This is a genomic window from Brevundimonas albigilva (assembly GCF_023573565.1).
In the GTDB taxonomy this organism is placed as follows: Bacteria; Pseudomonadota; Alphaproteobacteria; order Caulobacterales; family Caulobacteraceae; genus Brevundimonas; species Brevundimonas albigilva.
In genome coordinates this window covers 1,627,590-1,681,948 of record NZ_CP097649.1, presented here as the reverse complement: position 1 = coordinate 1,681,948, position 54,359 = coordinate 1,627,590, and the positions used below count along the sequence as shown (strand labels likewise).

Here is a 54,359-nt window from a genome sequence, read left to right as displayed (position 1 = left end):
AAGGACGACATCGACGCACTGCGATTGATGAAGGTCGATGTACTGGCGCTGGGGATGCTGACCTGCATCAGAAAGGCGTTCGACCTGATCCATGAGCATCATGCTCGACGCTTGGAGTTGGATTCCTTCGAAGACGAAGACCCGGACGTTTACCGGATGCTCCAGGAGGGGCGCTCAATCGGCGTTTTTCAGGTGGAGAGCCGGGCGCAGATAAACATGCTGCCGAGACTGAAGCCCGCTGAATTCTACGACCTGGCGATACAGGTCGCGATCGTCAGGCCCGGGCCAATCCAAGGAAACATGGTCCACCCCTATCTCCGAAGACGGCAGGGGCTCGAGGAGCCGGATTACGCTGGGCCGAAGCCGCCGCATGATCCCGATGAGTTGAAGGCGATTCTTTGGAAAACGCTCGGTGTTCCGCTGTTTCAGGAACACGCGATGAAGGTGGCTATGGTCGCGGCTGAGTTTTCATCCGGTGAGGCCAACGGCCTGCGCAAAGCGATGGGGACTTTCAGAGGGGACGGCAATCTCTGGAAGTACGAAGACCGAATGGTCAATCGCATGATCGAGCGCGGCTACGACCCCAACTTCGCGCGCAACTGTTTCGAGCAGATCAAGGGCTTCGGCTCCTACGGCTTTCCCGAGAGCCACGCGGTGTCGTTCGCCAAGCTAGTGTACATCTCGTCGTGGATCAAATGCCATCATCCGGCGGTGTTCGCCTGCGCGCTGCTGAACAGCCAGCCGATGGGCTTCTATGCGCCGGCGCAACTGGTGCGGGATGCGCAGGAGAGCCCGCAGAAGGTCGAGGTGCGGGCGATCGACGTGAACCACAGCGTCTGGGACAACACGCTGGAACCCGGCGCGCGCGGCCTGGCGCTGCGGCTGGGGCTGCGGCAGATCGACGGGTTCAGGGAGGATTGGGCCGTGAAGCTGGCGGAGGCGCGCGGCGACGGTTTCTCCGATGTCGAGGAGATGGCGCGGCGGACGGGGCTGGAGGCGGCGGCGATGCGCAAGCTGGCCGACGCGGATGCGTTCCGGTCGCTGGGCCTGGATCGTCGCGAGGGGCTGTGGGCGGTGCGGCGCCTGCCGGACGACGAGCCGCTGCCGCTGTTCCAGGCCGCCAATTCCGTGAAGAACGGCGCCAGGGAACTGGGCGTCGAGGCGGCGGCGAACCTGCCGCTGATGCCGCTGAAGGAGCATATCGCCACCGACTATCAGACCACGCGCCTGTCGCTGAAGGGCCATCCGATGCAGATCCTGCGGCCGGTGTTCCGGGCCGAGGGGGTGCTGAGCGCCGAAGAGGTCAATGCCCAGAAGCACGGGCGGCTGGTGCGCACGGCCGGGGTGGTGCTGGTGCGGCAGCGGCCGGGGACCGGCAACGCCATCTTCGTGACGATGGAGGACGAGACGGGAGTGGTGAACGCCCTGCTGTGGGCGCGGCTGTTCGAGACCTTCCGGCGCGAGGTCATGGCCGCGCGGCTGATGGAGGTGGAGGGCACGGTCGAGAAGAGCGTCGAGGGCGTGCTGCACGTCATGGTCCGGCGCGTCTTCGACCGTTCGGCCGAGCTCAGGCGGTTGTCGGAGGACTATGACCTTCAGGTCGAACTGTCGCGGGCGGATGCGGTGAAATACCCGCAGGCGCCGCGGTCGCCGACCGGCCGCCATCCGCGCGACGTGCGCATCCTGCCAGGGTCGCGCGACTTCCACTGAGCCCGCGCCTCTGAACCTTGGCCGCGGAATGACGTTGTGGCGACGAAGGAGAATCGTCATGGCCGCGCGTCCTACCTGGCAGGGGCATCTGAAGCTGTCGTTGGTGAGTTGTCCGGTCGCCATGTACACGGCGACGGCGTCGTCCAGCCACGTCAGCTTCCATCTGATCAATCCCGAGACCAACAACCGCATCCGCATGGTGCCGACGGATCCGGACACGGGGCCGGTCGAGCGCTCGGACCTGGTCAAGGGCTATGAGGTGTCCAAGGACGAATACGTCCTGTTCGACGACGCCGACTTCGAGCAGGTGCGGCTGGAAAGCACCAAGACGATCTCGATCGACCAGTTCGTCGACGAGAAGGAGATCGATCGCCTGTATTGGGACGACCCCTTCTTCGTCGTGCCCGAGAAGGGCGCCGGCGCCGAGGCGTTCGCGGTGATCCGCGACGCGATGAAGAAGGCGGGCAAGATCGCCATCGGCTGCCTGGTCCTGCGCGGACGCGAGCGGCAGCTGGCGCTGGAGGTGCACGGCAAGGGGCTGGTGGCCTATTCCCTGCGACCGCACGACGAGGTGCGCGACGCCGATGAATTCTTCGACGGCATCCCCACGGTGAAGGCGGACAAGGACATGGTCGAGATCGCCGCACGCATCATCGCCCAGAAGGACGCCGACTTCGATCCCTCGGGATTCAAGGATCGCTACGACGACGCCCTGCGCGAGATGATCAAGGCCAAACAGAAGGGGCAGGGCGTGGTCGCCGCGCCAGAGCCCGAGGACACCAACGTCATCGACCTGATGGAGGCGCTTCGCGCCAGCCTGAAAGGGTCGGCCGGCGGCGCCAAGAAGGCCCCGGCGAAGAAGGCCGCCGCCAAGAAAAGCGCGACGACGGCCAGCAAGACCCCTGCGAAGAAGACGACCCGAAAGACGGCGGCCTGATCAGCCGGCCGCCGGGACCGGCGTCGACGCGCCGCGGCGCGCAAGGACCAGCACCAGCAGCAGGCCCAGGCCCGCGGCGCCGGCCCCGGCCAGGGACACGGCCGGATAGCCCAGGCCGCCGGCGATGACCGCGCCGCCCAAGGCCGCACCGATGGCGTTGCCCAGGTTGAAGGCGCCGATGTTGACCGAAGACGCCAGGTTCGGCGCGTCCGAGGCGGCGGCCATGACCCGCACCTGCAGCGGGGGCACCAGGGCGAAGCTGGCCACGCCCCACAGGAAGACCAGGACCGACGTCGGAATCGCGAAGGGCATGGCGAACGCGAAGGCGATCAGGATGGCCGACAAGCTCGCCAGGGTGACGATCAGGGTCCGATCGACCGAGCGGTCGGCGAACTTTCCGCCCAGCCAGTTGCCGACGGTCAGGCCCAGGCCGTAGGTCACCAGCATGGCGGTGATGAAGCCGACCGAGGCGTGGGTCGCGTCGCGCAGGATCGGCGCGATATAGGTGAAGACGGTGAACATGGCGCTGGAGCCGATCACCGTCAGGGCCAGGGCGGCCAGGACCGGGCCGCGCCCCAGGGCGCGAAGCTCGGCGATCCCGTCGCCCCCGGACGGAGCGGGCAGGTTCGGCAGGGTCAGGCGCAGGGCGGCGATGACGATCACGCCGACGCCGGCGATGCCCCAGAAGCTGGCGCGCCAGCCCAGCGCGTCCCCGGCCCAGGTCGCCAGCGGCACGCCCACGACATTGGCGATGGTCAGGCCCATGAACATGGCGGCGACCGCACCCGCCTGGCGGTTCGGCGGGACCAGGCCGGCGGCGACGATGGAGCCGACGCCGAAGAAGGCGCCGTGGTTCAGCGAGGTGACGACCCGCGCCGCCAGCAGCATCCCATAGCTGTCCGATATGGCGGCCAGCAGATTGCCCGCGGTGAAGATGACCGCCAGTCCGATCAGCAGGGTTCGGCGCGGCACGCGGCCCGTGGTCAGGGTCATCAGGGGCGCGCCCAGCATGACGCCCAGCGCATAGGCGCTGATCAACAGGCCGGCCGAGGGGATCGACACGCCCAGGTCCGTGGCGATGACGGGCAACAGGCCCATCGGCGCGAATTCGGTCACGCCGATGCCGAAGGCGCCGGCGGCCAGCGCCAGCAGGGGAGGATTGAGTTTCATGGGAGGAGGCCTTCGACTTGGGGCGGTCAGACCAGCGGCGGGTTCAGGCGGGCGAACCCTTCCTGCTGGCGATAGGGGGCGTGGGGGTAGGCGGGCATGACGTCGCTGGCGGCGTCGAGGACGGCGACCTGTTCGGGCGTCAGGCTCCAGCCCACCGCGCCCAGGTTCTGGCGCAGCTGATCCTCGTTGCGGGCGCCGATGATGACCGAGGCGACGGTCGGGCGACGCAGCAGCCAGTTGATCGCCACCTGGGGCACGGTCTTGCCCGTCTCGGCCGCGACGGCGTCCAGCGCATCGACGACGCGATAAAGGTGTTCGTCGTCCACCGGCGGGGCGAACTGGGCCGTCTCGTGCAGGCGGCTGCCCTCTGGGATCGGCGCGTCGCGACGGATCTTGCCGGTCAGGCGGCCCCAGCCCAGCGGGCTCCAGACCAGAGCGCCGACCCCCTGGTCGGCGGCCAGGGGCATCAGGTCGGCCTCATAGGCGCGGCCGATCAGCGAATAATAGACCTGGTGGGCCACGAAGCGCGGCCAGCCGTGGCGCTCGGCGGCGGCCAGACCCTTCATCAGCGCCCAGCCGGGATAGTTGGAGACGCCCGCGTGGCGCACCTTGCCCGCGCGGACCAGGACGTCGAGCGTGGACAGCAACTCCTCGACCGGGGTCGAGGCGTCGAAGGCGTGCAGTTGCAGGATGTCGATGCGGTCGGTCCCCAGGCGGCGCAGGGCGGCCTCCACCGCGCGGATCAGGCGGTCGCGCGACACGCCCCAGTCGCCGGGGCCGTCGCCCGTCGGCAGGCCGGTCTTGGTCGATATCAGGACGGCGTCGCGGCGGCCCTGGATCGCCTGGCCCAGCACCTCTTCCGAAGCGCCGTCGGAATAGACGTCGGCCGTATCGAACAGGGTGACCCCGGCCTCCAGGCAGATGTCGACCAGTTTGCGCGCCTCAGCCGCGTCGCTGTTTCCCCAGGCCCCGAACAGGGGGCCGGAGCCGCCGAAGGTCCCCGCGCCGAAGCTGAGGGCCGGCACGCGCAGGCCCGATGCGCCCAGTTGACGATATTCCATGACAATCCCTTTCGATCCGGTGCGACGCACAGATGGACGGGGAGACGACGCCGGGGTAGGGCGTCGGCAGGCCAAGGATTTTTGACATGAACGCAAAGATGCAGGCGTCAGGCGCGGACCGCGCGCGAGAGATGGAGGTGTTCGCGGCGGTGGCGGCCGGCGGCAGCTTCTCGGCGGCCGGACGAAGGCTGGGCCTGACGCCGTCGGCGGTCAGCCGGACCGTGGACCGGATCGAGGCGCGGCTGGGGGTGCGCCTGATGCTGCGCACGACCCGCGCCCTGGCCCTGACGGCGGAAGGCCAGGCCTATCTGGCCGCCGCGCGGCGCATCCTGGCCGACCTGGACGACGCCGAACAGGGCGTCGCCGACCAGGGGGCGCCGAGGGGGCGGCTGCGGGTGAGCGCGGCGCTGGCGCACGGCCGCCAACAGGTGGTGCCGCTGCTGGGCGCGTTCGTGCGGCGCTATCCGCACATCCTGGTGGACATCAACCTGACCGATACGGTGGTCGATGTGGCGGCGGGGCAGGCGGACGTGGCGATCCGGTTCGGGCCGCTGGCCGACAGTCCTCTGACCGCCCGGCGCCTGGGCGAGACGGGGCGGACCATCGTGGCCTCGCCGGACTATCTGGCGCGCAAGGGGACGCCGCGCACGCCCGAGGACCTGCACGACCACGACTGCCTGAACTTCAACTTCCGCCGGGCCGAGCCGGTCTGGCCGTTCCGCAAGGACGGGCGCGACTACGCCCTGACGGTGCACGGGCCGGTGGAGGCCAACAACGGCGAGACCCTGACCCAACTGGCGCTGGCGGGTGTCGGCGTGACCCGCGTCGGGCATTTCAGCGTCGGCGACGCCATCGCCGAGGGCCGCCTCGTGCCGCTGCTGGAGGCGTTCAATCCCGGCGACCGGGAGCCGATCCACGCCGTCTTCGTCGGCGGCGCCAACACGCCGGCGCGGGTGCGGGTGTTCGTCGATTTCCTGGTCGAACGGCTGAGGTGACGGGGCCTGGCTAGAGACCCATCTTCTTGAGGGCCGGCTTCAGCGAGGCCTCGGCCTTGCGAAAGTCCTTCCAGGGATCGGGCTTCTTCAGCAGGGCGGCGGCGTCGGCGATGGTGTAGGCGCGGGGATCCAGGCCCGCCTTCACCTGTCCCCACGACAGGGGGAAGGCGATGGTCGCGCCCGGCCGGGCGCGCGGCGACCAGGGGGCGACGGCGGTGGCCATGCGGCCGTTGCGGAGATAGTCGAGGAAGATCTTTCCGCCGCGCGCCTTCTTGGCCAGGGTGGTGGTGAAGCGCTCGGGATGGTCCTTGCGCATGGCCTCCGACACCGCCTTGGCGAAGGCCTTGGCCTGGTCCCATTCGACGCGGCTGCGGCTGTCGGACTTGATCGGGACGACGACGTGCAGGCCCTTGCCGCCGGTCGTCTTGACGAAGGGCGTCAGGCCCAGGCCCTCCAGATAGGGTTTCAGCATCCGTGCGGCGGCGATGACGTCGCCGAAGTCCAGGCCCTCGTCCGGGTCCAGATCAAAGGTGATCTGGTCGGGCGTTTCGGGGTCCCCGGGACGGCAACCCCACGGATGAAGCTCCAGTCCGCCGGATTGGCCGATGGCGACCAGGCCGCCCGCGTCGGAGACGCCGACGTAGGGCTTGCGTTCCTTGACGTCGATCAACGCAAGGCGGGGACTGTGGCCCGGCATGGCGTGACGCTGGAAGAAGCGCTCGCCGTCGATCCCCTCGGGCGCGCGCACGATCGACACCGGCCGCTGGGCGACGTGGGTCAGAAGGCGCGGGGCGGCCGCCTCGTAATAGCGGGCCAGGTCGGCCTTGGTGACCGCCGGCCGGCCGCCCTGGGCCGGCCACAACACCTTGTCCGGGTGGGACAGGGTCACGCCGGCCACCACGACCTTGCCGCCGCGCGGCGCCGGAGCCTTCGCGGCCTTCGCCGCCGTCGGGGCGGACGCGGGGGGCTGGGGTTGGGCCGTCACCTCGCGCGCCGCCTTGTCCTCGCGCAGGCCCTTGTAGGAGGCCTGGCGGACCGAGCCGGCCTCGGTCAGGCCGGCGTGTTCGATCTCGGCCACCAGGACGGGTTTCAGCCAGTGGATGTCGCGACCGCCCTTGGGCGCGGCCTTGCCGGCGAAGGGGCTCTCGTCCGCGGCGGCCTTCTTGAGGGCGGGCAGCAGGGTCTTGGTCAGGGCGGCCGAGAAGCCGGTGCCGACGCGACCCATGTAACGCAGCCCGCCCTTGTCCTTCACCCCGACCAACAGGGAGCGCAGCCGCGACCCGCCCTCGGACGACCAGCCGCCGATCACGACCTCATCGCGGCCCCGGCATTTGGACTTGACCCAGGTGACAGTGCGGCCGGCCTTGTAGGGCGCGTCCAGCCTCTTGGAGATGACCCCTTCCAGGTCCATGCGGCAGGCGCTGAGCAGGACCGCCTCGCCGGAGGAGGCGAAATGGTCGACGAAACGCAGGTTCGGACCGGCCTTGCCGACGCGGTCGCAATAGGCCTGCAGGCGCGCCTTGCGATGCGACAGGGGCTTGGCGCGAAGATCCTCGTCCCCCTCGAACAGCAGGTCGAAGGCGAAATAGACCAGGCTGTCGGTCTTGCCGTCCGATATGGCGGCCTGGAGGGCGGAGAAGTCGGGGGTGTGGTCGGCGTCCAGCGCGCACAGTTCGCCGTCGATCACGCCATCCGGCCAGGTCGCGGCCTGGGCGGCCAGGGCGGGAAACCGATCGGTCCAGTCCAGACCGCTGCGCGTGCGCAGGACCGCCTGGCCGCCGCCGACCGCGATCTGGATGCGATAGCCGTCGAACTTGATCTCGTGCACCCAACCGGCGCCGCCGGGGGGATGGTCGACCACCTTGGCGAACTGCAGGGGCGTGAAGGCGCGGGGTCGGGACGAGCTGGAGGCGGCGGCGCGGGTCGGCTTGGGCTTGGGCGGGGCCTTGCGCGTGGTGGGCCGCGAGCGGGTCCAGCGAGACGCACCCCCGGCGATCTCGGCCATCGAGCGGCCGGTGGTGATCGACGCATCGATCTCGGCCAGGGCGTCGCCCTCGCCCTCGACGGCCTGGTCGTCCTTTTCCTTCAGCAGCAGCCAGTTGTTGCGCTTCGACGGCTTGCCGCGATCGGATTTCAGCCGCACCAGCGCCCACCCGCCCTTCAGGCGCTCGCCGTCCAGCGTCAATTTCAGGACGCCCTTTCTGAAGGCGGCCTCGACATCCTCGTCCTGGGGGGTCCAGGTTCCCGTGTCCCACATCTGCACCGTGCCGGCCCCGTAGGCGCCGCCGGGAATGGTCCCTTCGAAGTCGCCGTAGTCGAGGGGATGGTCCTCGACCTCGACCGCCAGCCGCTTGACGGACGGGTCGCGCGACGGCGCCTTGGTGACCGCCCAGGACTTGAGCACGCCGTCCCATTCGATGCGGAAATCGTAGTGAAGACGCGTCGCGGCGTGTCGCTGGATCAGATAGCGCAGCCGGCCCCGATTGGAGCGACCCTTGCGGCCGCGCGGCTCGGGCGTGCTCTCGAAGTCGCGCTTGCCGCGATAGGTGTCGAGTTCGCCGCGCATGGCCGTACCTCCTTCAGCGTCGCCATGAACGCATGAAGGGCGCGAGAGGGCCCAAACGAAAATCGCCGGACGGGCGGCCCGTCCGGCGATCCTGCGACTGGGTTCAGTGTTGGGTCAGCGCTTGCCGAAGATGAGGTCGCCGAACTTGGCGAAGAAGCCCTTGCTCTCGGCGGCGGGCGCCGGGGCGGCCGTCGGGGCCGGCGCGGGCTTGGCCGCGGCGACCGGTTCCGGCTTGGGCGCAACCGCGGCGGCGGCGGCGGGCTCGGGAGCCGCAGCCTTGGGGGCGGGCGCAGGCTTCGGCGCCGCGGCCTTGGGCGCCGAGGGCTTCGAGGCGGTCGTCTTGGCGGCCGGGGCCTTGACGGCGGGCTTGGGGGCGGCGGCCTTCGCAGCGGCCGGCTTCGGGGCCGCGGCCTTCGGGGCGGCGGTCTTGACGGCCGGCGCCTTCGCTTCAGCGGTTTTCGGCGCGGCCGACTTGACCGGAGCGGTCTTGGCGACGGCGGTCTTGGTCGCCGTCTTCGAAGCGGCGGTCTTGGGAGCGGTCGTCTTTGGCGCGGTCGTCTTGGGCGCCGCCTTCGCGGCGGCCGGAGCCTTGGCCGTCACAGGCTTGGGCGTCTTGGCGGCGGCGGCCTTCGGCGCGGCGGGCTTTTTCGCGGCCGCCGGCTTGGCGGCGGCGGGTTTCGACGTAGACGGTGCTTTAGCCATGTATTTCCCCGACCCCTCGGTTTAGACGACGCGGCGTGGTTCAGGCGAAAGCGCCGGGCCGCAACGATTCGCCATGATAGCGGTGTTTGAGAAATGTCCGAGTCCGCAATTCAGTTAATCGCGCGCGGTCCGCGCGCCGCCGCCGAGGCCGCCGCCGCCGCCATCGACGCCGATCCGCTGCTGGAAGGCGCGACCTATTCCATCCTGGAGGAGGACGAGGACCGCAACATCTGGCGCATCGACGCCTTTCCGACCTCGCAAGACGAGGTGGAGGGCCTGAAGGCGCGGCTGGCCGATCACCCCGTCACCGTCTCGGTCGAGAAGCTGGCGGACGCCGACTGGCTGGCCATGTCCCTGTCGGGATTGCCGCCGGTGCGGGCGGGGCGGTTCTTCGTCTATGGCGCCCATGACGAGGGGCGGGTGCCGCCCAACGCGGTGGCCCTGAAGATCGACGCCGGCGCCGCCTTCGGCACCGGCCACCACGGCACCACCGTCGGCTGCCTGGAGGCGTTCGACGACCTGCTGAAGCGCGAGCGGTTCGAACGGGTGCTGGATGTCGGATGCGGCACGGGCGTGCTGGCCATCGCCGCCGCGCGCACCGGCAGCCGCGTGGCGGTCGGCACCGACATCGACGCGCCCTCGGTGCGGATCGCCAACGAGAACGCGCAACTGAACGCGGCCAAGGCGTCCTTCGTCCACGCCTCGGGCCTGAACGACCAGCGGGTGCGCCGGCACGGCCCCTACGACCTGGTGTTCGCCAACATCCTGGCGCCGCCGCTGGTGGCCCTGTCGCAGGATATCAAGATGGCGCTGAACCTGGGCGGCGTGGCCATCCTGTCGGGCCTGCTGCGGACGCAGGAGCGCCGGGTGACGGCGGCCTACGCCTCGCGCGGGTTCCGGCTGGAAAAGCGCATTCGCCACGACGCCTGGAGCGCCCTGGTGCTGCGCCGGATGGCGTGATCAGAACAGGCTGAAGTCCGGCTGGCCGGTCGAGGCGGCCAGGCCGCCGTCCACCGACAGCACATGGCCGTGCACGAAGCTGGCGTCGTCGCTGGCCAGGAAGGCGACGACGGCGGCGATCTCCTCGGGCTGGGCGCCGCGACCCATAGGGATCAGCTTGGCGAACTCCTGCATCAGCGCCTTGTCGTCCTCCATCTCGGCGGTCATGCCGGTGTGGACCAGGGTGGGCGCGACGGCGTTGACGCGAACGCCGTCCTTGCCGCTGTCGCGGGCCAGGGCGCGGGTGAGATTGGCCACGGCGCCCTTCGAGATATTGTAGCCCAGCATCTGGCTGTCGCCGCCCAGACCGGAGATCGAGGCGGTGTTGACGATGCAGCCGCGGCTCTTCTTCAGGTGAGGATAGGCGGCGCGGCAACCGTACAGCACGCCGTCGACATTGATGGCCATGACCTTGCGATAGTCGTCCAGCGTCATGGTCTGCACCGTGCCGTCGCACCCGACGCCAGCGTTGTTGTGGATGACGTCCAGGGCGCCGAAGCGATCGACGGCGGCCTGGACCATGCCCTCGACGTCGTCCTGACGCGAGACGTCGACGATCCGGGTGATCACGCGGGAGGTGTCCAGGCCGGACAGGGTCTCGGCCAGGCCGTCCTCGTCCCGGTCGGCGGCCAGGACGTTGGCGCCCTCGCCGGCGAAGCGGCGGACGGCGGCCTGACCGATGCCGGACCCGCCGCCGGTGACGATCACGGTCTTTCCTGAAAAGCGGCTCATGCTGTGCTCCTTTTGCTGCATCGGGGGGTTGCGGGCACAACCGGACCGCCGCCGCCCCGTTCCATCAGCAGATTTTGATCGCCCCGCGACGGGTTGAGCGGAACGCGGCCTGGGCCTAGGTGAAGGCCATGCGCCAGACCTTCGACGAAACCACCGACCCGTCCTTCGGAGCCCGACACCTGCCCCTGCTGCGCGCCCGCATGGCCGAGCAGGGCCTCGACGGCTTCCTGATCCCGCACGAGGACGAGCATCAGAACGAATATCTGCCCGACGCCAACGAGCGGCTGGCCTGGGCCACGGGCTTCACAGGCTCGGCCGGGGCGGCGGTGGTGATGCGCGACCGCGCGGCCATGTTCACCGACGGCCGCTACACCGTCCAGGTCAAGGCCCAGACCGATCCGGCCCTGTTCGAGCGCTTCGACCTGGGCGATGTCGCCCGCTATCTGGAAGGCGCTCCCCAGGGCGCCGTGATCGGCTACGATCCGCGCCTGCACAGCCCCGACGCGCTGGCGCAGCTGCAAGAGGCGGCGTCCAGGGCGGGCGCGACCCTGAAGCCGGTCGAGGTCAATCCGCTGGACCAGGCCTGGGGCGAAGGCCGTCCCGCGCAACCCGCCGCGCCGGTGGTCCCGCATCCGGACGACTATTCCGGCGAGAGCCACGCCGCCAAGCGCGCCCGCATCGGCAAGGCGGTGGCCAAGGCCGGCGCCGACGCAGCCCTGCTGACGGCGCCGTCGTCGATCGCCTGGCTGTTCAACGTGCGCGGGGGGGACGTCATCCGTTCGCCGCTGCCGATCGGCCAGGCCCTGCTGCAGGCCGATGGCCGCGCGCGCCTGTTCCTGGATTCGGCCAAGGTCACCAACGCCCTGCCGGCGTGGCTGGGCGACGAGGTGCAGATCGAGGCGCCCGAGCGGCTGGCCGAAGCGCTGGACGCTCTGGCCGGGCGGCGGGTGATGATCGACCCCGCGCTGTCCTCGGCCTGGTATTTCGACCGGCTGGAGCAGGCGGGCGCGACGGCGGTGCGGGCGCCCGACCCCTGCGCCGTGCCGCGCGCGGTCAAGAACGCGGTGGAGATCGAGGGCAGCCGCCAGGCCCACATCCGCGACGGCGCCGCGCTGAGCCGCTTCCTGCATTGGGTCGACACGACGGCGCAGCAGACCCTTCCCGACGAGCGCGAGGTGGTGGAGGCGCTGGAGCGGTTCCGAGAGGAGACCGGCGCGCTGAAGGATCTGAGCTTCGACACCATCGCCGGGGCCGGGCCGAACGGCGCCTTGCCGCACTACAAGCCCGTCACGCGAACCATCCGGCGGATCGAGAAGGGGTCGCTGCTGCTGGTCGACGGCGGCGGCCAGTACCTGGACGGCACCACCGACGTGACGCGCACCGTGGCGGTCGGCGAACCGTCGGCTGACCAGCGGCGGATGTTCACCCTTGTGCTCAAGGCCCACATCGCCATGGCGACCATCCGCTTCCCGCCGGGAACCAGCGGCATGGCGCTGGACGCCATCGCGCGCGCGCCGTTGTGGCACGCGGGCCTGGACTACGACCACGGCACGGGCCACGGCGTCGGCAGCTATCTGGGCGTCCACGAGGGGCCGCAGCGAATCGCCAAATGGGGCACCAGCCAGCCGTTGTTGGAGGGGATGATCCTGTCCAACGAGCCCGGCTATTACCGCGAAGGCCATTGGGGCATCCGCATCGAGACGCTTCAGGTGGTGACGCCGGCCGTGGTTCCCGAAGGCGGCGAACGGCCGATGCACGGCTTCGAGCAACTGACCTTCGCGCCGCTGGACCGCAGGCTGATCGAGGTCGGCCTGCTGAGGCCGGACGAACGGGCCTATGTCGACGCCTATCACGCCGAGACGCTGGCCAAGGTCGGACCGCTGCTGGACGGCGAGGCGAAGACGTGGCTGGCGCAGGCGTGCGCGCCGCTGTGAACCGATAGCCGCTCATCGCGAGCGCAAGGCGCCTATGCCGCGGGCGTCTGGGTCGTTGAACCGCCCTTGGCGTCCTTTGCGCAGTGGCGCAGGTCCGAGACGGGGCAGGGCAGGTCGGCCAGGGCCGCGCGCATGGCGTCGTAGCCGGCGGCCACCGGCTGGTCATAGACCTTCCAGTCGCGAATGTCGGCGCCGCCCGGATCGGGCAGGACCAGAACGTCGGCCTGGGCGCGGGCCTGCTCCATCTCGGCGTCGGTGGACAGGGTGGCCGAGCGCATCAGCACCGACACGATGGGCGGTCCGCGCTTCCATGCGCCCGACAGAACCCACTTCCACCAGGACGGCGGGTTCTGCAGCGTCTCCGGATCGACGCCGCGCGTCTGGGACATGTCGACGCCGACGATGGGGCCGCTGTTGAGCTGGCGCATCACGCCGGTGGGGAAGTTCCTGAGCACGGCGCCGTCGACCAGAACCTGGCCGTCCATCACCACCGGAGGCATGACGCCGGGAATGGCGATGGAGGCGCGCATGGCCCGCCGCAGCAGGCCGGTGCGGTGGACCTCCAGCTTGCCCGAGGTCAGGTTCGACGACACGGCGAAGAAGGGCAGGGGCATGTCCGCCATGTCGATGTCGCCGTAGGCGTCTTCCAGCAGGCCGGCGACCTTGCGCGCCCGGGTCATGGCGACCAGGGGGAAGGCCAGGTCCGACAGCGGATCGGACTGAACGAACGCCTTGCGGATTTTCTGGTCCAGCTCCTGGTCCGACCAGCCCAGCGCCGGACCCGCCCCGACCACCGCCCCCATCGAGGCGCCGCCGATGAAGTCCAGCGGAACGCCCGCCTCATGCAGGGCGCGGACCGCGCCGATGTGGCAGTAGGCGCGCGCGCCGCCGCCCGACAGGACCAGGCCGACCGAGGTTCCGGTGACGACGCGGGCCAGCCGCTGGGCGTCCGACGCCACGCCTTCCACGCAATGAAACCAGCGGTCGGGACGAACGCCGTCGATCCACACCCGGGTGTTGGCCGGCCGCGTCATGCGCGGATCGCGCAGCAGGATCAGGTCGGTCAGTTGCCGTCCGTCGCCGAAGCCCGTGCGGTGCGGCAGATTGCGCGGCGGCGCCAGCAGGCCGCTGCCCACCACGAAAAGGCGGTCGACCTGGCGCGCGCAAAGCGCCGCCCAGGCGGGCTGGTCCAGTTCGGCGACGTAGAGGACATAGTCGTGGTCGTCCTCCACCCGATTGAACCATTCCGCAGCCGAGGTCAGGGCCGACTGGTCGATCACCTTGCAGCTGAAGCCCAGGGCCTGGATGGCGGCGGCGATACGCTCGACGAAGGCGCGGATGGGGCGGGGACGGGCCGAGACGAAGCCGAACACGCTGGGCTCGGCCGCGCCGGCGGTGCGCTCCCGCGCCCGGTGGATCATCAACCGCGACAGTTCGACCATGAGGTCGGGCTCAGAGCGCGCGGCTTCGAAGAAGGCGTCGCGCGGCAGGGCCAGGATCTCGGAATCGCGCAGCGCGACGACGCTGGCGGTATGCGGCGTGCCGGCCAGCATGGCCATTTCGCCCACCGGTTCGCCGGCGCGGACCACGCCCAGGAACTGGACCGGCTGGGCGTCCTCGACCCGGAACACGCCCAGACGGCCCGAACGGACCAGATACAGGGTGTCGGCCGGCTCGCCCGCCAGGAACAGCGGCTCGCCGCCCGTCAGGGCGAACCAGCTGGCGCGATCGATCATCCGCCCCTCGAAAATCCGCGCGAGGGCGCGTTCCAGCGTATCGGGGCGCGGCTTGGCCATGACCTTCCCTTTAGGCGCGATTCCGCCTTGGCGCGACAACCTCATGGCGTTTCAAGCGTTGCCATCACGAGAAGCGCGAGCAAACGGGGGCTGACGGCATGGACGAGCGGATCTGGACACCCTATTGCGGCGCGGCCCCGGCCCCGGCGGGCTGGCTGGCGCGATGGAACCTGGACCCGGTGCTGATCGCGGTGATGGCGGTGACTTTCGCCCTGCTGTGGCGAGGACGGGCGCGCGACCAGCGGATCATGCTGGCGGCCGCTGCAGGCGTGCTGGCGATCAGCTTCGTCTCGCCGCTGTGCGCCCTGAGTTCGGCGCTGTTCACCGCGCGGACGCTGCACCACCTGCTGCTGATCCTGGCCGCGGCGCCGTTGCTGGCGCTGGCGCTGCCGACGCCGAAGCGATCACGACTGCTGCCGGCGGCCGCCCTGCACCTGCTGGTCCTGTGGGCCTGGCATGCGCCGGGCGCCTATGCGGCGGCCCTGTCCAACGACGCGACCTACTGGGCGATGCAGGCCAGCCTGCTGGCGACGGCGATCTGGTTCTGGTCGGCGGTGCGCGCCGCCTCGGCCCCGGCGGCGATCGCGGGCCTGCTGGCGGTGATGCTGGGGATGGGGCTGCTGGGCGCCCTGATCGCCTTCGCCGGCCAGCCGATCTATGCGCCGCATTTCGCCACGACCCTGGCATGGGGCCTGACGCCCCTGGAAGACCAGCAGGCGGCCGGCCTGATCATGTGGGCGCCGGCGGCGGCGGTCTATCTGGTCGTCGCCCTGTGGCGGATGGCGCGGCTGCTGACGCCGCGCGCGGAGGTCGCCGCGTGATCGAAAAGCTGTTTCGCCAGGCCCTGGAGTGGGCCGCCGGGCACCACGACGAAGGGCGCTACTCGCCCGTGGGCATAGCCTTTCACTGGGTCATGGCGGCGCTGGTCTTCTTCCAGCTGGGCTGGGGCTGGTGGATGGGCCGTCAGCCGGTGGGCGGGGCGATGGTCGCGGCCTATGACGTGCATTTCGCGGTCGGCGTCTTCATGCTGATCCTGGTGATCGGGCGCCTGTCCTGGCGTCTGCTGGCGCCGAACCTGATCAACGACGCGGACAAGCCCGGCTGGGAAAGCACCGCCGCCCACATCACCCACTACGTCTTCTACATCTGCCTGTTCGGCCTGCCGTTGAGCGGCTGGGCGATGATTTCCGCCACCGACCGGATGCGACAGCTGGAGGCGCTGGGGTTCATCCCGTGGCCGTTGCTGCCGTTGCAGGACCTGTCGAACACCCAGCTATGGGCGATCGAGGCGGCGGCGGAATGGATGCATTGGGGCCTGGTCGTCACGCTGCTGCTGATGATTCCCATCCACGCGGGCGCAGCCCTCAAGCACCATCTGATCGATCGGGACGACGTGTTTCACGCGATGCTGCCGGTCGTGCCGCTGCGTCGACGGAAGCGGACCCGCTGGCAACGGCGCTGGCGCGCGCTGGAGAAGCGGGTTGGCGCGACAGCCAAAGCGCTATTTCGCGGGCTTCTGGGTCCGAAAGCGGCCTGACCGCCGCGGCCATCACGCCGCGCGGGTCGTTGCGGCGGGCGCCGGTCTTCCAGCGTTGAAGCTGTTCCAGCGTATAGGCGTAGGGCTGTCCGGCGATCTGGGGATTGCCGCCGTCGCCGGCGCCCTGGCCCCGGTCGCCGTGGCAGGCGGCGCAGGCGACGACGCCGCGCGCGGGATCGCCCCGGCTGTAGAGGGCGGGCGCCGGCGACACGGGGACGGGCGCAGCGGCGGGGACCGGCAGGCTGGCGTAATAGGCCGCGACCGCGCGCCGGCCGTTCGGGTCCAGACCCTTCGCCACGCGGGTCATCAGAGCGTCCTGACGCAGGCCAGAGGCGTAGTCCTCCATCTGCTTCTGCAGATAGCCCGCATCCAGCCCCGCCAGTCGCGGCGCGGCGACGCCGTCGCCCTGACCGTCCAGGCCGTGACAGGTGAAGCAGGCGTTGGCCGCGCCGCCGGGGCCGCCGCTCATGGCGATGGTCTGGCCCGTCTCGGAAAAGGCGCGATCCGTTCGCCCAGGCGTGGCGTCGCAGCCCGAAGCCCCGATGGCGGCCAGAAGGGAAAGGGTCGGAAGGATCGCGCGCACGGCGATCCAACCCGCGCTTATGGCGAAGGTTCCACCGCATTCGCCTGGGGACGACGTGTCGCAGCCGGGAACCGCCGGCGGGGTCGGGGGGTTGGTCTGGTCAAGCTTAGGGGACGGGGATGCGGCGTTGCGTCATCAGCGGCGAGACATGAGGCGCAGCCTGCCGGGCCTGTTCGCCTTCGCGCTGGTCGGACTGGCAGGGTGTGTCGACAAGGCCGATCTGCCGCGACCCGTGGCCCAGGGCGATCCGGCGCGCGGCCTGGACGTGATCCGACAGGTCGGCTGCGCCGCCTGCCATGCAATCCCGGGCGTCGCGTGGCCCGAGGGCCGTTCCGCGGGCGCCCTGGCGGGGTTCGGTGCCCGGCCGCTGATCGCCGGCCGCCTGCCCAACCAGCCGGACGTTCTGGTGCGCTGGCTGATCGACGCGCCTTCGCTGGACGCCGGAACGGCCATGCCGCCCATGCCCCTGACCCAAGCCCAAGCCCGCGATGTCGCGGCCTATCTGTATGAGCTCGATGACGACTGAAACCGCGCCCGGACTGTCCGGCTGGCCCCCGCCCGTGCTCGATCCGGCCGGTCCCTTCGCGGGGCCGATCCAGGTCGTGGCCTGGGTCCTGTTCGTCATGGCGGCGGTGGTCCTGGCCATCGTCCTTTTGGCGCTGGGCGTCGCCCTGTTCGGGCCGCGAAAGTGGAAGCGGCGTGTGGGCGGCGAGCGGCTGGTGTGGATCGGCGGCCTGGCGTTCCCGGTGGTGGTGCTGTCCGGCCTGCTCATCTATGGCCTGGCCACCGGCGCGCGGGTCGCAGCCGAGCCCAAACCCGGCGAGATGCGGGTGCGCGTCACCGGCGAGATGTGGTGGTGGCGCGTGGCCTATCTGGACGCCGACGGCCGCGAGGTGGTCCAGGACGCCAACGAGGTGCACATTCCCACCGGCCAGACGGTGGTGTTCGAACTGGAAAGCGCCGACGTGATCCACAGCTTCTGGGTTCCGCGTCTGGGCGGCAAGGTCGACATGATCCCGGGGCGGCGCAACTTCCTGCGCCTGCAGGCCGATGCGCCCGGGACCTATGGCGGGCAGTGCGCCGAATATTGCGGCGGTCCCCACGCGCTGATGGGGCTGGTCGTGGTCGCGCATGATCCCCGGGCCTATGCGGCCTGGCGCGCGCGTCAGGCGCAGGCCGCCACGGCGGTCGTTTCGGCCCAGGCGCCGCTGGCCTTGATCGATCAGGGACGCGCCGTGTTCGCCGCCTCGGGCTGCGGGGCGTGCCACACCATTCGCGGAACCGAGGCGAACGGGCTAGCCGGGCCGGACCTGACCCACGTCGGATCGCGCCAGACCCTGGGCGCGGGCATCCTGCCCAACAACCAGGGAACGATGGCGGGCTGGATCTCCGACAGCCAGGGCATCAAGCCCGGCAACCGGATGCCGTCCTATCCCGTGTTGACCGGCCAGGACCTGCGCGCCGTCGCCGCCTATCTGGAAAGCCTGAAATGAGTTCGGAAACCGGGTTCGATCCCGAACTCTACAAACGCTTCCCCACGCAGGAGAAGCGGCCCGAGGGCGAGCTGAAGCAGCTTGAGGACGTCTGGTGCGGACCGCGCCGGCCGTGGGAGTGGATCACGGCGATCAACAACAACTTCATCGGCGTCTATTACGTCGGCGCGGCCATGTTGTTCTTCGTGCTGGCGGGGGTGCTGGCGCTGCTGATGCGGACGCAGCTGGCCCTGCCGCTGAACGGCTTCCTGCCGCAGGAGACCTACAACCAGATCTTCACCATGCACGGCACGGTGATGATGTTCCTGTTCGCCGTGCCGGCGGTCGAGGCGCTGGGGGTGCTGCTGCTGCCGCAGATGCTGGGCGCGCGCGACCTGCCGTTCCCCAGGCTGAGCGCCTACGCCTTCTGGGCCTATCTGGTCGGGGGGCTGGCCTTCTTCTGCTCGCTGTTCTTCGGCCTGGCGCCGAACGGGGGCTGGTTCATGTACCCCCCGCTGACGTCCATGACCTATTCGCCCGGGATCAACGCGGACTTCTGGCTGCTGGGCATCGGCTTCATCGAGATTTCGGCCATCGCCGGGGCCATCGAGATCATCGTCGGCGTGCTGAAGACCCGCGCGCCGGGGATGTCGCTGGACAAGCTGCCCATCTTCGCCTGGGCCATGCTGATCTTCGCCTGCATGATCATCATCGCCTTTCCGTCGGTGATCCTGTCGACCCTGCTGCTGGAACTGGAGCGGGCGCTGGACTGGCCGTTCTTCGATGCGGCGCGGGGCGGCGATCCGGTGCTGTGGCAGCACCTGTTTTGGTTCTTCGGCCACCCCGAGGTCTACATCATCTTCCTGCCGGCGGCCGGGGCCATGTCGACGATCATCCCGGTGGTCGCGCGCACCCGTCTGGTCGGGTACCGGATGGTGGTGATGGCCATGCTGGCGACGGGCTTCATCAGCTTCGGCGTCTGGGCCCACCACATGTTCACGATCGGGATGCCGCGCCTGTCGATCAACTATTTCAGCGCCGCGTCCATGGCCGTCAGCGTGCCGGCGGGGGTGCAGGTCTTCGCCTGGATCGCCACGCTGGCGGCGGGAAGGATGCGCTTCAACACGCCGGGCCTGTTCGCGGTCGGCGGGCTGGTGATCTTCGTCATGGGCGGCCTGACCGGGGTGATGGTGGCCATGGTGCCCTTCGACTGGCAGGCGCACGACAGCTATTTCATCGTCGCCCACCTGCATTACGTGCTGATCGGCGGCATGGTGTTCCCACTGTTCGCGGCGATCTACTACTGGCTGCCCATGTCCAGCGCCCGGCCGTTGAGCGAGCGGTGGGGGCGCTGGATCTTCTGGCTGATGTTCGCCGGGCACAACATCACCTTCCTGCCGATGCACCTGACCGGGCTGATGGGGATGCCGCGCCGGGTCTATACCTATCTGCCCGGGCGGGGGTGGGACCTGCTGAACGTCATATCGACGGTCGGCGCCTTCATGTTCGGCCTGGCGGTGCTGCTGTGGATCGTGGACATGATGCGCAACTTCCGCCTCTTCGGCGCGCGCGAGGCCGGCAATATCTACGACGGCCCCGGGCTGGAATGGCTGCCCAACGGCCTCTATTCGCTGCGGTCGATCCCGGTGATCAAGAGCCTGTATCCGGTATGGGACCAGCCGGACCTCGCCCGCGACGTGGCCGCCGGCCGCTATTTCCTGCCCGGCGCGCCCCGCGGCGAGCGCGAGACGATCGTCACCAGCCCGCTGAACGCCGAGCCGCAGTATCTGCAACGGATGCCGCGCCCCTCCAGCTGGCACGTGTGGGGGGCGATCTTCACGGCGGGTTTCTTTCTGATCCTGACCGTCCAGGCCTACGCCGCCTCGGTGATCAGCGGCCTGCTGGCCATCTACTGCATCGTCAAATGGTGCTGGAACATGGATCGGCCGATGGCGCAGGCCAGCGTGGACATCGGCGGCGGCGTGCGGGTTCCGACCTATCGGTCGGGACCGTCCAGCCACGGCTGGTGGGCGATGGTCATCACCCTGATCGTCGGAGGAATGGTCTGCCTCCTGGCCGGATTCGCCTATGTCTTCCTGTGGAGCCGACGCCCGGACCTGTGGATCGCGCCGCCCGACATGTCCGGGTTGATCCAGGGGGTGGGGCTGCTGGCGGTCGCCGGCCTGTGCGCCTGGGGAGGGCCGGCGGCGCTGAAGCTGGACCGCCCGCGCAGCGGCGTGATCGCGGCCGTCCTGCTGTTCGTCGGCGCGGCCGCCCTGGTCGCGGCCAGCGCCACGGACTTCACGACCTGGATGGGGGCGGGGCTGGACCCGCAGGCGTCCGGCCAGGGCGCCACGGTCTTCGCTCTGATGAGCTGGCAGGCGCTGTTCGTCGGAATCGGCGCGATCATGGGCGTCTTCGCCGTGGCGCGCTGGCTGTTCGGGCTGGCGTCGGCGGCGCAACCGGCCACCTTCGAACTGATCGGTCTGTTCCTGGCCTTCACGGCGGGGCAGGGCGCTTTCGTCCTGCTGCTGACCCGCCTGTTCCCGGGGGGCTGAGATGCGCAGCTGGCTGATGATGACCGGCGGGCTGCTGGTCTGGGCGGCCCATTTCCTGGGCGTCTATCTGATTTCCAGCCTGGGCGATGTGGCGGCCACGGCGGATGCGCCGGCTTGGCGCGGGGCGGCGCTGGTCTTCAGCGGCGCCTGCCTGGTCGCGGAGGGCGCCGTGCTTTGGCTCCTGGCGCGGCGCGCCCGCGTCACGGACGACGAGGGCCTGGCGCCGTTCACGATCGGCGTCGGGCTGACCGGCGCCCTGGCCGGCCTGATCGGCGTGGTCTGGCAGACCGCGCCGATCCTCATGGCCGGCTGATTCCTAGACGATCCAGGCGTGGTCCTGGGTTTGGCGGATGTGGTCGATGTCGTTGGCGGGGATGCGGTGGAGGTCGGCCAGGTCGGGCCCGGCGTCGGCGGCGTGCAGGGCGTCGAACCAGGCAGGCGGCAGGGTGTCGACGGCGGCGATGTCCGGGGCCGGCGCCTTGTGGGCGTCGAACGTCGGCATGACCTGGCCGGTCAGGTCGAGGTCGGCGGCCAGGACGAAGGCGTCGTCGTCGAGGCTGTCCGAACCGATCACGATGGGATCGCGGAAGTCTTCGGGGGCCAGGATCGCCTTGCCCGGCTCGGCGGCGGCCAGGGCGCCGTTGTTCCCGCCAGCGACCTGAATCCCACCCAGCCACAGGCCGGCGGTCAGCCCCACGTGCTCGGCGCTTTCGGAGAAGTTGAGCAGCATCTGGGCGCGGTTCGATGCGCCGCTGTCCAACTGGCTGGTCCAGTGGGCCAGGCCGCCGGCGTCGGGTTCGCGGTTCAGGGTGAAGCGGTACATCTGGGCCACGAAGTCGGCGTTCGACAGGTTTCCGTACTTCTGCTGGAACTCGGCGGCCGAGGCGAAGGCGGCGGCGATGTCGATCAGGGCCGTGCCGTCCTTGAGGTTCTGGGTCCAGACGGCCAGGCCGCCGACGTCAGCCAGGCGGTCGAAGGTGGCGTCATAGAGACGGGCGATGATCTTGGCCTGGTCGTCGGCGACCCACAGGCCGCGGTTCAGCACCGAGGCGGTGTTGTTGACGTGCTCGGCGCTCTCGGAGAAGGCGACCAGCATGTCGGTGCGGTTCAGCGAGCCGTTGTCGAGGCGAGCGGTCCAGTTGGCCAGGCCGCCGGCGTCGGGCTCGCGCCGCAGGGTGGTGCGATACAGCTGGGCGACATAATCCTGGTTGGACAGGCCGCCGAAGTTAGACTGGAACTCGGCGGAATCCAGGAAGGCCTGCGCCATCTGGGTCAGGGTCAGCCCGCCTTCCAGCCGGTCGAGCCAGTTCTCGAAGCCGCCCTGGTCGGACTGGCGGGCCAGGGCGGCGTCGTACATCCGCATCACCTGGGCCGCCTGGCTGGCCGCGTCGAACGTCAGGGTCCCGTCGACGAAGCGCAGGTTCTCGATCGAGACCAGCGCATCGGTCCCTTCGCCGGCCCCAGAGATCGAGGTGCTGTCGGCCACATACATCCGCCGCGCCGAGGCGTAGAGCGCCGTGTCCACGCCCGCGCCGCCGTCCAGAAGGTCATTGCCGCCCGCGCCGGTCAGGGTGTCATTTCCCGCGCCCGCGGCGAAGATGTTGGCCGACGCATCGCCAATGAAGGTGTCGTTGAAGGCTGTGCCGTAGGCGCCCTCGATCGAGACGAGAGTGTCGATCCCGTGCGCGACCGAGTTGGCCTGACCCGTCGCTAGGTTGACCGTGACCGCAGTCGAGGCGGTGCGATAGTCTGCAATGTCGGTACCCGCGCCACCGTCCAAACGATCGAAACCGGCCCCGCCTATCAGGATGTCGTCGCCGACGTTTCCGTAAAGGATGTCATCCCCCGCGCCGCCGTCCAGAGTGGACCCAATGACGGCGCCGCCCGGCGTGCTGACTCCCGTCAGCGACACATTGATCGTGTAGGTTCGGCCCGCCGTCAGGGGCGCGTAGTCAGATTGCGTCGTCCATTGGCCGACCGCGATATAGAAGACGCCGCTGGCGGGCAGGGTGAAGGTCAGCGACGAGTCCTGCGCCGCGCTGCTGCCCACGTCGCGGGCGCCGTCGTCGTTGGAAGCGAGGATTGCGTCATTCGCGCCGATTAGGCGAATGACGGGATCCATTCCGGGGGAGGCGCGATCGATGTCGATCGTCACCGTCTCGCCGGCCGTGCCGGTGAAACAATAATATTCGTACCCGTTTCCGGTCGCGGTGGCGTTTACAGTCGTATGAGGAACGGCGGTCGAAGAGATAATCTCCTGATCGAATTCGCGATCAAAGGAGCCATCGAGCGAAAGCGCTGTTTCCCGCGATCCGATATTCTGAGCCTGAGCTTTCGACAGGTCGGCGATCGCGATCGGCGCAATGTAGGCCTGAGCATACATCGTATCAGATCCGGAACCGCCGATCGCCCTTTCGATCACTGCGCCTTGGGCGATAGCGACATTGCCGCGCAGGCCGCCGACGTTCGAGAAATGCCCCTGACGAAGGTCGATAACCTGACTTTGACTGTAGCCCGAGAAGTCCAGCGTATCGTAGCCGCCGGCGTCCCATACGGCGAAAATCAGTGGCGACGTCGCGCTTGTCGCCGTCAGGAAATCGCGACCAGCGTTCGAGTTGAAGCCGTAGGTCGTATCGCCGGTTCGGGTTGACATGTTGGCGCCATACAGCAGTTGAATCGCCGCGATGTCGTCCAGCAGCGGCGCCGCGGCGTAGTAGCCGCCAAAATTGGCGCCGGTGTTGGTTTCCGACCAGTAGCTCATGATCGAATACTGTCGAGTGTCCTCCGCATAGGTGGAATCTGCATAGGTGGGATCACCGTCTCCTGCATTGTAGTTGCCAGGATGGTGAAGGCCGATTGCATGGCCGATTTCATGCGTCAGGGTGTGACGGCCGTAGTTCAGATAGGCGGGGTTGGCATTGTAGCTCAGGCTGCTGTTGAACCAAGCGTCCCCGGACACGGAATCCGCCGACGTGCTGCCCGGGAAATTGGCGAATGCGGCGGCGCCGTCCGATCCGCTGGAATAGTTGCCGAACACCATGGTCGCGTCATTGGAGTAGCCCGCACCGACCCGAACGAAAGTTATGTTCGCAACATCGGCCCAGGACTGGAGCGCCAACAGAGTCTGCTGAATCTGCACCTCGGTGAAACGGGTGAAGCCCGTGGTGTCGTCCGGCATGGTCGCCGGCGCCGTATCGCGAAAAGAGAAGGTTACGACCGCGCCGGGCCCCCACGTCACGCCCGCGCGGGCGATCTCGAAGGCCGCGCCCTCGATCGTATAGGACGGCAGGCCGCCCGGGGTCACATAGCCGCCGCGATCACCGGCGTTCGCGTCGTAGGGACCTCCGGTCGTGGGGTTTTCAATGGTCAGGCCCAGGCACAGTGGGCAGGCGCAGCGGACGCCGTCGGTGTCGGACGTCGCGCTTTCATCGACCGTGCGGGAAACTTCGCCTGGGAAGGACCGTTCAGACCACATGACTTATGTTCCACGACTCTGACTGTATCTGGATTGACACCAAACACGCACGCGGGCGCCCGTTTGGCAACCCAAGACTGCGATGGCTCGGATGGTGCTGGACTTGTTTTGGTCGATTGTTGCAGCCACGTTTCTCCTTCTAGGCGGAGAAATGTCGTCGTCAGCAAGGATGGACAGGGAGCAGGCCGTCATGGGTCGGACAAGCATGCCGCGATTGCCAGACGCCACGGAACTGGCGGGCGACTGGCGAATTGAGGGGCAAGGCGGCCTGGATTGCGACCTTGTGCTGGATGCGAGCGTGATGCGGTTCGAGGGGGCCCAGGCGCCCGCTCATGACCTGACAGCGGCCACGCGGCGCCTGACGCCGATGGGTTTGGGCGAGGTGAGGGCTTGGCGCCCCAGTCCGGACGGCATCGCCCTGCTCAGGGACGATGGCTCCCTGGTGGTGTTCTTGAATCGAAACGGAACGGCTTACGAAGGCCGGGGCCCGGACGGGGAGCGGTTGCGGCTCGTCCGGGCCTGAGCGGTCGGATCAGCGGCCGAACTTCTGGTGCTGGATGCGCTTGGGGATGATGCTGTCGGCGCCCAGGCGGCGCATCTTGTCCTGTTCGTAGGCTTCGAAGTTGCCCTCGAACCATTCGACGTGGCCGTCGCCCTCGAAGGCCAGGATGTGGGTGGCCAGACGGTCCAGGAACCAGCGGTCGTGGGAGATGACCACGGCGCAGCCGGCGAACTCCTCCAGCGCCTCTTCGAGGTTCTGAAGCGTCTCGATGTCCAGGTCGTTGGTCGGTTCGTCGAGCAGGATCAGGTTGCCCCCCGAGGCCAGGGTCTTGGCCAGGTGGACGCGGTTGCGCTCGCCGCCGGACAGCTGGCCGACCTTCTTCTGCTGGTCGCCGCCCTTGAAGTTGAAGCTGCCGACATAGGCGCGGGAGTTAATCTCGCGCTTGCCGACCATCATGATGTCGGTGCCGCCCGAGATGGCCTGCCAGATGCTCTCGTCCGGCTTCAGGTCGTCGCGCGACTGGTCGACATAGGCCAGCTTGACCGTCTCGCCGACCTTGATCGTGCCGCCGTCGGGCTTTTCCTGGCCGGTGATCAGCTTGAACATGGTCGACTTGCCGGCGCCGTTCGGGCCGATGACGCCCACGATGCCGTTGGGCGGCAGCTTGAAGGTCAGGTTGTCGAACAGGGTCTTGTCGCCATACGACTTCTGCAGGCCCTCGACTTCCAGCACGACATTGCCCAGGCGCGGGCCGGGCGGGATCTGGATGACGGCGAAGGACTGGGCCTGACGGCTGTTTTCCTGCTCCTCGACCATCCGCTCATAGGCGGCCAGACGCGCCTTGGACTTGGCCTGACGGGCCTTGGCACCCGAGCGCACCCACTCCAGTTCGCGGGTGAGGGCGCGCTGGCGGGCTTCGGATTCCGACTGCTCCTGGACGACGCGCTTCTGCTTGGCTTCCAGCCAGGAAGAATAGTTGCCTTCGTGCGGATGGCCGCGGCCGCGGTCCAGCTCCAGGGTCCACTTGGTCACCTGATCCAGGAAGTAGCGGTCGTGGGTCACCAGGATGACGCAGCCGGGGAAGTTCTCCAGATGATGCTGCAGCCAGGCGACGGATTCGGCGTCCAGGTGGTTGGTCGGTTCGTCCATCAGCAGCATGTCGGGCTTGGACAGCAGCAGGCGGGCCAGAGCCACGCGGCGCTTTTCACCGCCGGACAGGTTGGTGACGTCCCAGTCGTCGGGCGGGCAGCGCAGGGCGCCCATCGCCTGGTCGATGCGGCTGTCGATGTCCCAGACGTCGCCGGCGTCGATCTTTTCCTGAAGAGAAGTCATCTCCTCCATCAGTTCGTCGGTGTAGTTTTCGCCCAGTTCGGCGGCGACTTCGTTGAAGCGATTGACCCATTGCTTCTCCTCGCACCAGGCCTCGACGTTCTGGCGGACGTTCAGGGCGGGATCCAGCTGGGGCTCCTGCTCCAGATAGCCGCGCTTGACGCCGTCGGCCGCGCGGGCCTCGCCGGAGAATTCGGTGTCCAGGCCGGCCATGATCTTGAGCAGGGTGGACTTGCCCGAGCCGTTGACGCCGACCACGCCGATCTTGGCGTCGTTGTAGAAGCTCAGCCAGATGTTCTCGAAGATCTTCTTGCCGCCGGGAAAGGTCTTGGTCAGACCCTGCATCTGGAAAATATATTGCTGCGCCATGAGGTGCGGTTTCGCCCTTGGGGTTCGTCGGATGGGGAGGTTCGCGCGGATGTAGCGATCCTGAGGGCCGAGGGCAAATGAGGCGAGGAGCCGGCCGTCCCTTCGGCCGCCGGTCGCGGCGATGTTATTGGTCTTTCGCGGACCGGTGTTCGATCATTCGCGGAGGAGCAGGGACGCGTGATGCGCTATCGGACGCGCGCGGCGGCGCTGGTTGTCGCCTTGATGGCGGCGGGCGTCGCGCAGGCCCAGGGGCGACCGCCGGCGCCCGTGCTGGCGGCGGTGCAGGCGATGGACACGATGTGCCGGGAATTCGGCACGCCCGGAGACAAGAGCGGCCTGCTTCGCGCGGCGGACCTGAACGGCGACGGCGTCGCGGACTGGGTTCTGGACGAGGGCGCCTATGTCTGCGAGGGCGCGGCCAGCCTGTTCGGCGGGTCGGGCGGCTCCCAGGTCAGCGTCTGGGCTGGGCGGCGGGACGGCGGCGCCTCGGAGCCTTTCACCCATGGCGCGTTTGGGGCCGTGATCGACGGCGGACGCCTGTGGTTGATGGTCGGCGGGGAGATGTGCGGCCAGAAGACTGCAGGACTGGCGCGGGCCGAATACGAGGGGTGCCGCCGTCCGCTGGCGTGGGACGCGCGAACGGGGCGGTTCGATTTCGCACCGGTCTCGGAGGCGCGGCCTGTGGACTGACGGGCGCCCGCGCGTTCAGGCGTAGTTGAAGCTGATCGAGATGCGGTCGGACTTGGCCTGATTGGTCGGCACCTCGTGGCGCAGCCAGCTTTCCCACATCAGCACCGTGCCCGCCTGGGGGCGCAGATAGACAAAGGGGCGCTCAGCCTCGGGTGCGTCGTCGGTCACGGACGGGCGGGCCATCATGAAGGGCAGGCGCGGGTCCTCCAGCTTCAGCGAGGAGGCGCCGTCGGGGATGTCGACATAGACGGTGCCGGACAGGAAGGCGTGCGGGTGGAGATGGCCGGTGTGGCCGCCGCCGGGCTTCAGGATGTTGACCCACAGATTGTCGAGGCGCGGCTTTCGAGCCAGGTCGAACTTCAGCGCCTTGGCGTAGGCGACGGCGTGGCGGTCCAGGTGGCGCTTCAGTTCGGCGAACTCAGGGAAGCGCTGGGGCAGGTCGTTCAGTGAGCCGTAGGAGGTGTAGCCGCGATAGGCGTTGGCCCGGCACCAGCGGCGGCCGGCCTCGTCCTCCTGGGCCATCATGCGGCAGACGTCGACCAGTTGGGCGTTGAAGTCGGCCCAGCCCCGGCCGTCGGCGAGGGAGGCTTCATAGACCTGGGTGACGAAGAGGGGGCGCAGGGACATGGGACCGGCTTAGACTCCTGGGCGGCGGTTGAGAAGGTCCGTGCAGGGCCGCTCGCCTCCGGCGCACGATCCGGCTAAGAACCTTCCATGTTCAAGTCTGTCCTGGTCGCCAATCGCGGCGAAATCGCCTGCCGTGTCTTCCGCACCGCCAAGCGGATGGGGATTCGCACCGTCGCCGTCTATTCCGAGGCCGACGCGGACGCCCTGCACGTGCGCGAAGCCGACGAGGCGGTGCTGATCGGGCCGGCGCCGGCGCGCGAAAGCTATCTGGACGGGGCCAAGGTGTTGGCGGCGGCCAAGGCTGTGGGGGCGGAGGCGATCCACCCCGGCTATGGCTTCCTGAGCGAGAACGCCGACTTCGCCGAGGCGGTGACGGCGGCCGGTCTGGTCTGGATCGGGCCGGACCCGAAGTCGATCCGAGCCATGGGGCTGAAGGACGCGGCCAAGCAGTTGATGATCGAGGCCGGGGTGCCGGTGACGCCGGGCTATCAGGGCGCGGACCAGTCGGAGGAGACGCTGACAGCCGAGGCGGCGCGGATCGGCTACCCGGTGCTGATCAAGGCGGTCGCGGGCGGGGGCGGCAAGGGGATGAAGCGGGTCGACGATCCGGCCGATTTCGCCGCCGGCCTGGCCAGCGCCAAGCGCGAGGGGGCGGCGGCGTTCGGCGACGACCGGGTGCTGATCGAACGCTACATCACCCGGCCCCGCCACATCGAGGTCCAGGTCTTCGGCGACCGGCACGGCAACGTGGTGCACCTGTACGAGCGAGACTGTTCCCTGCAACGCCGCCACCAGAAGGTGATCGAGGAGGCGCCGGCGCCGGGCATGAGCGAGGCCGTGCGGGCGGCGGTGACCGGGGCGGCGATCAAGGCGGCCAAGGCGGTCGACTATGTCGGGGCCGGCACCATCGAGTTCATCGCCGACGCCTCGGACGGGCTGAAGGCGGACGGCGTCTGGTTCATGGAGATGAACACCCGGCTGCAGGTCGAACACCCCGTGACCGAGAGCGTCACCGGCGTCGATCTGGTCGAATGGCAGTTCCGCGTGGCGGCGGGCGAGCCGATCCCGCTGAAGCAGGACGAGATCAAGCTGAACGGCTGGGCCATGGAGGCGCGGCTGTATGCCGAGGACCCGGCCAACGGCTTTTTGCCGAGCATCGGCCGGCTGGAGCACTTCGTTCTGCCCGACGACATCCGTGTCGACACCGGCGTGGAGCAGGGCGGCGAGGTCAGCCAGTTCTACGATCCGATGATCGCCAAGCTGATCGTCCACGCGGACACGCGCGAGGCGGCGGCGGCGAAACTGGCCGAGGCGGCGGGCGAGGTGGAAGTCTGGCCTGTCCGCACCAACGCCGGCTTCCTGAAACGCTGCCTCGAACACCCGCGCTTCACAGCCGGGGACGTGGATACCGGGTTCATCGCGGCGGAGGAGGCGGCGCTGCAGCCGGCGGAGTCGGACGAGGCGACGCTGGCGGCGCTGACGCTGGTTGCCGAGGCGGCGGCGGATCGGGTGGAGAGCGGGGCCGACCGGTTCAGCCCCTGGGGCGGGCGACCCGGTCTGTCGTATGGCGTGCGGCTGAACGCGCCGCCGGCCGCAACGGTGTGGGCGCAGTTGGACGGGCGCGGCGTCTCAGCGCCGGTGACGCCGGTCGAGACCGGCTGGCGAGCGCAGGGCGGCGCCGTGGCGCACGTGGGCTTCGACCAGGTGCAGGCGGGCGAGCGGCTGTTCGGCTATCAGGCGGTCGAGGACGGCTTCGTCCTGTTCGTCGACGGCGAGGCGCAACGGGTCACGCCCTATCGCGCGGCCGTCGGCGGCGGCGCCGGGGCCGTTTCTGACGGTTCCCTCCGGGCGCCCATGCCGGGCAAGATCGTGGCCGCGCCGATCAAGGCGGGCGACCCGGTGGCCAAGGGCCAGACGGTCGTCGTGCTGGAGGCCATGAAGATGGAGCACGCCCTGACCGCGCCGTTCGACGGGGTGGTCGAGAGCGTCGCCGTCGTCGGCGAGCAGGTGAGCGAGGCCGCCGTGCTGGCGGTGGTGAAGGCGGACGCCTAGATCGCGGCCATGCCCCTTCACATCATCAAGCTGGGCGTCGGCGTGCCGGACGTCGAATGGCTGGAGCGGCGCGCCGCCAAGGGCGGGCCGCTGGTGGTCCATACGCGCATGACCCCCAAGCGCGCGGCCGAGGTCGAGGACGGCGGTTCGCTGTTCTGGGCGGTGAAGGGGACGATCGTCTGCCGCCAGCCGGTGCTGGACATCTCGACCCTGGGCGAGGGCAAGGCCAGCCGGTGCGAGATCACCCTGGAGCCCAAGGTCATTCGCACCGCGCCGATGGGGCGGCGGCCGTTCCAGGGCTGGCGCTATTTCGAGGCCAAGGACGCGCCGGCGGACCTGGATACGCTGGAGGCCGGCGAGGCGCCCGAAGAGCTGGTGAAACAGCTGCGTGAACTCGGGGCCTGGTAGCCCAGATCCACAAAGATTTTGGGAGTTGACCCCGGCGTGGACGCGTGGCCTGTGCCGCGTCCGATGTCGTTCCTGAGCCCTACATCCCGAACCGCGTTGCGCGACCTGCTGGCCCTGGCCTGGCCGGTGATCCTGGCGCGTCTGGGCATCATGACCATGGGGCTGACCGACGCCATCGTGGTGGGCAACTACTCCAGCCGGGAACTGGCCTATCATTCCCTGGCGTGGGCGCCGACGTCGATCGTGGTGACGACGGCGGTCGGGCTGATGCTGGGCGTGCAGGTGATGACCGCGCGGATGCTGGGCGAGGGGCGCCGTCACGCGGTCGGCGCGGTGCTGCGTCGGGGCATGGTCTATGCCGTGCAGATCGGCGTGGTGTCGATGATCGCCCTGATCGCGGTCGGGCCGTGGGGGCTGGGTCGGATCGGGCTTGAGGACGGGCTGGCGCAAGGGGCCGGACCGGCGCTGGTCGTCTTCGCCCTGTCGATGCCTTTCTATCTGATCTCGGTCGCCGGGCAGTTCTTCCTGGAGGCGCTGGGGCGGCCCAAGCCCGGCATGGCGGCCATGTGGGTGGCCAATGGCGTGAACCTGGCGCTGAACCTGGTGCTGGTGCCCGACCTGCTCGGCGTCGGCTTCGACGGCGCCTTCGCCTCGGCCTGGGCGACGTTCGGGGCGCGCGCGGCCCTGGCGATCTTTCTGGTCGTCTACATCCTGCGCCTGCCCGAGGCGCGGGCCCTGGGCGTGTTCGACAAGCCCGAGCGCGACCCGCAGGGCGCGCGGGACCAGGTCAAGGTCGGCCTGGGGGCCGGGGCGTCCTATTTCATCGAGGTCGGCGCCTTCTCGGGCTTCACCTTCTTCGCCGGCCAGATCGGCGCGGCCGAGACGGCGGCCTGGGCGGTGGTGCTGAACGTGTCGGCCATCGTCTTCATGATCCCCATGGGCCTCTCGTCGGCGACGGCGGTGCTGGTGGGGCGGAGCTATGGCGCGGGCGACGGGCGGGGCGTGCTGAGGGCCGGGCTGGCGGGACTGGGCGTGGTGACGGCGCTGACCTTCGTGGTGGCCCTGGTCGTCTGGCCCAGCGCGCACCTGATCGTGGGGGCCTATAATCGGGACGCGGCGCTGCTGGCGATCGCCGCGCCGGCCCTGGTCCTGGCGACGCTGTTCTTCGTTGCGGACGGCGTGCAGGTGGTGGCGGCCCAGGCCAATCGCGCGGCGGGCGACGTCTGGTGGCCGACGATCATGCACTTCACCGCCTATGGCGCCGTCATGATGCCGCTGGGTTGGGTGCTGGCCCGCCAGATGGGCGTCAACGGTCTGGTCTGGGCCATCATCGTGGCCAGCCTGACGTCTTCGACCCTGCTGGCCGGCCGGTTCGTCCGCATCGCACGGCGCTTGCCGCAAGGCGTTTGAGGAAAGCGCCGCGCCGCTCTATATCCCTGCGCTTCCCCGAACTCCTGGACGATCATGGCCCGCATCCTCATCACCTCGGCGCTGCCCTACATCAACGGCATCAAGCACCTGGGGAATCTGGCGGGTTCGATGCTGCCGGCCGACGTCTGGGCGCGGTTCAAGCGGGCGCAGGGGCATGAGGTCCTCTACATCTGCGCCACCGACGAGCACGGCACCCCGGCCGAACTGGCCGCCGCCGCCGCCGGTCAGGACGTGCGGACCTATTGCGACGAGCAGCACCTGATCCAGAAGCAGGCGGGCGAGGCGTTCGGCCTAAGCTACGACTGGTTCGGCCGTTCCTCCAACCCGCAGAACCATCGCCTGACCCAGCACTTCGCCGAGGCGCTGGAGAACAACGGCCTGATCGAGGAGCGGGTCGACCGGATGATCTATTCGATCGACGACGCCCGCTTCCTGCCCGACCGCTATGTCGAGGGGACCTGCCCCCACTGCGCCTATCCCAAGGCGCGCGGCGACCAGTGCGACAACTGCGGCCGGCTGCTGGATCCCACCGACCTGATCGACCCGTATTCGGCGGTGTCCGGCTCGAAGAACCTGGAGGTGCGCGACACCCGCCACCTCTATCTGCTGCAGACCAAGATCGAACCGGAAATCCGCGCCTGGGTGGACGGCAAGACCGGCTGGCAGCAACTGGCCAAGTCCATCGCCTACAAGCACCTGGACGAGGGGCTGATCGACCGCGGCATCACCCGCGACCTGGCCTGGGGCGTGCCGGTGACCAAGGACGGCTTCCCCCGTCCGGGCATGGAGGACAAGGTCTTCTACGTCTGGTTTGACGCCCCCATCGAATATATCGCCGCGACCGAGGAATGGGCCGAGGCGACGGGCCGCACCTGGCGCGACTGGTGGCGGCTGGACGAGGGGGCGGAAGACGTCCGCTACGTCCAGTTCATGGGCAAGGACAACGTCGCCTTCCACACGGTTTCCTTTCCGGCGACCATCATCGGCTCGGGCGAACCGTGGAAGACGGTGGACCAGCTGAAGGCCTTCAACTGGCTGAACTGGTATGGCAGCAAGTTCTCGACCAGCCAGAAGCGCGGCGTCTTCATGGACCAGGCGCTGGAGCTGCTGCCGGCCGACTACTGGCGCTGGCGCCTGACGGCTTACGGCCCGGAACACGCGGATTCGGCCTTCACCTGGGAGGACTTCCAGGCTTCGACCAACAAGGACCTGGCCGACGTGCTGGGCAACTTCGTCAACCGCATCGTGAAGTTCGCCGAGTCCAAGTTCGACGGCGTCGTGCCCGAGGGCGGCGAGCCGGGACCGGTCGAAGCCAAGCTGGAGGCCGACCTCCGCGCCGCGGTCGCCGAGGCGACCGAGCAGTTCGAGGCGATGGAGTTCCGCAAGGCCGCCCAGGCCGTGCGCGCCGCCTGGGTGCTGGGCAACGAATATCTGCAGGAAGCCGCGCCGTGGACGGCGTTGAAGACCGACCGCGACCGCGCCGCCGTCGGCGTCCGCACCGGCCTGAACCTGGTCGCCCTGTTCGCGCGCCTGGCCGCGCCGATCCTGCCGTTCACCGCGCCGAGGATCGCGGCCTCGGTCGGATCGACCGATCTGTCGTGGCCGGGTGCAGCCGAGGACCTGCTGAACACCCTGCCGGTCGGCGGCGTGGTCCAGGCCCAGGGCGTGCTGTTCGCCAAGATCGAGGATGCGCAGGTCGCGGAATGGTCCAACCGCTTCGGCGGCGCGGAAGGCTGACGGCCTAGCGTCTGTTCCAGGGCGCCTGGCCCAACAGCATCGCCAGGCCGCACCAGCCGGTCGCGCCCGCGGCCGCCAGCGCCGCGCCCAGCAGGCCGGCAAGGACGAAGCCGGCGGGATGGATGGCGAAGCCGGCCAGAACGCCTAGCGTCACCAGCGTCCCGACGACGATCTGCACCTGGCGGAAGATCGAGACCGGCGGGCCGCCGGGCGCCGCCTCGACGATCGGCAGGCCGTCGCGGCGCCAAGCCTCGATCCCTCCATCCAGGTTGAACACGGGCTGACCGCCGGGCGCGACGGCGCCTATGGCGGCGCAGGCCTGGCCGCCGCGCGCGCCCTTCTGGCACTGAAACACGATCGCGCGGTCCGCCGGCAGGTCCATGTCGCGCAGGATCGCCGCCGTCCGGGCCAGGGGCGCCGACAAGGCGTAGGGAATGTGGCTGGCGGCGAACTCGTTCGGCTCGCGCACGTCGATCAGCACCGCCTGGCCAGAGACCAGCAAGGCCATCGCCTGACGGGGGGAGACGGTGTCGACCATGTGGTCAGTCCTTTGCGCAGAAATGGGCGTAGAGAACGGTCATGATCTCGACCGCCGCCGGATGGGCGATGAAATAGGTGAGGGTGCGATGGTCGCGACGGAAGTCGACCACGCCCTCGTCCTTCAGCTTCGACAGGTGCTGGGACATCGACGTGGGGGCCACGCCGGTCTCCTCGATCAGGGTCGAGACGTTCCGTTCGCCTTGAGCCAGGGCGCACAGGATCAGCAGGCGGTGGGGATTGGCCAGGCTTTTAAGGAAGGCCGCCGCCTCGTCCGCGCGGGGCGGCAGGGCGTCGGTCAGCTCCATGACGAGGGCGTCTTTACATTTCATGATTTGATCATATCATAAAAATATAAATTGAAAAGGAGGCTCCCGTGGCCAGGGACTATGCGGCGCTGACACGCGACATCTCGACCTACATCGGTGAACTTCGCCGCGCCCAGCCGGAGCCCATGCAGGCGTTCTCGGCCCTGGCGAAGGGCGCGACGGCGGACGGCGCGGTCGACAAGAAGACGAAGGAGATGATCGCCCTGGCGATCGGCGTCGCGCAGCGATGCGACGGCTGCATCGGCTTTCACGCCAGGGCGCTGACGGACTTGGGCGCGACGCGCGACGAGATCGCCGAGGTCATGGCCATGTGCGTCTATATGGGCGGCGGGCCGGCCCTCATGTACGCGGCCGACGCCCTGCGCGCCTTCGATCAGTTCGCCGAGGCGGCCTAGGATTCGGCGAAGATCACGGGCAGGCCGGCGGCGTGCCAGGCCTGGATGCCGCCGGTCAGGTTGAAGACCGGCTGGCCGTCGGCGGCGGTCGGGCCCACGAAGGCGCAGACCTGGTGGCTGCGTCCGCCCTTCAGGCACTGAACCACGATCTTCTTGTCGGCCGGCAGGTCCAGCGCGTCCCAGGCGGCCGGCATCTGGCTGAGCGGGGCCAGGATCGCGCCTTCGATGCGCGCGGCGGCGTATTCGTCCGGCTCGCGCACGTCGATCAGAACGGCCTCGCCCGCCTGGAGCCAGGCGGCGGCCTCCTCGACCGAGACCGTCGCCACGCTCATCGGGCGGCGTCCGGTTCGGCCGGGGCGGGGGCGTGACCGTCCCCGGCGCCTTGTCGGCCCAGGTGGTGGGCGGCCTCTTCGGGGCCGATCTCCAGGAAGGCGGGGGCGGAGGCGTTGAACTGCTCGGTGTTTCCGGTGCGGACCACCACCTGGCGCGCGCCGTCCCAGATCATGTGCAGGGCCACATACAGGACCACCACCAGGCCGACGTAGCCGATCCAGCGGAAGCGGTGCAGCAGCTTGGCGATGTAGGTGGCGGCCACCCCCATCAGGGCGATCGACAGGATCAGGCCAAAGACCATGATCCACGGATGCTCGTGCGCGGCGCCGGCGACGGCCAGCACATTGTCCAGCGACATGGTGATGTCGGCGATCATGATCTGGACCAGCGCCGCGCCGAACGACTTGCGCTTGACGCCGAGCTCCTCGGGCGAGGGGCCCGTGCCGTGCTCGATGCTCAGGGCCAGCTGCAGCTCGGCCTCCGCCTCGGCCTGATCGTGCGTCGCCTGCTCGCGCAGTTCGCGCCACATCTTCCAGCACACCCAGAGCAGCAGCAGGCCGCCGGCCAGCAACAGACCCACCAGCGCCAGAAGCTGGACCGTGATCAGGGCGAAGCCGATCCGCATGACCACGGCGGCGGCCAGGCCGACCAGGATCGCCTTCTTGCGCTGGTCCTGGGGCAGGGCGGCGGCGGCCAGGCCCACGGCCACGGCGTTGTCGCCGGCCAGCACCAGGTCCATCAGCAGGACCTGGCCCAGGGCGGTGAGTTGACTGACGAGTTCGGGGGAGGAGAGGACGTCCATGCCCGCTCTCTAGCGCCGGTGCGGCAATCTGTCAGCCGCGTTGCGCGCGCGCCGCCTCATAAAGCGCCACGGCGGCGGCGTTGGAGACGTTCAGGCTCTCGAAGCCGCCGGGCATGGGAATCTTGGCCAGCACGTCGCAGTGTTCGGCCACCAGGCGGCGGATGCCGTCGCCTTCCGAGCCCATGACCAGGACGGTCGGCTGGGCGTCCAGGGCCTCTTCCAGGGTCTGCTCGCCCGCGCCGTCCAGACCGACGGCGCGCCAGCCCAGGTCCGCCAGCCGTTCCAGCGCGCGGCTGAGATTGGTCACGCGGGCGTGCGGCAGGCGTTCGGTGGCGCCGACCGCGGCCTTGGCCAGGGCGCCGGCCAGGGCGGGGGCGTGACGGTCCTGCACCACGATCCCGCGCGCGCCGAAGGCCAGGGCCGAGCGGAAGATGGCTCCCACGTTCTGGGGGTCGGTCAGCTGGTCCAGCATGACGATCACGCCCTGCGCGGGTTCGGCAAGGTCCTCCAGCGCCACGCCTTCCAGCGGCTGGACCTTGAAGGCCAGGCCCTGGTGCACCGCCCCGGGCGGCAGCATGCGGGTCAGGGCCTGGGGATCGATCGTCTCGATGCGATGGCCGTGGGCCAGATCGCCGGCCTCGATCTCGGCCGCGCGCTCGGGCGTGGCCAGCAGCCGGCCGGTCCCGCGCCGGGCGGGATTCGCCAGAGCGGCCAGGACGGGGTGCCGGCCCCAGAGGAAATTGTCGGCGTCGGCCCGGCCTCGCTCGGCGCCGCGCGCAGGACGCGGCGCCTCTTCGCGGGCCGCAAACCCTTTGCCGGCGGGCTTTTCTGCCCGGTCTCGAGGCGCGCCGGGGCGGCCGGCGAAGGCCTGTTTTTTACCGCTTTTACGGTCGTTGCGTTCTGATTTCGACGACACTATAAGACGCCCTCCGATTTGGAGCCCCAGGGGCTTTCGGGTCTGGGCGCCCCCTCTATCGCAGAGGAGGCGGCAAGCCGAACGCTTTTGTTTCGTCCCGCTTCCCTTGATGGGCGGAACGAGGGGTCCGGCGGTTCGACAGAGCGCGTTGGGGGAATGTCCCGAGCGGCAAAGGGGGGGGACTGTAAATCCCCTGCGTAAGCTTCGTAGGTTCGAGTCCTACTTCCCCCACCACGCGCCTTTCGAACACGACGGATCAGGACGACGGAGAGGAACCGGCTGCGGCGTTCCCCAAGAACTTCCGCAGTCTCCGCGCGGGTATAGCACAATGGTAGTGCAGCAGCCTTCCAAGCTGAGGATGTCGGTTCGATCCCGTCTACCCGCTCCAGGTTTTTTGATCAGCATCGCGCCCCTCCGCTGACGGACCAGGGCCTCGAGGAGTTTTGGCCATGGCCAAGGAAAAGTTCGAACGCACGAAGCCGCACTGCAACATCGGCACGATCGGTCACGTCGACCACGGCAAGACGACGCTGACGGCGGCGATCACGATGACGCTGGCGAAGGCGGGCGGTGCGAAGGCGATGAACTACGCCGACATCGACGCGGCGCCGGAAGAGAAGGCGCGCGGCATCACGATCAACACGGCGCACGTGGAATATGAGACGGCCAACCGTCACTACGCCCACGTCGACTGCCCGGGCCACGCCGACTATGTGAAGAACATGATCACGGGCGCGGCGCAGATGGACGGCGCGATCCTGGTGGTTTCGGCCGCGGACGGCCCGATGCCGCAGACGCGCGAGCACATCCTCCTGGCCCGTCAGGTCGGCGTGCCGGCGCTGGTGGTCTTCATGAACAAGGTCGACCTGGTCGACGACGAAGAGCTGCTGGAGCTGGTCGAGATGGAAGTGCGCGAGCTGCTGAGCAGCTACCAGTTCCCGGGCGACGAAATCCCGATCACCAAGGGCTCGGCCAAGGCCGCGACCGACGGCGTGAACCCGGAGATCGGCGAGCAGCGCGTGCTGGCGCTGATGGAGACGGTCGACGCCTACATCCCGCAGCCGGCCCGTCCGGTGGACCAGCCGTTCCTGATGCCGGTGGAAGACGTGTTCTCGATCTCGGGCCGCGGCACCGTGGTGACGGGTCGCGTCGAGAAGGGCGTGATCAAGGTCGGCGAGGAAGTCGAGATCGTCGGCATCCGTCCGGTCCAGAAGACGACCTGCACGGGCGTGGAAATGTTCCGCAAGCTGCTGGACCAGGGCGAGGCGGGCGACAACGTCGGCGTGCTGCTGCGCGGCACCAAGCGTGAGGACGTCGAGCGCGGTCAGGTCCTGTGCAAGCCGGGTTCGATCACCCCGCACACCAAGTTCCTGGCCGAGGCCTACATCCTGACCAAGGAAGAAGGCGGCCGCCACACGCCGTTCTTCACCAACTACCGCCCGCAGTTCTACTTCCGCACGACCGACGTGACCGGCATCGTGCACCTGAAGGAAGGCGTCGAGATGATCATGCCGGGCGACAACGCCGAGCTGAACGTCGAGCTGATCACCCCGATCGCCATGGACCAGGGCCTGCGCTTCGCCATCCGTGAAGGCGGTCGCACCGTCGGCGCCGGCGTCGTGGCCAAGATCGTCGAGTAATCGACGATCCCAGGCCACGCATCCTTGCGATGCTGCGGGAGCCATGCTCCCGCAGGGGCCAAGATCGTCGAGTAACGCCCCTCTCGGCCTGACGCGCTTCGCGCTGCTTGAGGCCGAGAGAGACAGACGAGACAATCGCATAAGAGCGGCCCCCGGAGCGATCCGGGGGCTGTTTCTGCGTCCGGGGGAAGGAAACCGAGGGGCGGCTCAGGTATTGTGACGGTTCCTCCCGATCCTGGTCGCCCATGCGTTTGATTCTTCTGCTGGCCTGTCTCCTCGCGCTGGGCGCCTGCGCGGTGCATCCAGGCGCCGTGGACCACGTGCGCTTCGCCGCCGATGCGCGGACCGTGACCGCCACGACGCATGATGGCGACCTGAGGGGCGTCGAAGGCGACGGGGTGCGGGCGTTCCTGGGCGTGCCCTTCGCGCGGCCGCCGGTGGGGACCCTGCGCTGGCGGGCGCCGCAGCCGGTCGAGCCCTGGCGCGGCGAGCGCGACGCCACGCGGATCGGCCCGGACTGCACCCAGGCCATCGGCAAGCGCGCCATCCTGGGCGGCGGCGGCGGTGTGGCGGTCGGCTCCGAGGACTGTCTCTATCTGAACATCTACGCCCCTGCCGGCGGCTCGCAGGGCCGGCCGGTCATGCTCTACATTCCCGGCGGCGCCTTCACCGTGGGCGGCGGGGCCAACTACGATCCCAGCCGGCTGGCGCGCGAACAGGACCGGGTGGTGGTCACGGTCAACTATCGCCTGGGCGCGATCGGCTGGCTGGCGCATCCCGGCTTTCAGGCCGACGGCGAAGGCTTCGGCGGAAACTTCGGCCTGATGGATCAGTTGGCCGCCCTACGCTGGACACGCGACAACATCGCCGCCTTCGGGGGAGACCCGGCCAATGTCACCCTGTTCGCCGAGAGCGCCGGGGCGTGGTCGGCCTGCTATCTGATGACGGCGCCCCAGGCGAGGGGACTGTTCCAGCGCGTCATCCTGCAGAGCGGCGGCTGCCTGGAACCGTCGTCGCTGGTCAGCGCCGAGGCGGCGGCGCAAGGCGGTCCCGCCTTCGCCGAGCGGCTGGGGTGCAAGGGCGAGGCCGCCGTGGCCTGCCTGAGGGCCTTGCCGGCCTGGCGGCTGTCGCGGGCGGCTTCGCTGAGGGCCGGAATCAACGGGCCGGGGTCGTGGGGGCCGGTCCACAGCGACGCCGTCGTGCCTGAAAACCCGGCCGTCGCCTTCGCGGAGGGACGGTTCGCGCGCGTGCCCGCCATCATCGGGACGAACCTGGACGAGGGGCGGCTGTTCGCCAACGAGGTCAAGGACATGGACCGCTACCGAAAGGAGACGGTCTGGATGTACGGCGACATCGGCCCGCGCGTGCTGGAGCGGTATCCCGTCGGGGAGGAAGGGCCGGCCTACGCCATCGCCGCCAACTTCACGGCCCAGCGGTTCGCCTGTCCGTCGCAGGCCCTGCGTCGGCTGATCGCGCGCCATGCTCCGGTATGGGGCTATGAGTTCGCGGACCGGAACGCGCCGTTCCGCCTGCCCGAATGGCTGGTGGGACTGGATCTGGGCGCCTATCACGCCAGCGAACTGGCCTATGTGTTCGGGACCAGCTGGATCTTCGCCGACGTCGGCCGCTTCACGCCGGAACAGGCGGCCTTGTCCGAACGGATGCGCCGCCTGTGGGCCGAGTTCGGCCAATCCGACTTCGGCCCCGGTTGGCCCCGCGTGGAGGGCGCGGGACCGATCCGGGTTTTCGCCCCCGATGGCGACCATCTGGACGACACCTTCTTCCAACGGCACCAGTGCGCGTTCTGGGACGGCACGCCCTTCGGCGCCGCGGCGCCCTAGAGGAAGCGCACCGTCACGCCGGGCTTGACCTTGTCGGCCAATTCCCAGGCGTCCCAGTTGGTCAGGCGGACGCAGCCATGCGAGGCGGTCTTGCCGATCGTCTCGGGATCGGGCGCGCCGTGGATGCCGTAGCTGGGCTTGTTCAGGTCGATCCAGACCACGCCGACGGGATTGTTGGGCCCCGGCTTGACCACCACCTTGTGGTCCAGATCGCCGTAGCTGAGCTTGGACGGGTCATAGACGTAGTCCGGATTGCGGGCGACGCCGTTGACCTTGACCGTGCCGGTCGGGGTCGGATTGTCCCCGCTGCCGATCGTGGCCGGGTAGTAGGCCAGCAGCCGCCCGTCCGCGGCGAACGCCCTGACTGAGCCTTCGGCCTTGTCGACGTCGATGTGGTCGACATCGGCCGGAAGCGGGGTGTTGTCCACCGCCGGCACCAGCAGCTTTTGCCCGACGCGCGTGAAGTCCGCGCCGGGGTTCATCGCGCGCAGGAGCGCCTCGGTCACATGGAACCGCTCGGCCAGGGCCTCGACCACATTGGCGTAGCCCATGTGCGGGGCCTCGCCCTGCTGGGCCAGGTCGGTCGGCACGGTTCCCAGATAGGGCCCGGCGACGTCCTGTTGCGTGATCGCGTAGGTGGTGGTCACGGCGCCCGTGCCGCCCGCGCGAAGGCGGGCCATGACCTCGGCGTCCAGTTCGCCGTCCACCGGCAGGTCGTTGGCCTTCTCGAACGCGGCGACCGCCTGTCTCATGTTGGAACCGGCCAGGCCGTCGATGGCCCCCGGTGAAAAACGCGCGCGCTCCAGAAGGACCTGAGCGCGGATCAGGGCCGGGTTCGGCTGGGCCGGCGCATCGGCTGGGTCGGCCGGCGGCTGACCCCGGACGGCGGGCGGGGAATAGGCGGTGTTTTCGATGGCGTCGCGCGACAAGGGCCCGGTCTCGCCGGGCATCGCCTGTTCGGCGGGCGGCGGAGACGACGGGCTGCAGGCGGACAGCCCCGCGGCGGACAGGGAAACGACCGCGCCCGCGGCGAGGAGGGGAAGGCGGGAGATCATGGCGACTCTTGAACTGTGGACAGCGGAATTGGCGGACGGATCAGTTTTCGCGACCGGTGGCGGGGTCGGTGCGGGTCTCGCCGGAGTTGCTGGAGCCCTCCGATCCGCGGGGCTCGGTCGCCGGCCGGGGCGGCTCGCCCTCGCGCGCGGGCGCGCGCTGGTTCTCGTTTTCCACCTTGCGGTCGTCGGGGCGGGAGTCGGTCATGGTCGTGTCTCGCAAAGCGGAGCAGCGGCGTCCGCCCCCGTGCAACGCTCCGGATCGGCGCAGGCTCCCGTCAACACGCGTTCACCATGTCAATGAACCGTGCCGAAACAAGCCGTCGGCAGGATGCGACAACGGAACGGCTCTTGCTGGCGCGGGCTGCAGAAGGAAAGAGCATGGCCGAAACGCTGCAGGTCGAGATCGTGAAGGCGGAGGCGCTGGACGCCGCCGACACCGCCCTGTGGCGCGCCTGGTCGACAAGCAATCCGGCGCTGAGAAGCCCCTATTTTCGCTGGGACTATGCGGAGATCGCCTCGCGGGTCTGTCCCGGCGCGGCGGTGGCGGTGTTCCGTCGCGGGAGGGAGACGGCGGGGTTCTTCCCGCATCAGCGGCGCGGCGGCTCGGTGCAGCCCCTGGGCGCGCCCATGAACGACTATCACGGCGTGATCGCGCCGATCGGCGAGGAGATCGGCCTGGAGGACGTGGCGCGCCTGCTGAAGGCGCGCAGGCTGAACGTTCCGGGATGGATCGGCGCGGCGCAGACGGGGGAGGCGCGCACCACGGTCCAGGCGGCGCTTCCGGAAGAGGGTTTCGACGCCTGGTACGCCGAAAGGCGGACGACCTTCGGCAAGTTCTTCAAGGACAAGGAGCGGGCGCGGCGCAGCCTGGAGGCCGAACTGGGGCCGATCACCGTGGCGCACGGTTTGCGCGATCCGGCGCTTCTGGATCATCTGATCGACCTGAAGGCGGCGCAGTATCGGCGCTCGGGCCTGCACGACATCTTCGCCTGCGGCTGGACGCGCGATCTGCTGCACGCGCTGATGGCCGAGGCGCGGCCCGACTTCGGCGCCTCCCTGGCGACCATGCACGGCGGCGACAAGCTGACCGCGATCGAGTTCTCGCTGCACGCGGGTCGGCACTACCATTTCTGGTTCCCCGCCTACGAGCCCAGCCTGGCGCGCTGCTCGCCGGGCATACTGTTGAGCATGGACACGATGCGTCTGGCCGGAGCGGAAGGGTTCCGAACCTTCGACTTCGGTTTCGAGGGCGAGCACTACAAGAAGTATTTCGTCAACCAGACCCAGACGGTGCGCGAGGCCGTGGTGATGCGGCCGGGACTGGGGCGGGTCGCGACCGACGCCCTGGTCGGGGCCCTGGACCGGACCGGGGTTCGCGGCGAAGCCATCAGGGCGTCGTTGCGGCGGCGATGGGCGACGATCGAGGCGTGCGAGGCCACGCCGGCCGGGCGTCTGCGCGGGGCCGCCGTCGCCGCCCGTTCCGCCGCCGTCAAGATCGCGGCGCGCCGCAAGGCGCCCGCCCGCGTCGCTCACGCCTGAGGAACGATCATGACCGACCGTCGCACCCGCTATCCCGGCCCGATCACGCAAGCCGCGACGCATCCCCACACCCTGGTCGAGCAGGGCTTTGCGGAGGACGCGGCGCTGGCGGCGACCCTTGACCGCTATCCGCCCGAACTGTTCGACATCAACTTGTACGACTACGACGAGGCGGGGCAGGTGTCGCTGCGGACGGGCGCGCGCGGCCGGCTGTCGGGCGCCGAGCTTCTGGAGGCTATCAAGCAGGGGCGGCTGTGGGTCAACCTGCGCCAAGTCGAGACAGGATGGCCCGAACTGTGGAAGGCGGCGATGAAGGAGTTCGCCGCCATCCAGGCCGCCTATCCCGGGATGCGGGCGGTCAAGACGGCGGGTCAGCTGATCCTGTCGTCGCCCAAGGCGCGGGTGCCTTATCACTTTGACGCGGCGGGGGTGGTTCTGTTCCATCTGCGGGGGCGAAAGCGGCTGTTCGTCTATCCGGGCGACGAGGCGCATCTGCCCGAGCGCAACATGGAGCAGGTGGTCGCGCGCCAGACGACCGAGGAGCTTCCCTACGATCTGGCGTTCGAGCGCGACGCCCAGGTGATGGATCTGGAGCCGGGACGGGCGCTGACCTGGCCGCTCTATGCGCCGCACCGCGTCGAGAACCTGGACCGCTTCTGCGTCAGTCTGTCGATGGATTTCCAGACCTGGCCGTCGCGGTTCCGAAACGGGGCGCTGTTCACCAATGCGGTCATCCGCAGCCGGGGCGGCGCCCCGCGTTTCACCGACGGCATGGCCACGCCGGAACTGGCCGCGCGGTGGGCGGCCTCTCTGGCCCTGAAGCGGGCGGGGGCGCTGAAAAGCCGGATCGCGCACTTCGAGCGCGACTTCGAGCCGGAGGTCGGCGCGGCGGACGGCGCAGGGGCGCTGGGCCGATAGACGCGCGTTAATTCGAGTTCATGACCTCGAGTTAAAATGACAGGGCCGGCGGGGTGACGCACCTTTTCCTCACATCAGGGAAGGGAAAGCCGTCATGAAATCCGCACTGTTCGCCGCCGCCGCGTCCGCCGTCGTCGCCGCCTGCGCGGCCGCGCCGGCGACCGCCGCCGAGGTCGAAATCCGCAACGCGGTCGCCCGCGTCGTCGTCATCGTCGAGGATCGCGAAGACGTCGGGGTCGAAGTCACCCAAGGCGCCTCTCGCCTGCCTCGCATCGAGGTCCAGCGCCGCGGACGCGACGTCAGGATCGACGGCGGATTGCGGCGGGGCGGCGTGTTCGGCTCGAACGACGGCGTGCGCCGCTGCGACAACGGCCCGTCCAGCGCGCGCCAGCCGGGCGAGGGCGCGGTGGTCGAGGTGCGCGATCTGGGCCGCATCCGGCTGGAAGACGCGCCGCTGATCGTCCTGCGGACCCCGCGCGACGTCGACGTCAGCGCCGGCGGCGCCGTCTACGGCGCGGTCGGACGCGGCGCGCGCTCGGTCGAACTGGGCAGCGGCGGGTGCGGCGACTGGACCGTGGCCAACACCGACGGCGCGGTGGCGCTGAGCGTCGGGGGATCCGGTTCGATCCGGGCGGGAACCTCTCGGTCGCTGGACGCCAAGGTCGGCGGCTCGGGCTCGATCTTGGCCGGGGCGACGGGCGACCTGGACGCCGCCGTGGGCGGGTCCGGCAGCGTGCTGGTGGCGCGAGCCGACGGCGCCGGCGACATCTCCATCGGCGGCTCGGGCGACGTGACCGTCCGCGAGGGCCGGATGAGCGATCTTTCAGTGGCCATCGGCGGCTCGGGCGACGTGCGCTTCGGCGGGACCACGCGCGACCTGAGCGTGGCCATCGCCGGATCGGGCGACGTCAGCGTCGGCGCCGCCACCGGACAGGTGTCCCGAACGGTGGTGGGGTCGGGAACCGTGAACATCGGGCGCTAGAACCCGAGTCTCTCCGCCGCGAGAGGAAAGGCCCCCGGTCGTGGAACCCCGGGGGCCTTTTTCATGCGCGGCGCGAAGCGGGCAAAGGAAAACCCCGGCGGATCGCTCCGCCGGGGCCGTGACATTTCAGGTCTTGGCGAAGCCGAGGCTTACAGGCCGCCCAGGACGCTCGCGATCGACGAGACGTTCAGGCCGGCGCCGGCGCGATCGCGCGCCTGCAGGCCGCCGCCGAAGCTGTAGCGCAGACCCAGCGACCAGGTGTCGACGTCGATCGAGTCGATGTCGGCGCGGGTGTAGCCGGCGGCGACCGAGAAGGGCGTGCCGGTGAACTCGTATTCGCCGCCCACGCCGTAGGTCCAGGCGTCGACGTCGCCGAGCTGGGCGTCCACGTTGTTGTAGCTGACGCCGGCGTTCAGGCGCAGGTTCGGCATCACGTAGAAGGCGGCGTCGCCGCCGACGGTCCAGATGTCGGCGTCCAGGTCGTCGGCCGAGGTGTAGGCGACCACGCCCGTCAGGGTCGAACCGGCCAGATACTTCTGGGCTTCGGCGCCGACCGTATAGACGGTGTCGCCCGAGCCGATGCCGTTGCCGGCCACGAAGCCGCCGACGCGAACGTCGCCGGCGACCAGGGTGGTCAGGTGGGCGGCGGCGGCGCCGGTGGTGTCGTCCTCGCCATAGGCCTTGGCGTAGTCGATGGCGCCGTTGAAGGTCACGGTCCAGTTGTTGGCCGGGATGGCGACCGTGCCGTCCACGGTCCAGACGTCGGCGTCGAAGTCGTCGCCCGCGATTTCGACCGACGGGTTCGAATAGGTCAGGCCGACCGAACCGACGGCGTCCTGAGCCAGGGCCGGAGCGGCGAACAGGGCGGCCGCGGCGGCCGAGGCGAGAAAGAGCGTCTTCATTGTTTTTTCCTTGGAAGTCTGACCCGAGTGGGAGCTCGGGGAGGCGGCTGCTATCAGGCCGCGGCCGAAGCTGTGCCTTGAATCGGCGCCGGCTACATTGTTCGTGCACGGATGTTGTCGATCCGCCACGCATTGTGGCCAAGAGGTGTTCCCGTTTCGGGGTTATTCGGGCGAAACGGTTAAAGGCCGGCAATCCGGCGCATTGTCCTTGCTTGGCGGCCGAGCTTGACCGCGGCCGGCGATCATGTGTGATGGCCGCGTCGAGGTTCTGCGCGCGGCTTTCGGACTGCGTGGAGCTAAGAGGGAAGCCGGTGCGACGCCTTTGTGCATCAACGCCGGCGCTGCCCCCGCAACTGTGAGCGGCGAGCCGAAGGTCCATCTCGTGTCACTGGGGTTCGCCCCGGGAAGGCCGGACCGGAAGCCGTGACCCGCGAGCCAGGAGACCTGCCCCGACAGATAACGTCCTCCGGCGGGGTGTCCGGTCAGGCCGCCTGTGCGCCGCCGGATCGATCGTCCGCGCCGGCGTTCGTGCGTCCCTGCCTGAAGCCTCGCCATCAGCACAGGCTTCGAAGAATGACCGCCTTTCAAACATCCGAACCCGCCCGGGCCGCGACGACGTGAGCGTGACCCTGATCGACATGGTGTTCCCGGGAGACGCCAACCATCACGGCACCCTGTTCGGAGGCGTCGGACTGGCGCACCTGGACAAGGTCGCCTTCCTGGCCGCGGCGCGCCACGCCCGCCGACCGACGGTGACGGCGGGCTGCGAGCGGATCGACTTCGCCGCGCCCGCCCGGATCGGCGAGATGGCGGAGGCCACCGGCCGGGTGGCGCGCGTGGGCCGCACGTCGATGGGCGTGGAGGTCGAACTGTGGGCCGAGGCGCCGGTCAGCGGCGAGCGCCGGCTGTGCACGCGCGGCGTCTTCAACATGGTGGCGCCGCGAGAGGCGGGGCAGGGCGACCTGCCGCCCCTCGCGGGGCATGACGCGGCCGAGGACGGGGGGTGGCTCAGGACCGCCGAAATGGTCTTTCCCGCCTGGACCAATCACTACGGCACGCTTTACGGAGGGGACGCCCTGAAGCTGATGGGCAAGGCGGCCTTCATCTGCGCCACGCGTCGCGCGCGCCGCGTCATCGTCATGGCCGCGACTAATCGGATCGACTTCACCTGTCCCATCAGAGAAGGCGACATGGTGGAGATGGCCTCGCGCCCGACGCGGGTCGGACGCACCTCGGTCACGGTCGAGGTGGAGCTGTGGGGCGAGGACCTGCGGACCGGCGAACGACGCCGCGCGGCCGCCGCAGAGTTCGTCATGGTGGCGGTGGACGAAGGCGGGCGACCGACGCCGATCGCGGCCTGAGAATTCCCGATGGGGCCTCGCTTTCGGCGCTTGACGAAATCGGAATCGGTAGGCATAAGCCGCCACTCTTGTTGGACCGGCTGTGCACTTCGGTGCAGACGCGGTTCGCAGGAACGACCTAAGTACCTGTTCTTTGCAGCTTCTTGGGACTTCACGGCCTTCGCGGGCGACTGCGTGGGCCGATCGTTTTTGCGGATTGCGTACCCTGAGGGCCTCGTGCCCGAAGGCCTTCGGTCTTTGAAATGGTTCACAGGGACGCGGTCCTCCGACCGCATTGGAAGTAAGCACCGATATGGATCAAAGCATCCGCATCAGGCTCAAGGCCTTTGATCACCGCGTCCTCGACTTTTCGACGCGCGAGATCGTCAACACCGCCAAGCGCACCGGCGCGACCGTTCGCGGTCCGATTCCGCTGCCGACCCTGATCGAAAAGTTCACCGTGAACCGCTCGCCGCACGTCGACAAGAAGTCGCGCGAGCAGTTTGAAATCCGCACGCACAAGCGCGTGCTCGACATCGTCGACCCCACCCCGCAGACCGTGGACGCGCTCATGAAGCTCGACCTGTCCGCCGGCGTGGACGTCGAGATCAAGATCTAAAGAAGAAAGAGGCGGGATCCGATGCGCACGGGCGTGATCGCCAAGAAGCTGGGCATGACCCGCGTGTTCGCCGATGACGGCGCGCACGTTCCGGTCACTGTGCTGCAGCTCGACGGCTGCCAAGTCGTCGGCCAACGTACCCAGGAGCGTGACGGATACGTCGCTCTCCAGCTGGGCGCTGGCGTAAAGAAGGCCAAGAACACGGCCAAGGCCCAACGCGAAGTCTTCGCGAAGGCCGAGGTCGAACCCAAGGCCTATGTCACCGAGTTCCGCGTCGACGCGGACGCTCTGCTGGACGTGGGCTCCGAACTGTCGGCCGACCACTTCCTGGTCGGCCAGAAGGTCGACATCCAGGGCGAGACCATCGGTAAGGGTTTCTCCGGCGCCATGAAGCGCTGGAACTTCGGGGGCTTGCGCGCCACCCACGGCGTGTCGGTGTCGCACCGCTCGCACGGTTCGACGGGTAACCGTCAGGACCCGGGCCGCACCTTCCCCGGCAAGAAGATGGCCGGCCACTACGGCACGGAAATCGTCACCACCCAGAACCTGACCATCGTCCGCGTGGACGCCGAGCGGGGCCTGATCCTGGTCAAGGGCGCCGTCCCGGGCCACGACGGCACCTACGTCAAGGTTCGCGACGCCATCAAGAAGGCCCGTCCGGCCGACGCCCCGTTCCCGGGCGCCGTCAAGTCGGCTGGCAAGTCCAATGGGGCCGCTCAACCCGCCGAGACGCCCGCTGAAGAAGCGCCGGCCGTCGAAGCGACCGAAGGCGGTGAAGCGTAATGAAACTCTCTGTCATCAAGCTCGACGGCAAGGCCGCCGGCGACGTGGAACTGTCGGACGCCGTCTTCGGCATCGCCGACATCCGCGCCGACCTGCTGGCCCGCACCGTCAACTGGCAGCTGGCCAAGCGCCGCGCCGGCACGCACAAGGTCCAGACCCGCAACGAGAACTCTCGTACGGGCAAGAAGATGTACAAGCAGAAGGGCACCGGCGGCGCTCGTCACGGTTCGCGCCGTGCGCCGCAGTTCGTCGGCGGTTCGCGCGCCTTCGGCCCGGTCGTCCGCGACCACGGCTACGACCTGCCCAAGAAGGTCCGCGCCCTGGCCCTGCGTCACGCCCTGTCCTCGAAGGTCAAGGCCGGCGAGCTGGTCGTGGTCGACGCCCTGTCAGTCAAGGAAGCCAAGACGGCCGCCCTGCGCGAGACGTTCGGCAAGCTGGGCTGGACCAAGGCCCTGATCATCGCGGGTCCGGAAGTCGACGCCAACTTCGGCCTTGCCGCCCGCAACATCCCGCACATCGACGTGCTGCCGAACGCCGGCCTGAACGTCTATGACATCCTGCGGGCCGACAAGCTGGTGCTGACCAAGGCCGCCGTCGAGGCGATCGAAGCCCGCTTCAGCGATAAGGAAGCCGCGTAATGGCCGCTCAACCTACCGCCAAGCACTACGACACGATCCTGGCTCCGGTGATCACCGAGAAGGCCACGATCCTGTCCGAGCAGAACAAGGTCGTCTTCCGCGTCGCCGACACGGCGTCCAAGGACGAGATCGCCGCGGCGGTCGAAAGCCTGTTCAAGGTCAACGTCGTCAAGGTCAACACCCTGGTTCAAAAGGGCAAGACCAAGCGCTTCCGGGGCATCCTCGGTCGTCGCGTCGACATCAAGAAAGCGATCGTGACGCTGGCCGAAGGCCAGTCGATCGACGTCACCACGGGGCTCTGATCAGATGGCCTTGAAAACCTACAATCCGACGTCGCCGGGCCGCCGCGCCCTCGTGCTGGTCGACCGGTCCGAGCTCCACAAGGGCCGTCCGGAAAAGTCGCTGACCGAAGGCCTGACCAAGTCGGGCGGTCGCGGGCAGGGCGGTCGCGTGGCCGTTCGCTTCCGCGGCGGCGGCGCCAAGACCCTGTACCGCAAGATCGACTTCAAGCGTCGCAAGTTCGACGCGGTCGGCACGGTCGAGCGTCTGGAATACGACCCGAACCGCACGGCCTTCATCGCGCTGGTGACCTACGAGGACGGCGAGAAGACCTACATCATCGCGCCGCAACGCCTTAAGGCGGGCGACACGATCGTGGCGGGCGAAAAGGTCGACGTGAAGCCGGGCAACGCCATGCCGCTGCGCTCGATGCCGGTGGGTACGATCATCCACAACATCGAGATGAAGCCGGGCAAGGGCGCCCAACTGGCCCGCTCGGCCGGCGCCTACGCCCAGCTGGTCGGCCGCGATCAGGGCTACGCCCAGATCCGTCTCGGCTCGGGCGAGCTGCGCATGGTCCTGGACGGCTGCATCGCCACGGTGGGCGCGGTCTCGAACCCCGACCACATGAACCAGAACCTGGGCAAGGCCGGCCGCAAGCGTCACATGGGCTTCCGCCCGCACGTCCGCGGCGTGGCCATGAACCCGATCGACCACCCGCACGGTGGTGGTGAAGGCCGGACCTCTGGCGGTCGCACCCCGGTCACCCCGTGGGGCAAGGACACCAAGGGCACTCGTACCCGCAAGAACAAGGCGACGGACAAGTTCATCATCCGTAGCCGTCACGTGAAGAAGGCTCGCTAAGAATGGCCCGCTCCTCCTGGAAAGGCCCGTTTGTCGACGGGTATCTGCTCAAGAAGGCCGACGCCGTTCAATCGTCGGGCCGCAAGGACGTGATCAAGACCTGGTCGCGCCGCTCCACCATCCTGCCGCAGTTCGTCGGTCTGACGTTCGGCGTGCACAATGGCCAGAAGCACGTTCCCGTGTCGGTCTCGGAAGAGATGGTCGGCATGAAGTTCGGCGAGTTCGCCCCGACCCGGAACTTCCCGGGCCACGCGGCGGACAAGAAGGCCAAGAGGAAGTAACCGATGGCCCAGACCAAGAACTCCCGTCGCGTCGGTGCGACCGAGGCCCGCGCCAAGCTGGTCAACGTCCGCATCAGCCCGCAGAAGCTGAACCTGGTGGCCGCCTCGATCCGCGGCATGCCGGTCCAGAAGGCGCTGAACGAGCTGGAATTCAGCCGCAAGCGCATCGCCACCGACGTCCGCAAGGTCCTGTACTCGGCCGTCTCGAACGCCGAGAACAACCACAACCTCGACATCGACAACCTGGTCGTCGCCGAGGCCTTCGTGGGCAAGAACCTGGTGATGAAGCGTTTCGCGAGCCGTGCTCGCGGTCGTTCGTCGCGCATCCTGAAACCGTTCAGCGAGATCACCATCGTGGTCCGCGAAGCCGGCGAGGCCGCCTGATGGGTCAGAAAATCAATCCGATCGGTCTGCGCCTCGGCGTGAACCGCACGTGGGACAGCCGCTGGTTCGCCGGCGGCGCCGACTACGCCCGCCTGCTGCACCAGGACCTGAAGCTGCGCGAGTGGCTGAAGGAACGCCTGGCCGCCGCCGGCGTGTCGCGCATCATCATCGAGCGCCCGCACAAGAAGTGCCGCATCACCATCTACGCCGCCCGTCCGGGCGTCGTGATCGGCAAGAAGGGCGCCGACATCGAGAAGCTCCGCAAGGACATCTCGGCCCAGACCGAAGGCGAGGTTCACCTGAACATCGTCGAAGTCCGCAAGCCGGAAACCGACGCGCAGCTGATCGCCGAGAACATCGCCCAGCAGCTGGAGCGCCGCGTGGCCTTCCGCCGTGCGATGAAGCGCGCGATCCAGTCGGCCATGCGTCTGGGCGCCAAGGGCATCCGGATGAACGTCTCGGGTCGTCTGGGCGGCGCCGAAATCGCTCGTATGGAGTGGTATCGCGAAGGCCGCGTGCCGCTGCACACCCTGCGCGCCGACATCGACTACGGCTTCTACGAAGCCAAGACGACCTACGGCATCATCGGCATCAAGGTCTGGGTCTTCAAGGGCGAGGTCCTGGAGCACGATCCGATGGCCCAGGACAAGCGCTGGGCCCAGGAAGCCTCGGGCCCGTCCTCGAACGAAGGCCGCGAACGCGGCGGCCCCCGTGGCGACCGCGGTCCGCGTCGCGACCGGGGACGTGAGAACTAAGTCATGTTGCAACCGAAGAAGACCAAGTACCGCAAGGCCTTCAAGGGCCGGATTCACGGCTCGGCCAAGGGCGGCTTCTCGCTGAACTTCGGCTCCTACGGCCTGAAGACCATGGAGCCCGAGCGCATCACGGCGCGTCAGATCGAGGCGGCCCGCCGCGCGATCACCCGCCAGATGAAGCGTCAGGGCCGGGTGTGGATCCGCGTGTTCCCCGACCTGCCTGTCACGGGCAAGCCGGCCGAAGTGCGGATGGGCAAGGGCAAGGGCGCCGTGGACCACTGGGCCGCGCGCGTCGCTCCGGGCCGCATCATGTTCGAAATCGACGGCGTGCCGGACGACGTGGCGCGTGAAGCGCTGCGCCTCGGCGCCGCCAAGCTGCCGGTCCGCACCAAGGTGGTGACCCGCCTGGACGCCGGCATCGTCACGGAGCAAGCCGCGTAATGACCAAGATCGCCGATCTCCGGTCGCAAACCGCCGACCAGCTGTCCGACGAGCTGCTGAAGCTCAAGAAGGAACAGTTCAACCTGCGCTTCCAGGCCGCCACCGGCCAGATGGAAAAGACCCACCGGGTCTCGGAAGTGCGCAAGGACATCGCCCGCATCTCGACGCTTTTGCGCGAGAAGCGTGCGGCCTCGTAAGGAAACGAAGATGCCCAAGCGAATTCTCGAAGGCGTGGTCGTGTCCGACAAGGGCGAGAAGACCGTCGTCGTGAAGGTGGAGCGCACCCTGCTGCACCCCGTTCTGAAGAAGACCGTGCGTCTTTCGAAGAAGTACCACGCGCACGACGAAGCCAACGCGCTCAAGGTCGGCGACGTCGCTCGCATCGTCGAGTGCGCCCCCAAGTCCAAGCTGAAGCGTTGGGAAGTCCTTTCCCCCGCCTCGGCCTCGTAATCAGAAGGATCTGATCTTATGATCCAGATGCAAACTAACCTGGAAGTGGCCGATAATTCGGGCGCCCGCCGGGTCATGTGCATCAAGGTGTTGGGCGGTTCCAAGCGCCGCTACGCCTCGATCGGCGACACCATCGTCGCCTCCGTCAAGGAAGCCATCCCGCGCGGCCGCGTGAAGAAGGGCGACGTCGTTCGCGCCATCGTCGTGCGCACCGCCAAGGACATCCAGCGCAAGGACGGCTCGGTCATCCGCTTCGACAAGTCGGCCGCGGTCATCGTCAACAAGCAGAACGAGCCGGTCGGCACGCGGATCTTCGGCCCGGTTCCCCGCGAACTGCGCGCCAAGAACCACATGAAGATCATCTCGCTGGCCCCGGAGGTCCTGTAACCATGGCCGCCAAGATCAAGAAGGGCGACCGCGTCGTCGTCCTGACCGGCAAGGACAAGGGCCGCACGGGCAACGTGCTGAAGGTCCTGCCCGCCGAAAACCGCGTCGTCGTCGAAGGCGTCAACATGGTTCAGCGCCACACGCGCCCGAGCCAGGCTGACCCGCAAGGCGGCATCAAGAACAAGGAAGCGTCGCTTCACCTGTCGAACGTCGCCATCGCCGACGCCAACGGCAAGGCGAGCCGCGTCGGCTTCAAGATCGATGGGGACAAGAAGGTCCGCATCGCCAAGACGACGGGAGACGTCATCTGATGGCTACCGAGACCTACACCCCTCGCCTCAAGGGCGAGTACCAGGCGCGCATCCGCCAGGTGATGAAGGAAAAGTTCGGCTACACGAACGAGATGCAGGTGCCCAAGCTGGACAAGATCGTCCTGAACATGGGCATCGGCGAAGCCGTGGCCGACTCCAAGAAGGCGAACGCCGCCCTCAAGGACCTGACCGCCATCGCCGGCCAGAAGGCCGTCGCCACCAAGGCCCGTAACTCCATCGCCGGCTTCAAGCTGCGCGAAGGCATGGTCATCGGCGGCAAGGTCACGCTGCGCGGCGACCAGATGTACGAATTCCTGGACCGGTTCATCACGATCGCCCTGCCGCGCGTGAAGGACTTCCGGGGCCTGAAGGGCACTTCGTTCGACGGTCGCGGCAACTACGCCACCGGTCTGAAGGAGCACATCGTGTTCCCGGAGATCAACTACGACCAGATCGACCAGATGTGGGGCATGGACATTGTCGTCTGCACCACGGCCAAGACCGACGAGGAAGCCAAGGCTCTCCTGGTCGAGTTCAAGTTCCCGTTCGTGAACTGAGCGGGAAGGGAAGAGATCAATGGCTAAGAAAAGCGCCGTAAACCGCAACGAAGCCGTCAAGGCCCTGGTTGCGAAGTATGCCGCAAAGCGCGCCGCCCTGAAGGCGACCGCGAACGACGAGAGCCTGCCGCTGGAGGAGCGCTTCGACGCGCGCCTGAAGCTGGCGGCCCTGCCGCGCAACTCCGCGCCGACCCGCATTCGCAACCGTTGCGAAGTGACCGGTCGCCCGCGCGCCTACTACCGCAAGCTCAAGATGAGCCGCGTGGCGCTGCGTGAACTGGGCAACATGGGGCAGATCCCCGGCCTGACGAAGTCGAGCTGGTAAGGGGAGCGAACAGACATGATGATCAACGATCCCCTGAGCGACATGATCGCTCGCATCAAGAACGCGGCGACCCGCAAGCGTTCCAAGGTGCTGACTCCGGCCTCGCGTCTGCGCCAGCGCGTCCTCGACGTGCTGCAGGACGAAGGCTACATCCGCGGCTACAACCTGGTTCAGAACCCGGGTGAGTTCCCGCAGTTCGAGATCGAGCTGAAGTACTTCGACGGCCAGCCCGTCATCGCCGAGATCAGCCGCGTGTCCAAGCCGGGCCGCCGCGTCTATTCGGCGATCGGCGACCTGAAGCCGGTCAAGAACGGCCTCGGCATCTCGATCCTTTCGACTTCGAAGGGCGTCATGTCCGACGCCTCCGCCCGCGACGCCAACGTC

At 68.8% G+C, this 54,359-nt stretch carries 57 protein-coding genes, 2 tRNA genes, 1 pseudogene and 1 riboswitch (2 of these 61 cut by a window edge); of the genes and pseudogenes, 42 read left to right on the top strand and 18 right to left on the bottom strand.

All coding sequences use genetic code 11. From position 1 onward, the window contains the following. Both M8231_RS08405 and ku read left to right on the top strand, forming a co-directional pair. A protein-coding gene (locus M8231_RS08405; RefSeq protein ID WP_250201259.1) for an error-prone DNA polymerase crosses the window boundary here: on the top strand, positions 1-1,710 show its 3' portion. It extends 1,656 nt beyond the left edge of the window; 1,710 of the gene's 3,366 nt are visible here — the last part of the coding sequence; its start codon lies beyond the left edge, outside the window; it ends in the stop codon at positions 1,708-1,710. 58 nt (positions 1,711-1,768) lie between these two features. Further along, positions 1,769-2,647 (top strand): non-homologous end joining protein Ku, encoded by an 879-nt coding sequence (gene ku, locus M8231_RS08400; protein ID WP_249750349.1) that lies wholly within the window; start codon positions 1,769-1,771, stop codon positions 2,645-2,647. Here the strand turns inward: ku and M8231_RS08395 are convergent, their stop codons facing one another. Together M8231_RS08395 and M8231_RS08390 are read right to left on the bottom strand one after the other, a co-directional pair. Next, positions 2,648-3,817: an MFS transporter gene (locus M8231_RS08395; RefSeq protein ID WP_249750350.1), complete on the bottom strand. Its 1,170-nt coding sequence runs from the start codon at positions 3,815-3,817 to the stop codon at positions 2,648-2,650. 26 nt (positions 3,818-3,843) lie between these two features. Continuing rightward, the gene (locus M8231_RS08390; protein ID WP_250201258.1) at positions 3,844-4,878 is read right to left on the bottom strand and encodes an aldo/keto reductase; all 1,035 of its coding nucleotides are present in this window, start codon (positions 4,876-4,878) and stop codon (positions 3,844-3,846) included. A gap of 86 nt (positions 4,879-4,964) precedes the next feature. On the opposite strand from M8231_RS08390, the gene M8231_RS08385 reads away from it, so the two are divergent. Then, positions 4,965-5,873 (top strand): LysR family transcriptional regulator, encoded by a 909-nt coding sequence (locus M8231_RS08385; RefSeq protein WP_348521877.1) that lies wholly within the window; start codon positions 4,965-4,967, stop codon positions 5,871-5,873. Positions 5,874-5,883: 10 nt separating this feature from the next. Here M8231_RS08385 and ligD read toward each other — a convergent pair whose 3' ends face one another. After that, complete coding sequence (gene ligD / locus M8231_RS08380) at positions 5,884-8,439, bottom strand: DNA ligase D (RefSeq protein WP_250201257.1); 2,556 nt, start codon at positions 8,437-8,439, stop codon at positions 5,884-5,886. 114 nt (positions 8,440-8,553) lie between these two features. Next, a complete protein-coding gene (locus M8231_RS08375) occupies positions 8,554-9,141 on the bottom strand; it encodes a hypothetical protein (protein WP_249750356.1) in 588 nt (195 codons plus the stop codon). 93 nt (positions 9,142-9,234) lie between these two features. Here M8231_RS08375 and M8231_RS08370 point away from each other — a divergent pair, with 93 nt between their 5' ends. Next, on the top strand, positions 9,235-10,101 hold the full coding sequence (locus M8231_RS08370) for a 50S ribosomal protein L11 methyltransferase (RefSeq protein WP_249750357.1): 867 nt from the start codon (positions 9,235-9,237) through the stop codon (positions 10,099-10,101). Here the strand turns inward: M8231_RS08370 and budC are convergent, their stop codons facing one another. Continuing rightward, a complete protein-coding gene (gene budC / locus M8231_RS08365) occupies positions 10,102-10,872 on the bottom strand; it encodes a meso-2,3-butanediol dehydrogenase (RefSeq protein WP_249750358.1) in 771 nt (256 codons plus the stop codon). A 128-nt stretch (positions 10,873-11,000) separates the two neighbouring features. On the opposite strand from budC, the gene M8231_RS08360 reads away from it, so the two are divergent. Then, positions 11,001-12,806 carry an aminopeptidase P family protein gene (locus M8231_RS08360; protein WP_250201256.1) on the top strand — a complete coding sequence of 602 codons (1,806 nt, stop codon included), beginning with the start codon at positions 11,001-11,003 and terminating at the stop codon, positions 12,804-12,806. A 32-nt stretch (positions 12,807-12,838) separates the two neighbouring features. Here M8231_RS08360 and M8231_RS08355 read toward each other — a convergent pair whose 3' ends face one another. Further along, entirely contained in the window at positions 12,839-14,602 is a 1,764-nt protein-coding gene (locus M8231_RS08355; RefSeq protein ID WP_249750360.1) for a patatin-like phospholipase family protein, read from the bottom strand. Positions 14,603-14,700: 98 nt separating this feature from the next. On the opposite strand from M8231_RS08355, the gene M8231_RS08350 reads away from it, so the two are divergent. Then, a complete protein-coding gene (locus M8231_RS08350; protein ID WP_249750361.1) occupies positions 14,701-15,423 on the top strand; it encodes a cytochrome c oxidase assembly protein in 723 nt (240 codons plus the stop codon). Further along, positions 15,420-16,139, top strand: a complete 720-nt coding sequence (locus M8231_RS08345; RefSeq protein ID WP_249750362.1) for a cytochrome b — start codon at positions 15,420-15,422, stop codon at positions 16,137-16,139. Before M8231_RS08350 ends, M8231_RS08345 begins: the two co-directional genes overlap by 4 nt. Before the next feature lie 13 nt (positions 16,140-16,152). Here M8231_RS08345 and M8231_RS08340 read toward each other — a convergent pair. Further along, a pseudogene (locus M8231_RS08340) lies at positions 16,153-16,608 on the bottom strand (c-type cytochrome); the annotation flags it as partial. Positions 16,609-16,870: 262 nt separating this feature from the next. Here M8231_RS08340 and M8231_RS08335 point away from each other — a divergent pair. From M8231_RS08335 to M8231_RS08320, 4 genes are read left to right on the top strand one after another with little or no spacing between them, the layout of a single operon-like run. Next, entirely contained in the window at positions 16,871-17,248 is a 378-nt protein-coding gene (locus M8231_RS08335; protein WP_249750363.1) for a c-type cytochrome, read from the top strand. Further along, positions 17,238-18,215: a cytochrome c oxidase subunit II gene (coxB, locus tag M8231_RS08330; RefSeq protein WP_249750364.1), complete on the top strand. Its 978-nt coding sequence runs from the start codon at positions 17,238-17,240 to the stop codon at positions 18,213-18,215. Before M8231_RS08335 ends, coxB begins: the two co-directional genes overlap by 11 nt. Continuing rightward, positions 18,212-20,752, top strand: coding sequence for a cbb3-type cytochrome c oxidase subunit I (locus M8231_RS08325; protein WP_250202570.1), 2,541 nt, complete (start codon positions 18,212-18,214; stop codon positions 20,750-20,752). Before coxB ends, M8231_RS08325 begins: the two co-directional genes overlap by 4 nt. 1 nt (position 20,753) lies before the next feature. Continuing rightward, positions 20,754-21,065 (top strand): hypothetical protein, encoded by a 312-nt coding sequence (locus M8231_RS08320; RefSeq protein ID WP_250202569.1) that lies wholly within the window; start codon positions 20,754-20,756, stop codon positions 21,063-21,065. Between the two features lie 3 nt (positions 21,066-21,068). On the opposite strand, the gene M8231_RS08315 is transcribed toward M8231_RS08320, so the two are convergent. Continuing rightward, on the bottom strand, positions 21,069-24,227 hold the full coding sequence (locus M8231_RS08315) for a DUF4214 domain-containing protein (protein WP_284150808.1): 3,159 nt from the start codon (positions 24,225-24,227) through the stop codon (positions 21,069-21,071). A 91-nt stretch (positions 24,228-24,318) separates the two neighbouring features. Between M8231_RS08315 and M8231_RS08305 the strand changes: the two genes are divergently transcribed. Beyond that, entirely contained in the window at positions 24,319-24,750 is a 432-nt protein-coding gene (locus tag M8231_RS08305; RefSeq protein ID WP_249750367.1) for an AprI/Inh family metalloprotease inhibitor, read from the top strand. A gap of 9 nt (positions 24,751-24,759) precedes the next feature. Here the strand turns inward: M8231_RS08305 and ettA are convergent, their stop codons facing one another. Then, positions 24,760-26,427, bottom strand: coding sequence for an energy-dependent translational throttle protein EttA (gene ettA / locus M8231_RS08300; RefSeq protein ID WP_249750368.1), 1,668 nt, complete (start codon positions 26,425-26,427; stop codon positions 24,760-24,762). Positions 26,428-26,607: 180 nt separating this feature from the next. Here ettA and M8231_RS08295 point away from each other — a divergent pair, with 180 nt between their 5' ends. Continuing rightward, positions 26,608-27,117, top strand: coding sequence for a hypothetical protein (locus M8231_RS08295; RefSeq protein ID WP_249750369.1), 510 nt, complete (start codon positions 26,608-26,610; stop codon positions 27,115-27,117). Between the two features lie 15 nt (positions 27,118-27,132). Here M8231_RS08295 and M8231_RS08290 read toward each other — a convergent pair whose 3' ends face one another. Then, positions 27,133-27,744, bottom strand: coding sequence for a TIGR02466 family protein (locus M8231_RS08290; RefSeq protein ID WP_249750370.1), 612 nt, complete (start codon positions 27,742-27,744; stop codon positions 27,133-27,135). Positions 27,745-27,831: 87 nt separating this feature from the next. On the opposite strand from M8231_RS08290, the gene M8231_RS08285 reads away from it, so the two are divergent. From M8231_RS08285 to metG, 4 genes are all read left to right on the top strand, one after another. Then, entirely contained in the window at positions 27,832-29,796 is a 1,965-nt protein-coding gene (locus M8231_RS08285; protein ID WP_249750371.1) for an acetyl/propionyl/methylcrotonyl-CoA carboxylase subunit alpha, read from the top strand. 9 nt (positions 29,797-29,805) lie between these two features. Beyond that, a complete protein-coding gene (locus M8231_RS08280) occupies positions 29,806-30,204 on the top strand; it encodes a DUF1489 family protein (RefSeq protein WP_250202568.1) in 399 nt (132 codons plus the stop codon). Positions 30,205-30,300: 96 nt separating this feature from the next. Next, entirely contained in the window at positions 30,301-31,614 is a 1,314-nt protein-coding gene (locus M8231_RS08275) for an MATE family efflux transporter (RefSeq protein WP_250202567.1), read from the top strand. A 54-nt stretch (positions 31,615-31,668) separates the two neighbouring features. Then, on the top strand, positions 31,669-33,372 hold the full coding sequence (gene metG / locus M8231_RS08270; protein ID WP_249750374.1) for a methionine--tRNA ligase: 1,704 nt from the start codon (positions 31,669-31,671) through the stop codon (positions 33,370-33,372). Positions 33,373-33,376: 4 nt separating this feature from the next. On the opposite strand, the gene M8231_RS08265 is transcribed toward metG, so the two are convergent. Then, on the bottom strand, positions 33,377-33,910 hold the full coding sequence (locus tag M8231_RS08265) for a rhodanese-like domain-containing protein (RefSeq protein WP_249750375.1): 534 nt from the start codon (positions 33,908-33,910) through the stop codon (positions 33,377-33,379). Between the two features lie 4 nt (positions 33,911-33,914). Further along, a complete protein-coding gene (locus tag M8231_RS08260) occupies positions 33,915-34,241 on the bottom strand; it encodes an ArsR/SmtB family transcription factor (protein WP_250202566.1) in 327 nt (108 codons plus the stop codon). Positions 34,242-34,285: 44 nt separating this feature from the next. On the opposite strand from M8231_RS08260, the gene M8231_RS08255 reads away from it, so the two are divergent. Then, complete coding sequence (locus M8231_RS08255; protein WP_249750377.1) at positions 34,286-34,633, top strand: carboxymuconolactone decarboxylase family protein; 348 nt, start codon at positions 34,286-34,288, stop codon at positions 34,631-34,633. Here M8231_RS08255 and M8231_RS08250 read toward each other — a convergent pair. The 3 genes from M8231_RS08250 to rlmB are packed head-to-tail and all read right to left on the bottom strand — an operon-like array spanning position 34,630 to position 36,684. Then, complete coding sequence (locus M8231_RS08250) at positions 34,630-34,965, bottom strand: rhodanese-like domain-containing protein (protein ID WP_249750378.1); 336 nt, start codon at positions 34,963-34,965, stop codon at positions 34,630-34,632. The genes M8231_RS08255 and M8231_RS08250 overlap by 4 nt on opposite strands. After that, entirely contained in the window at positions 34,962-35,768 is an 807-nt protein-coding gene (locus M8231_RS08245) for a YjbE family putative metal transport protein (protein WP_249750379.1), read from the bottom strand. Before M8231_RS08245 ends, M8231_RS08250 begins: the two co-directional genes overlap by 4 nt. Before the next feature lie 31 nt (positions 35,769-35,799). After that, the gene (gene rlmB / locus M8231_RS08240; protein ID WP_249750380.1) at positions 35,800-36,684 is read right to left on the bottom strand and encodes a 23S rRNA (guanosine(2251)-2'-O)-methyltransferase RlmB; all 885 of its coding nucleotides are present in this window, start codon (positions 36,682-36,684) and stop codon (positions 35,800-35,802) included. A gap of 150 nt (positions 36,685-36,834) precedes the next feature. On the opposite strand from rlmB, the gene M8231_RS08235 reads away from it, so the two are divergent. The 4 genes from M8231_RS08235 to M8231_RS08220 all read left to right on the top strand — a co-directional run bounded on the left by M8231_RS08235 (position 36,835) and on the right by M8231_RS08220 (position 40,165). After that, positions 36,835-36,918 (top strand) — tRNA-Tyr (locus M8231_RS08235). Between the two features lie 80 nt (positions 36,919-36,998). After that, positions 36,999-37,072 (top strand) — tRNA-Gly (locus M8231_RS08230). Between the two features lie 61 nt (positions 37,073-37,133). After that, positions 37,134-38,324 (top strand): elongation factor Tu, encoded by a 1,191-nt coding sequence (gene tuf / locus M8231_RS08225; protein WP_201216432.1) that lies wholly within the window; start codon positions 37,134-37,136, stop codon positions 38,322-38,324. A gap of 245 nt (positions 38,325-38,569) precedes the next feature. Further along, positions 38,570-40,165: a carboxylesterase/lipase family protein gene (locus M8231_RS08220; protein WP_249750382.1), complete on the top strand. Its 1,596-nt coding sequence runs from the start codon at positions 38,570-38,572 to the stop codon at positions 40,163-40,165. On the opposite strand, the gene M8231_RS08215 is transcribed toward M8231_RS08220, so the two are convergent. Together M8231_RS08215 and M8231_RS08210 are read right to left on the bottom strand one after the other, a co-directional pair. Further along, a complete protein-coding gene (locus M8231_RS08215) occupies positions 40,162-41,220 on the bottom strand; it encodes a L,D-transpeptidase family protein (protein WP_249750383.1) in 1,059 nt (352 codons plus the stop codon). The two genes, M8231_RS08220 and M8231_RS08215, sit on opposite strands and share 4 nt — an antisense overlap. A 40-nt stretch (positions 41,221-41,260) precedes the next feature. Then, positions 41,261-41,425 (bottom strand): hypothetical protein, encoded by a 165-nt coding sequence (locus M8231_RS08210; protein ID WP_249750384.1) that lies wholly within the window; start codon positions 41,423-41,425, stop codon positions 41,261-41,263. Positions 41,426-41,598: 173 nt separating this feature from the next. Here M8231_RS08210 and M8231_RS08205 point away from each other — a divergent pair, with 173 nt between their 5' ends. From M8231_RS08205 to M8231_RS08195, 3 genes are all read left to right on the top strand, one after another. Next, a complete protein-coding gene (locus M8231_RS08205) occupies positions 41,599-42,759 on the top strand; it encodes a GNAT family N-acetyltransferase (RefSeq protein WP_249750385.1) in 1,161 nt (386 codons plus the stop codon). Between the two features lie 9 nt (positions 42,760-42,768). Further along, entirely contained in the window at positions 42,769-43,677 is a 909-nt protein-coding gene (locus M8231_RS08200; RefSeq protein ID WP_250202565.1) for a cupin-like domain-containing protein, read from the top strand. 94 nt (positions 43,678-43,771) lie between these two features. Then, positions 43,772-44,659: a GIN domain-containing protein gene (locus M8231_RS08195; protein ID WP_249750388.1), complete on the top strand. Its 888-nt coding sequence runs from the start codon at positions 43,772-43,774 to the stop codon at positions 44,657-44,659. 149 nt (positions 44,660-44,808) lie between these two features. On the opposite strand, the gene M8231_RS08190 is transcribed toward M8231_RS08195, so the two are convergent. After that, positions 44,809-45,561, bottom strand: a complete 753-nt coding sequence (locus tag M8231_RS08190; RefSeq protein ID WP_249750389.1) for a porin — start codon at positions 45,559-45,561, stop codon at positions 44,809-44,811. 246 nt (positions 45,562-45,807) lie between these two features. Beyond that, a riboswitch (cobalamin riboswitch) is annotated at positions 45,808-46,027 on the top strand. 157 nt (positions 46,028-46,184) lie between these two features. On the opposite strand from M8231_RS08190, the gene M8231_RS08185 reads away from it, so the two are divergent. The 17 genes from M8231_RS08185 to rpsH form a co-directional block, all read left to right on the top strand. Further along, a complete protein-coding gene (locus M8231_RS08185; protein ID WP_250202564.1) occupies positions 46,185-46,922 on the top strand; it encodes an acyl-CoA thioesterase in 738 nt (245 codons plus the stop codon). Positions 46,923-47,214: 292 nt separating this feature from the next. After that, on the top strand, positions 47,215-47,520 hold the full coding sequence (rpsJ, locus tag M8231_RS08180) for a 30S ribosomal protein S10 (RefSeq protein WP_003164367.1): 306 nt from the start codon (positions 47,215-47,217) through the stop codon (positions 47,518-47,520). Between the two features lie 21 nt (positions 47,521-47,541). Then, the gene (gene rplC / locus M8231_RS08175; RefSeq protein WP_249750392.1) at positions 47,542-48,303 is read left to right on the top strand and encodes a 50S ribosomal protein L3; all 762 of its coding nucleotides are present in this window, start codon (positions 47,542-47,544) and stop codon (positions 48,301-48,303) included. Beyond that, on the top strand, positions 48,303-48,941 hold the full coding sequence (rplD, locus tag M8231_RS08170; protein WP_249750393.1) for a 50S ribosomal protein L4: 639 nt from the start codon (positions 48,303-48,305) through the stop codon (positions 48,939-48,941). The genes rplC and rplD overlap by 1 nt, the downstream gene beginning before the upstream one ends. Then, entirely contained in the window at positions 48,941-49,243 is a 303-nt protein-coding gene (locus M8231_RS08165; RefSeq protein ID WP_087119318.1) for a 50S ribosomal protein L23, read from the top strand. The genes rplD and M8231_RS08165 overlap by 1 nt, the downstream gene beginning before the upstream one ends. Positions 49,244-49,247: 4 nt before the next feature. Further along, on the top strand, positions 49,248-50,084 hold the full coding sequence (gene rplB, locus M8231_RS08160; RefSeq protein WP_201216424.1) for a 50S ribosomal protein L2: 837 nt from the start codon (positions 49,248-49,250) through the stop codon (positions 50,082-50,084). 2 nt (positions 50,085-50,086) lie between these two features. Continuing rightward, positions 50,087-50,365 (top strand): 30S ribosomal protein S19, encoded by a 279-nt coding sequence (rpsS, locus tag M8231_RS08155; protein WP_007442184.1) that lies wholly within the window; start codon positions 50,087-50,089, stop codon positions 50,363-50,365. A gap of 3 nt (positions 50,366-50,368) precedes the next feature. After that, positions 50,369-50,749: a 50S ribosomal protein L22 gene (gene rplV / locus M8231_RS08150; protein ID WP_249750394.1), complete on the top strand. Its 381-nt coding sequence runs from the start codon at positions 50,369-50,371 to the stop codon at positions 50,747-50,749. Beyond that, positions 50,749-51,504, top strand: a complete 756-nt coding sequence (gene rpsC / locus M8231_RS08145; protein WP_201216419.1) for a 30S ribosomal protein S3 — start codon at positions 50,749-50,751, stop codon at positions 51,502-51,504. Before rplV ends, rpsC begins: the two co-directional genes overlap by 1 nt. Before the next feature lie 3 nt (positions 51,505-51,507). Next, positions 51,508-51,945: a 50S ribosomal protein L16 gene (gene rplP, locus M8231_RS08140; RefSeq protein ID WP_201100518.1), complete on the top strand. Its 438-nt coding sequence runs from the start codon at positions 51,508-51,510 to the stop codon at positions 51,943-51,945. Further along, positions 51,945-52,142: a 50S ribosomal protein L29 gene (rpmC, locus tag M8231_RS08135; protein WP_201216417.1), complete on the top strand. Its 198-nt coding sequence runs from the start codon at positions 51,945-51,947 to the stop codon at positions 52,140-52,142. Before rplP ends, rpmC begins: the two co-directional genes overlap by 1 nt. Before the next feature lie 10 nt (positions 52,143-52,152). Further along, positions 52,153-52,395, top strand: coding sequence for a 30S ribosomal protein S17 (gene rpsQ / locus M8231_RS08130; RefSeq protein ID WP_219895809.1), 243 nt, complete (start codon positions 52,153-52,155; stop codon positions 52,393-52,395). Positions 52,396-52,413: 18 nt separating this feature from the next. Beyond that, complete coding sequence (rplN, locus tag M8231_RS08125; protein WP_003164378.1) at positions 52,414-52,782, top strand: 50S ribosomal protein L14; 369 nt, start codon at positions 52,414-52,416, stop codon at positions 52,780-52,782. 2 nt (positions 52,783-52,784) lie between these two features. After that, positions 52,785-53,093, top strand: a complete 309-nt coding sequence (rplX, locus tag M8231_RS08120; protein ID WP_249750395.1) for a 50S ribosomal protein L24 — start codon at positions 52,785-52,787, stop codon at positions 53,091-53,093. Next, the gene (rplE, locus tag M8231_RS08115) at positions 53,093-53,650 is read left to right on the top strand and encodes a 50S ribosomal protein L5 (protein WP_249750396.1); all 558 of its coding nucleotides are present in this window, start codon (positions 53,093-53,095) and stop codon (positions 53,648-53,650) included. The genes rplX and rplE overlap by 1 nt, the downstream gene beginning before the upstream one ends. Positions 53,651-53,669: 19 nt before the next feature. Then, positions 53,670-53,975: a 30S ribosomal protein S14 gene (rpsN, locus tag M8231_RS08110; RefSeq protein ID WP_249750397.1), complete on the top strand. Its 306-nt coding sequence runs from the start codon at positions 53,670-53,672 to the stop codon at positions 53,973-53,975. A 15-nt stretch (positions 53,976-53,990) separates the two neighbouring features. Next, positions 53,991-54,359 carry the 5' portion of a 30S ribosomal protein S8 gene (gene rpsH / locus M8231_RS08105; RefSeq protein ID WP_249750398.1) on the top strand. 30 nt of this gene lie beyond the right edge of the window, so only the first 369 of its 399 coding nucleotides appear in the window; the start codon lies at positions 53,991-53,993; its stop codon lies beyond the right edge, outside the window.

What these genes read in the sequence shown, in the direction of transcription:
- ku (WP_249750349.1), top strand. Translation starts at nt 1,769, where the DNA reads ATGGCCGCGCGTCCTACCTGGCAGGGGCATCTGAAGCTGTCGTTGGTG.
- M8231_RS08395 (WP_249750350.1), bottom strand. Translation starts at nt 3,817, where the DNA reads ATGAAACTCAATCCTCCCCTGCTGGCGCTGGCCGCCGGCGCCTTCGGC.
- M8231_RS08390 (WP_250201258.1), bottom strand. Translation starts at nt 4,878, where the DNA reads ATGGAATATCGTCAACTGGGCGCATCGGGCCTGCGCGTGCCGGCCCTC.
- M8231_RS08385 (WP_348521877.1), top strand. Translation starts at nt 4,965, where the DNA reads ATGAACGCAAAGATGCAGGCGTCAGGCGCGGACCGCGCGCGAGAGATG.
- ligD (WP_250201257.1), bottom strand. Translation starts at nt 8,439, where the DNA reads ATGCGCGGCGAACTCGACACCTATCGCGGCAAGCGCGACTTCGAGAGC.
- M8231_RS08375 (WP_249750356.1), bottom strand. Translation starts at nt 9,141, where the DNA reads ATGGCTAAAGCACCGTCTACGTCGAAACCCGCCGCCGCCAAGCCGGCG.
- M8231_RS08370 (WP_249750357.1), top strand. Translation starts at nt 9,235, where the DNA reads ATGTCCGAGTCCGCAATTCAGTTAATCGCGCGCGGTCCGCGCGCCGCC.
- budC (WP_249750358.1), bottom strand. Translation starts at nt 10,872, where the DNA reads ATGAGCCGCTTTTCAGGAAAGACCGTGATCGTCACCGGCGGCGGGTCC.
- M8231_RS08360 (WP_250201256.1), top strand. Translation starts at nt 11,001, where the DNA reads ATGCGCCAGACCTTCGACGAAACCACCGACCCGTCCTTCGGAGCCCGA.
- M8231_RS08355 (WP_249750360.1), bottom strand. Translation starts at nt 14,602, where the DNA reads ATGGCCAAGCCGCGCCCCGATACGCTGGAACGCGCCCTCGCGCGGATT.
- M8231_RS08350 (WP_249750361.1), top strand. Translation starts at nt 14,701, where the DNA reads ATGGACGAGCGGATCTGGACACCCTATTGCGGCGCGGCCCCGGCCCCG.
- M8231_RS08335 (WP_249750363.1), top strand. Translation starts at nt 16,871, where the DNA reads ATGAGGCGCAGCCTGCCGGGCCTGTTCGCCTTCGCGCTGGTCGGACTG.
- coxB (WP_249750364.1), top strand. Translation starts at nt 17,238, where the DNA reads ATGACGACTGAAACCGCGCCCGGACTGTCCGGCTGGCCCCCGCCCGTG.
- M8231_RS08325 (WP_250202570.1), top strand. Translation starts at nt 18,212, where the DNA reads ATGAGTTCGGAAACCGGGTTCGATCCCGAACTCTACAAACGCTTCCCC.
- M8231_RS08320 (WP_250202569.1), top strand. Translation starts at nt 20,754, where the DNA reads ATGCGCAGCTGGCTGATGATGACCGGCGGGCTGCTGGTCTGGGCGGCC.
- M8231_RS08315 (WP_284150808.1), bottom strand. Translation starts at nt 24,227, where the DNA reads ATGTGGTCTGAACGGTCCTTCCCAGGCGAAGTTTCCCGCACGGTCGAT.
- M8231_RS08305 (WP_249750367.1), top strand. Translation starts at nt 24,319, where the DNA reads ATGGTGCTGGACTTGTTTTGGTCGATTGTTGCAGCCACGTTTCTCCTT.
- ettA (WP_249750368.1), bottom strand. Translation starts at nt 26,427, where the DNA reads ATGGCGCAGCAATATATTTTCCAGATGCAGGGTCTGACCAAGACCTTT.
- M8231_RS08295 (WP_249750369.1), top strand. Translation starts at nt 26,608, where the DNA reads ATGCGCTATCGGACGCGCGCGGCGGCGCTGGTTGTCGCCTTGATGGCG.
- M8231_RS08290 (WP_249750370.1), bottom strand. Translation starts at nt 27,744, where the DNA reads ATGTCCCTGCGCCCCCTCTTCGTCACCCAGGTCTATGAAGCCTCCCTC.
- M8231_RS08285 (WP_249750371.1), top strand. Translation starts at nt 27,832, where the DNA reads ATGTTCAAGTCTGTCCTGGTCGCCAATCGCGGCGAAATCGCCTGCCGT.
- M8231_RS08280 (WP_250202568.1), top strand. Translation starts at nt 29,806, where the DNA reads ATGCCCCTTCACATCATCAAGCTGGGCGTCGGCGTGCCGGACGTCGAA.
- metG (WP_249750374.1), top strand. Translation starts at nt 31,669, where the DNA reads ATGGCCCGCATCCTCATCACCTCGGCGCTGCCCTACATCAACGGCATC.
- M8231_RS08265 (WP_249750375.1), bottom strand. Translation starts at nt 33,910, where the DNA reads ATGGTCGACACCGTCTCCCCCCGTCAGGCGATGGCCTTGCTGGTCTCT.
- M8231_RS08260 (WP_250202566.1), bottom strand. Translation starts at nt 34,241, where the DNA reads ATGAAATGTAAAGACGCCCTCGTCATGGAGCTGACCGACGCCCTGCCG.
- M8231_RS08250 (WP_249750378.1), bottom strand. Translation starts at nt 34,965, where the DNA reads ATGAGCGTGGCGACGGTCTCGGTCGAGGAGGCCGCCGCCTGGCTCCAG.
- M8231_RS08245 (WP_249750379.1), bottom strand. Translation starts at nt 35,768, where the DNA reads ATGGACGTCCTCTCCTCCCCCGAACTCGTCAGTCAACTCACCGCCCTG.
- tuf (WP_201216432.1), top strand. Translation starts at nt 37,134, where the DNA reads ATGGCCAAGGAAAAGTTCGAACGCACGAAGCCGCACTGCAACATCGGC.
- M8231_RS08220 (WP_249750382.1), top strand. Translation starts at nt 38,570, where the DNA reads ATGCGTTTGATTCTTCTGCTGGCCTGTCTCCTCGCGCTGGGCGCCTGC.
- M8231_RS08215 (WP_249750383.1), bottom strand. Translation starts at nt 41,220, where the DNA reads ATGATCTCCCGCCTTCCCCTCCTCGCCGCGGGCGCGGTCGTTTCCCTG.
- M8231_RS08210 (WP_249750384.1), bottom strand. Translation starts at nt 41,425, where the DNA reads ATGACCGACTCCCGCCCCGACGACCGCAAGGTGGAAAACGAGAACCAG.
- M8231_RS08205 (WP_249750385.1), top strand. Translation starts at nt 41,599, where the DNA reads ATGGCCGAAACGCTGCAGGTCGAGATCGTGAAGGCGGAGGCGCTGGAC.
- M8231_RS08200 (WP_250202565.1), top strand. Translation starts at nt 42,769, where the DNA reads ATGACCGACCGTCGCACCCGCTATCCCGGCCCGATCACGCAAGCCGCG.
- M8231_RS08195 (WP_249750388.1), top strand. Translation starts at nt 43,772, where the DNA reads ATGAAATCCGCACTGTTCGCCGCCGCCGCGTCCGCCGTCGTCGCCGCC.
- M8231_RS08190 (WP_249750389.1), bottom strand. Translation starts at nt 45,561, where the DNA reads ATGAAGACGCTCTTTCTCGCCTCGGCCGCCGCGGCCGCCCTGTTCGCC.
- rpsJ (WP_003164367.1), top strand. Translation starts at nt 47,215, where the DNA reads ATGGATCAAAGCATCCGCATCAGGCTCAAGGCCTTTGATCACCGCGTC.
- rplC (WP_249750392.1), top strand. Translation starts at nt 47,542, where the DNA reads ATGCGCACGGGCGTGATCGCCAAGAAGCTGGGCATGACCCGCGTGTTC.
- rplD (WP_249750393.1), top strand. Translation starts at nt 48,303, where the DNA reads ATGAAACTCTCTGTCATCAAGCTCGACGGCAAGGCCGCCGGCGACGTG.
- M8231_RS08165 (WP_087119318.1), top strand. Translation starts at nt 48,941, where the DNA reads ATGGCCGCTCAACCTACCGCCAAGCACTACGACACGATCCTGGCTCCG.
- rplB (WP_201216424.1), top strand. Translation starts at nt 49,248, where the DNA reads ATGGCCTTGAAAACCTACAATCCGACGTCGCCGGGCCGCCGCGCCCTC.
- rpsS (WP_007442184.1), top strand. Translation starts at nt 50,087, where the DNA reads ATGGCCCGCTCCTCCTGGAAAGGCCCGTTTGTCGACGGGTATCTGCTC.
- rplV (WP_249750394.1), top strand. Translation starts at nt 50,369, where the DNA reads ATGGCCCAGACCAAGAACTCCCGTCGCGTCGGTGCGACCGAGGCCCGC.
- rpsC (WP_201216419.1), top strand. Translation starts at nt 50,749, where the DNA reads ATGGGTCAGAAAATCAATCCGATCGGTCTGCGCCTCGGCGTGAACCGC.
- rplP (WP_201100518.1), top strand. Translation starts at nt 51,508, where the DNA reads ATGTTGCAACCGAAGAAGACCAAGTACCGCAAGGCCTTCAAGGGCCGG.
- rpmC (WP_201216417.1), top strand. Translation starts at nt 51,945, where the DNA reads ATGACCAAGATCGCCGATCTCCGGTCGCAAACCGCCGACCAGCTGTCC.
- rpsQ (WP_219895809.1), top strand. Translation starts at nt 52,153, where the DNA reads ATGCCCAAGCGAATTCTCGAAGGCGTGGTCGTGTCCGACAAGGGCGAG.
- rplN (WP_003164378.1), top strand. Translation starts at nt 52,414, where the DNA reads ATGATCCAGATGCAAACTAACCTGGAAGTGGCCGATAATTCGGGCGCC.
- rplX (WP_249750395.1), top strand. Translation starts at nt 52,785, where the DNA reads ATGGCCGCCAAGATCAAGAAGGGCGACCGCGTCGTCGTCCTGACCGGC.
- rplE (WP_249750396.1), top strand. Translation starts at nt 53,093, where the DNA reads ATGGCTACCGAGACCTACACCCCTCGCCTCAAGGGCGAGTACCAGGCG.
- rpsN (WP_249750397.1), top strand. Translation starts at nt 53,670, where the DNA reads ATGGCTAAGAAAAGCGCCGTAAACCGCAACGAAGCCGTCAAGGCCCTG.